This is a genomic window from Agrobacterium sp. P15N1-A (assembly GCF_044626815.1).
In the GTDB taxonomy this organism is placed as follows: domain Bacteria; phylum Pseudomonadota; class Alphaproteobacteria; order Rhizobiales; family Rhizobiaceae; genus Agrobacterium; species Agrobacterium leguminum.
This window is the reverse complement of record NZ_JBIUPF010000001.1, coordinates 281953-337539: the sequence shown is the minus strand read 5'-3', so window position 1 is coordinate 337539 and position 55587 is coordinate 281953. Positions and strand designations below refer to the sequence as shown.

General features: G+C 60.3%; 55 protein-coding genes (2 of these 55 cut by a window edge). 34 read left to right on the top strand and 21 right to left on the bottom strand.

The window, feature by feature from the left end:
• The 17 genes from ACIK7D_RS01625 to dnaE all read left to right on the top strand — a co-directional run.
• Positions 1-551, top strand: the 3' portion of a protein-coding gene (locus ACIK7D_RS01625; protein WP_400155471.1) for an NADH-quinone oxidoreductase subunit E. Its footprint begins 547 nt before the window's first position; the window shows 551 of its 1098 coding nt (coding positions 548-1098); its start codon lies beyond the left edge, outside the window; it ends in the stop codon at positions 549-551.
• Positions 552-561: 10 nt separating this feature from the next.
• Complete coding sequence (nuoF, locus tag ACIK7D_RS01620; RefSeq protein ID WP_020012329.1) at positions 562-1866, top strand: NADH-quinone oxidoreductase subunit NuoF; 1305 nt, start codon at positions 562-564, stop codon at positions 1864-1866.
• Between the two features lie 149 nt (positions 1867-2015).
• Complete coding sequence (gene nuoG, locus ACIK7D_RS01615; RefSeq protein ID WP_400155470.1) at positions 2016-4097, top strand: NADH-quinone oxidoreductase subunit NuoG; 2082 nt, start codon at positions 2016-2018, stop codon at positions 4095-4097.
• Between the two features lie 13 nt (positions 4098-4110).
• On the top strand, positions 4111-5157 hold the full coding sequence (gene nuoH / locus ACIK7D_RS01610) for an NADH-quinone oxidoreductase subunit NuoH (protein ID WP_003496451.1): 1047 nt from the start codon (positions 4111-4113) through the stop codon (positions 5155-5157).
• Positions 5158-5193: 36 nt separating this feature from the next.
• Positions 5194-5685, top strand: a complete 492-nt coding sequence (gene nuoI, locus ACIK7D_RS01605) for an NADH-quinone oxidoreductase subunit NuoI (RefSeq protein WP_003496449.1) — start codon at positions 5194-5196, stop codon at positions 5683-5685.
• Positions 5686-5821: 136 nt separating this feature from the next.
• On the top strand, positions 5822-6436 hold the full coding sequence (locus ACIK7D_RS01600; RefSeq protein ID WP_003521517.1) for an NADH-quinone oxidoreductase subunit J: 615 nt from the start codon (positions 5822-5824) through the stop codon (positions 6434-6436).
• A gap of 28 nt (positions 6437-6464) precedes the next feature.
• A complete protein-coding gene (nuoK, locus tag ACIK7D_RS01595; RefSeq protein ID WP_003521516.1) occupies positions 6465-6773 on the top strand; it encodes an NADH-quinone oxidoreductase subunit NuoK in 309 nt (102 codons plus the stop codon).
• 7 nt (positions 6774-6780) lie between these two features.
• Positions 6781-8778: an NADH-quinone oxidoreductase subunit L gene (nuoL, locus tag ACIK7D_RS01590; RefSeq protein ID WP_065115441.1), complete on the top strand. Its 1998-nt coding sequence runs from the start codon at positions 6781-6783 to the stop codon at positions 8776-8778.
• Positions 8778-10289: an NADH-quinone oxidoreductase subunit M gene (locus tag ACIK7D_RS01585; RefSeq protein WP_080817171.1), complete on the top strand. Its 1512-nt coding sequence runs from the start codon at positions 8778-8780 to the stop codon at positions 10287-10289. Before nuoL ends, ACIK7D_RS01585 begins: the two co-directional genes overlap by 1 nt.
• Positions 10290-10307: 18 nt before the next feature.
• Complete coding sequence (gene nuoN, locus ACIK7D_RS01580) at positions 10308-11750, top strand: NADH-quinone oxidoreductase subunit NuoN (RefSeq protein ID WP_003521512.1); 1443 nt, start codon at positions 10308-10310, stop codon at positions 11748-11750.
• A gap of 26 nt (positions 11751-11776) precedes the next feature.
• Complete coding sequence (locus ACIK7D_RS01575) at positions 11777-12517, top strand: biotin--[acetyl-CoA-carboxylase] ligase (RefSeq protein ID WP_161987840.1); 741 nt, start codon at positions 11777-11779, stop codon at positions 12515-12517.
• Between the two features lie 203 nt (positions 12518-12720).
• Complete coding sequence (locus ACIK7D_RS01570; protein ID WP_003521510.1) at positions 12721-14388, top strand: ribonuclease J; 1668 nt, start codon at positions 12721-12723, stop codon at positions 14386-14388.
• 133 nt (positions 14389-14521) lie between these two features.
• Positions 14522-14827 carry a DUF1467 family protein gene (locus ACIK7D_RS01565; protein WP_162936669.1) on the top strand — a complete coding sequence of 102 codons (306 nt, stop codon included), beginning with the start codon at positions 14522-14524 and terminating at the stop codon, positions 14825-14827.
• Positions 14828-15481: 654 nt separating this feature from the next.
• Positions 15482-16804, top strand: a complete 1323-nt coding sequence (proS, locus tag ACIK7D_RS01560; RefSeq protein WP_003521508.1) for a proline--tRNA ligase — start codon at positions 15482-15484, stop codon at positions 16802-16804.
• A 124-nt stretch (positions 16805-16928) separates the two neighbouring features.
• The gene (locus ACIK7D_RS01555) at positions 16929-18236 is read left to right on the top strand and encodes a lipoprotein-releasing ABC transporter permease subunit (RefSeq protein WP_003521507.1); all 1308 of its coding nucleotides are present in this window, start codon (positions 16929-16931) and stop codon (positions 18234-18236) included.
• A gap of 15 nt (positions 18237-18251) precedes the next feature.
• Positions 18252-18935: an ABC transporter ATP-binding protein gene (locus ACIK7D_RS01550; protein WP_003521506.1), complete on the top strand. Its 684-nt coding sequence runs from the start codon at positions 18252-18254 to the stop codon at positions 18933-18935.
• A gap of 432 nt (positions 18936-19367) precedes the next feature.
• Positions 19368-22868 (top strand): DNA polymerase III subunit alpha, encoded by a 3501-nt coding sequence (gene dnaE / locus ACIK7D_RS01545; protein ID WP_400155469.1) that lies wholly within the window; start codon positions 19368-19370, stop codon positions 22866-22868.
• Positions 22869-22890: 22 nt separating this feature from the next.
• Here the strand turns inward: dnaE and ACIK7D_RS01540 are convergent, their stop codons facing one another.
• From ACIK7D_RS01540 to ACIK7D_RS01530, 3 genes are all read right to left on the bottom strand, one after another.
• Positions 22891-24129 (bottom strand): L,D-transpeptidase family protein, encoded by a 1239-nt coding sequence (locus ACIK7D_RS01540; RefSeq protein WP_400155468.1) that lies wholly within the window; start codon positions 24127-24129, stop codon positions 22891-22893.
• 169 nt (positions 24130-24298) lie between these two features.
• Positions 24299-25582 carry a DNA polymerase IV gene (locus ACIK7D_RS01535; protein WP_400155467.1) on the bottom strand — a complete coding sequence of 428 codons (1284 nt, stop codon included), beginning with the start codon at positions 25580-25582 and terminating at the stop codon, positions 24299-24301.
• A gap of 70 nt (positions 25583-25652) precedes the next feature.
• Positions 25653-25961 carry a DUF3572 domain-containing protein gene (locus ACIK7D_RS01530; RefSeq protein ID WP_400155466.1) on the bottom strand — a complete coding sequence of 103 codons (309 nt, stop codon included), beginning with the start codon at positions 25959-25961 and terminating at the stop codon, positions 25653-25655.
• Between the two features lie 131 nt (positions 25962-26092).
• On the opposite strand from ACIK7D_RS01530, the gene ACIK7D_RS01525 reads away from it, so the two are divergent.
• Both ACIK7D_RS01525 and ACIK7D_RS01520 read left to right on the top strand, forming a co-directional pair.
• Entirely contained in the window at positions 26093-26464 is a 372-nt protein-coding gene (locus ACIK7D_RS01525) for a response regulator (protein WP_003521498.1), read from the top strand.
• A gap of 18 nt (positions 26465-26482) precedes the next feature.
• Positions 26483-27853, top strand: a complete 1371-nt coding sequence (locus ACIK7D_RS01520) for a PleD family two-component system response regulator (protein WP_080817164.1) — start codon at positions 26483-26485, stop codon at positions 27851-27853.
• Positions 27854-28750: 897 nt separating this feature from the next.
• Here ACIK7D_RS01520 and rpmG read toward each other — a convergent pair.
• The 6 genes from rpmG to topA all read right to left on the bottom strand — a co-directional run bounded on the left by rpmG (position 28751) and on the right by topA (position 36404).
• On the bottom strand, positions 28751-28918 hold the full coding sequence (rpmG, locus tag ACIK7D_RS01515) for a 50S ribosomal protein L33 (RefSeq protein WP_003496403.1): 168 nt from the start codon (positions 28916-28918) through the stop codon (positions 28751-28753).
• 89 nt (positions 28919-29007) lie between these two features.
• On the bottom strand, positions 29008-30174 hold the full coding sequence (locus ACIK7D_RS01510) for an MFS transporter (RefSeq protein ID WP_262535491.1): 1167 nt from the start codon (positions 30172-30174) through the stop codon (positions 29008-29010).
• Positions 30175-30191: 17 nt separating this feature from the next.
• Complete coding sequence (locus ACIK7D_RS01505; protein WP_400155999.1) at positions 30192-30818, bottom strand: NUDIX hydrolase; 627 nt, start codon at positions 30816-30818, stop codon at positions 30192-30194.
• Between the two features lie 62 nt (positions 30819-30880).
• Positions 30881-31324 carry a DUF983 domain-containing protein gene (locus tag ACIK7D_RS01500; protein WP_059752697.1) on the bottom strand — a complete coding sequence of 148 codons (444 nt, stop codon included), beginning with the start codon at positions 31322-31324 and terminating at the stop codon, positions 30881-30883.
• 44 nt (positions 31325-31368) lie between these two features.
• On the bottom strand, positions 31369-33723 hold the full coding sequence (rnr, locus tag ACIK7D_RS01495; RefSeq protein WP_400155465.1) for a ribonuclease R: 2355 nt from the start codon (positions 33721-33723) through the stop codon (positions 31369-31371).
• Complete coding sequence (gene topA / locus ACIK7D_RS01490; RefSeq protein WP_080817161.1) at positions 33720-36404, bottom strand: type I DNA topoisomerase; 2685 nt, start codon at positions 36402-36404, stop codon at positions 33720-33722. The genes rnr and topA overlap by 4 nt, the downstream gene beginning before the upstream one ends.
• Positions 36405-36662: 258 nt before the next feature.
• On the opposite strand from topA, the gene ACIK7D_RS01485 reads away from it, so the two are divergent.
• Positions 36663-36896, top strand: a complete 234-nt coding sequence (locus ACIK7D_RS01485; RefSeq protein ID WP_003521491.1) for a hypothetical protein — start codon at positions 36663-36665, stop codon at positions 36894-36896.
• On the opposite strand, the gene dprA is transcribed toward ACIK7D_RS01485, so the two are convergent.
• The 5 genes from dprA to ACIK7D_RS01460 form a co-directional block, all read right to left on the bottom strand.
• Positions 36849-37991 carry a DNA-processing protein DprA gene (dprA, locus tag ACIK7D_RS01480; protein WP_137452041.1) on the bottom strand — a complete coding sequence of 381 codons (1143 nt, stop codon included), beginning with the start codon at positions 37989-37991 and terminating at the stop codon, positions 36849-36851. The two genes, ACIK7D_RS01485 and dprA, sit on opposite strands and share 48 nt — an antisense overlap.
• Before the next feature lie 20 nt (positions 37992-38011).
• Positions 38012-38629 carry a glycerol-3-phosphate 1-O-acyltransferase PlsY gene (plsY, locus tag ACIK7D_RS01475; RefSeq protein WP_400155464.1) on the bottom strand — a complete coding sequence of 206 codons (618 nt, stop codon included), beginning with the start codon at positions 38627-38629 and terminating at the stop codon, positions 38012-38014.
• A gap of 48 nt (positions 38630-38677) precedes the next feature.
• Positions 38678-39970, bottom strand: a complete 1293-nt coding sequence (locus ACIK7D_RS01470) for a dihydroorotase (protein WP_400155463.1) — start codon at positions 39968-39970, stop codon at positions 38678-38680.
• Positions 39967-40908, bottom strand: coding sequence for an aspartate carbamoyltransferase catalytic subunit (locus ACIK7D_RS01465; RefSeq protein ID WP_003521487.1), 942 nt, complete (start codon positions 40906-40908; stop codon positions 39967-39969). Before ACIK7D_RS01465 ends, ACIK7D_RS01470 begins: the two co-directional genes overlap by 4 nt.
• Before the next feature lie 238 nt (positions 40909-41146).
• Positions 41147-41578: a hypothetical protein gene (locus ACIK7D_RS01460; RefSeq protein ID WP_080818742.1), complete on the bottom strand. Its 432-nt coding sequence runs from the start codon at positions 41576-41578 to the stop codon at positions 41147-41149.
• Positions 41579-41901: 323 nt separating this feature from the next.
• Between ACIK7D_RS01460 and ACIK7D_RS01455 the strand changes: the two genes are divergently transcribed.
• Positions 41902-43554 (top strand): acyl-CoA dehydrogenase family protein, encoded by a 1653-nt coding sequence (locus tag ACIK7D_RS01455; RefSeq protein WP_400155462.1) that lies wholly within the window; start codon positions 41902-41904, stop codon positions 43552-43554.
• Positions 43555-43691: 137 nt separating this feature from the next.
• Positions 43692-44303: a GNAT family N-acetyltransferase gene (locus ACIK7D_RS01450; RefSeq protein ID WP_080817156.1), complete on the top strand. Its 612-nt coding sequence runs from the start codon at positions 43692-43694 to the stop codon at positions 44301-44303.
• A gap of 1 nt (position 44304) precedes the next feature.
• On the opposite strand, the gene ACIK7D_RS01445 is transcribed toward ACIK7D_RS01450, so the two are convergent.
• Positions 44305-44727, bottom strand: a complete 423-nt coding sequence (locus tag ACIK7D_RS01445; protein WP_400155461.1) for a hypothetical protein — start codon at positions 44725-44727, stop codon at positions 44305-44307.
• The gene (locus ACIK7D_RS01440) at positions 44727-45002 is read right to left on the bottom strand and encodes a type II toxin-antitoxin system Phd/YefM family antitoxin (protein ID WP_400155460.1); all 276 of its coding nucleotides are present in this window, start codon (positions 45000-45002) and stop codon (positions 44727-44729) included. The genes ACIK7D_RS01445 and ACIK7D_RS01440 overlap by 1 nt, the downstream gene beginning before the upstream one ends.
• A gap of 186 nt (positions 45003-45188) precedes the next feature.
• Between ACIK7D_RS01440 and ACIK7D_RS01435 the strand changes: the two genes are divergently transcribed.
• From ACIK7D_RS01435 to ACIK7D_RS01425, 3 genes are all read left to right on the top strand, one after another.
• Complete coding sequence (locus ACIK7D_RS01435) at positions 45189-45833, top strand: TetR/AcrR family transcriptional regulator (RefSeq protein WP_003521480.1); 645 nt, start codon at positions 45189-45191, stop codon at positions 45831-45833.
• A 274-nt stretch (positions 45834-46107) separates the two neighbouring features.
• Positions 46108-46242, top strand: a complete 135-nt coding sequence (locus ACIK7D_RS01430; RefSeq protein ID WP_262535171.1) for a hypothetical protein — start codon at positions 46108-46110, stop codon at positions 46240-46242.
• Positions 46239-46556 (top strand): DUF6105 family protein, encoded by a 318-nt coding sequence (locus ACIK7D_RS01425; protein WP_003521478.1) that lies wholly within the window; start codon positions 46239-46241, stop codon positions 46554-46556. Before ACIK7D_RS01430 ends, ACIK7D_RS01425 begins: the two co-directional genes overlap by 4 nt.
• Here ACIK7D_RS01425 and ruvX read toward each other — a convergent pair.
• Together ruvX and ACIK7D_RS01415 are read right to left on the bottom strand one after the other, a co-directional pair.
• Positions 46508-46987, bottom strand: a complete 480-nt coding sequence (gene ruvX, locus ACIK7D_RS01420; protein WP_003521476.1) for a Holliday junction resolvase RuvX — start codon at positions 46985-46987, stop codon at positions 46508-46510. The genes ACIK7D_RS01425 and ruvX overlap by 49 nt on opposite strands.
• Positions 46988-47001: 14 nt before the next feature.
• A complete protein-coding gene (locus ACIK7D_RS01415) occupies positions 47002-47304 on the bottom strand; it encodes an alkylphosphonate utilization protein (protein WP_080817152.1) in 303 nt (100 codons plus the stop codon).
• A gap of 84 nt (positions 47305-47388) precedes the next feature.
• Here ACIK7D_RS01415 and ACIK7D_RS01410 point away from each other — a divergent pair, with 84 nt between their 5' ends.
• From ACIK7D_RS01410 to gatA, 3 genes are all read left to right on the top strand, one after another.
• On the top strand, positions 47389-48093 hold the full coding sequence (locus ACIK7D_RS01410; RefSeq protein ID WP_400155459.1) for a metal-dependent hydrolase: 705 nt from the start codon (positions 47389-47391) through the stop codon (positions 48091-48093).
• Positions 48094-48217: 124 nt separating this feature from the next.
• On the top strand, positions 48218-48505 hold the full coding sequence (gene gatC / locus ACIK7D_RS01405) for an Asp-tRNA(Asn)/Glu-tRNA(Gln) amidotransferase subunit GatC (RefSeq protein ID WP_003521472.1): 288 nt from the start codon (positions 48218-48220) through the stop codon (positions 48503-48505).
• A gap of 54 nt (positions 48506-48559) precedes the next feature.
• Complete coding sequence (gene gatA, locus ACIK7D_RS01400) at positions 48560-50041, top strand: Asp-tRNA(Asn)/Glu-tRNA(Gln) amidotransferase subunit GatA (protein WP_400155458.1); 1482 nt, start codon at positions 48560-48562, stop codon at positions 50039-50041.
• 58 nt (positions 50042-50099) lie between these two features.
• Here the strand turns inward: gatA and ACIK7D_RS01395 are convergent, their stop codons facing one another.
• Positions 50100-50357, bottom strand: a complete 258-nt coding sequence (locus ACIK7D_RS01395; RefSeq protein ID WP_003521470.1) for a YjhX family toxin — start codon at positions 50355-50357, stop codon at positions 50100-50102.
• Between the two features lie 277 nt (positions 50358-50634).
• Here ACIK7D_RS01395 and ACIK7D_RS01390 point away from each other — a divergent pair, with 277 nt between their 5' ends.
• Positions 50635-51144 (top strand): GNAT family N-acetyltransferase, encoded by a 510-nt coding sequence (locus tag ACIK7D_RS01390; RefSeq protein WP_262535175.1) that lies wholly within the window; start codon positions 50635-50637, stop codon positions 51142-51144.
• Here the strand turns inward: ACIK7D_RS01390 and ACIK7D_RS01385 are convergent.
• Complete coding sequence (locus ACIK7D_RS01385; protein ID WP_400155998.1) at positions 51141-51458, bottom strand: DUF1294 domain-containing protein; 318 nt, start codon at positions 51456-51458, stop codon at positions 51141-51143. The two genes, ACIK7D_RS01390 and ACIK7D_RS01385, sit on opposite strands and share 4 nt — an antisense overlap.
• Positions 51459-51609: 151 nt before the next feature.
• Between ACIK7D_RS01385 and gatB the strand changes: the two genes are divergently transcribed.
• The 5 genes from gatB to ACIK7D_RS01360 all read left to right on the top strand — a co-directional run bounded on the left by gatB (position 51610) and on the right by ACIK7D_RS01360 (position 55368).
• Complete coding sequence (gatB, locus tag ACIK7D_RS01380) at positions 51610-53115, top strand: Asp-tRNA(Asn)/Glu-tRNA(Gln) amidotransferase subunit GatB (protein ID WP_003521466.1); 1506 nt, start codon at positions 51610-51612, stop codon at positions 53113-53115.
• Between the two features lie 207 nt (positions 53116-53322).
• Positions 53323-53820, top strand: coding sequence for a GNAT family N-acetyltransferase (locus tag ACIK7D_RS01375; RefSeq protein WP_080817148.1), 498 nt, complete (start codon positions 53323-53325; stop codon positions 53818-53820).
• Entirely contained in the window at positions 53817-54290 is a 474-nt protein-coding gene (locus tag ACIK7D_RS01370) for a GNAT family N-acetyltransferase (protein ID WP_065653958.1), read from the top strand. Before ACIK7D_RS01375 ends, ACIK7D_RS01370 begins: the two co-directional genes overlap by 4 nt.
• A gap of 109 nt (positions 54291-54399) precedes the next feature.
• Positions 54400-54798, top strand: a complete 399-nt coding sequence (locus tag ACIK7D_RS01365; protein WP_003521463.1) for an NADH:ubiquinone oxidoreductase subunit NDUFA12 — start codon at positions 54400-54402, stop codon at positions 54796-54798.
• Between the two features lie 132 nt (positions 54799-54930).
• Positions 54931-55368 (top strand): DUF2155 domain-containing protein, encoded by a 438-nt coding sequence (locus tag ACIK7D_RS01360; RefSeq protein ID WP_003521462.1) that lies wholly within the window; start codon positions 54931-54933, stop codon positions 55366-55368.
• Positions 55369-55385: 17 nt separating this feature from the next.
• Here the strand turns inward: ACIK7D_RS01360 and ACIK7D_RS01355 are convergent, their stop codons facing one another.
• Positions 55386-55587: the end of a hypothetical protein gene (locus tag ACIK7D_RS01355; RefSeq protein WP_223215620.1), read on the bottom strand. Its footprint extends 242 nt past the window's final position; only the last 202 of its 444 coding nucleotides appear in the window; its start codon lies beyond the right edge, outside the window; the stop codon is at positions 55386-55388.

The window sequence follows — 55587 nt, the reverse complement described above, 5'->3', positions numbered from 1 at the left end:
GCCCGCAGATCGACCGTCACCAGTCGGTCCCGGTCGGCGGCCTGACGACGCTGACGGAAGAGATCAAGCCGGATCGTTCCAATCTCGGCAAGCCGGCTGAAGTGGCTGCGGACGCCGCACCGGTTCCGCCTTCCAACGCCGCCAAGCCGAAGACGGACGCGCCGGAAACCGATCCGAAGCTGAAGACGCCGGCGACCGCGCCGAAGGCTGCCGAAGCCAATGTGAAGACCGCTGAAAAGGAAGCTTCGGGCTCCGCGAAGCCGTCGCTCGATTCCAAGGATCGTCCGGCCGGCATCGAACGCCCGGCGACGCCTGACGACCTGAAGCTCATTTCCGGCGTCGGTCCGAAGATCGAAGGCACGCTGCACGAGCTCGGCATCTTCACCTATGCGCAGATCGCCGGCTGGAAGAAGGCCGAATGCGACTGGGTTGACGGTTATCTGAATTTCAAGGGCCGCATCGAACGCGACGAGTGGATCAAGCAGGCCGAGGCGCTCGCCAAGGGTGGCGAAGCCGAGTATATCAGGGTCTTCGGCAAGAAGCCGCGGTAAGAGGTGAAGCATGTTAAAAGATCAGGATCGCATCTTTACCAATCTCTACGGCCTCAAGGACAAGTCCCTGAAGGGCGTGAGAGCGCGCGGCCACTGGGATGGCACCAAACAGATCATCGAAAAGGGCCGTGACTGGATCATCAACGAGATGAAGGCTTCCGGCCTTCGCGGTCGCGGCGGCGCTGGCTTCCCGACAGGTCTCAAATGGTCCTTCATGCCGAAGGAAAATGACGGCCGTCCGCATTACCTCGTCGTCAACGCCGACGAATCCGAGCCCGGCACCTGCAAGGACCGCGAAATCCTGCGCAACGATCCGCATACGCTGATCGAAGGCTGCGTGATCGCCGGTTTCGCCATGGGCGCGCATACCGCCTATATCTACGTTCGCGGCGAATATATGCGCGAGCGTGAGGCGCTGCAGGCAGCCATCGACGAGTGCTACGATGCCGGCCTGCTCGGCAAGAACAACAAGAACGGCTGGGATTTCGACATCTACGTCCATCACGGCGCCGGCGCCTATATCTGCGGCGAAGAGACGGCTCTGCTCGAAAGCCTTGAAGGCAAAAAGGGCCAGCCGCGCCTCAAGCCCCCGTTCCCGGCCAATATGGGTCTTTATGGCTGCCCGACGACCGTCAACAACGTTGAATCCATCGCCGTTGCGCCGACCATCCTGCGTCGCGGTGCGGCCTGGTTCTCGTCCATCGGCCGTCCGAACAATGTCGGCACCAAGCTGTTCATGGTCTCCGGCCATGTCGAGCGTCCGTGCACCTTCGAAGACGCGCTGGGTCTGTCCTTCCGTGAGCTGATCGAACACCATTGCGGTGGCATTCGCGGCGGCTGGGACAATCTGCTCGGCGTCATCCCCGGCGGCGCATCCTGCCCCATCGTTCGCGGTGAGGACATGAAGGACGCCATCATGGACTTTGACGGCATGCGCGAAGTGAAGTCTTCCTTCGGCACCGGCGGCATGATCGTCATGGACAAGTCCACCGACGTCATCAAGGCGATTGCCCGCATCGCGGCCTTCTTCAAGCATGAAAGCTGCGGCCAGTGCACGCCGTGCCGCGAAGGCACCGGCTGGATGTGGCGCGTGCTGGAGCGCATGGTCAAGGGCAACGCGCAGAAGCGCGAAATCGACATGCTGTTTGAAGTGACGAAGCAGATCGAAGGCCACACCATCTGTGCGCTCGGCGACGCCGCCGCATGGCCGGTACAGGCGCTGATCCGCAATTTCCGTCCGGAAATCGAAAAGCGCATCGACCAATATACCTACAGGGCCATGGATGATGGCGCTGTTCTGGAAGCCGCTGAATAAGCATTGAGGCTTCAGGCGGAGCCGGAGTTTTCCGGCCTCGCGACACCATGAAGCGCCTGGCAGGCGATACGAGTGCCGGGCGTGATTAAGGATTTGTTGCGGACCGTGTGAGACATGGGACGAACAGGCAACAGGACGTAAGTAGAACCATGGCAAAGCTCAAGGTTGACGGTAAAGAGATCGAGGTTCCGGATCATTTCACGCTGTTGCAGGCGTGCGAGGAGGCTGGTGCCGAAGTTCCGCGCTTTTGTTTTCATGAGCGCTTGTCGGTCGCGGGTAACTGCCGCATGTGTCTCATCGAGGTGAAGGGCGGACCGCCCAAGCCCGCCGCTTCCTGCGCCATGGGCGTTCGCGACGTTCGCGGCGGCCCGAACGGCGAATTGCCTGAGGTTTTCACCAACACGCCGATGGTCAAGAAGGCCCGCGAAGGCGTGATGGAATTCCTGCTCATCAACCACCCGCTGGATTGCCCGATCTGCGACCAGGGCGGCGAATGCGACCTGCAGGACCAGGCCATGGCCTTCGGTATCGCCGGTTCGCGTTATGCGGAAAACAAGCGCGCGGTTGAAGACAAATATATCGGACCGCTCGTCAAGACGGTCATGAACCGTTGCATCCACTGCACGCGCTGCGTCCGTTTCACCACGGAAGTGGCCGGCATTGCCGAACTTGGCCTTATCGGCCGCGGCGAAGATGCCGAAATCACCACCTATCTCGAGCAGGCCATGACCTCGGAGCTGCAGGGCAACGTTGTTGACCTCTGCCCGGTCGGCGCGCTCACCTCCAAGCCTTTCGCCTTCACCGCCCGTCCGTGGGAACTGAACAAGACCGAAACCATCGATGTGATGGACGCGCTCGGTTCGGCCATCCGCGTCGATACCCGTGGTCGCGAAGTCATGCGCGTCATGCCGCGCGTCAACGAGGCGATCAACGAAGAGTGGATTTCCGACAAGAGCCGCTTCATCTGGGACGGCCTGAAGACGCAGCGCCTTGACCGGCCTTACGTCCGCAAGGATGGCCGTCTGCAGCCCGCCACCTGGGGCGAAGCCTTCGGTGCGATCAAGCAGGCTGTTGCCGCAACGTCCGGCAACAAGATCGGCGCAATCGCCGGCGATCTGTCTTCCGTTGAAGAAATGTTCGCGCTGAAGTCGCTTCTTGCTTCGCTCGGCTCGGCCAATGTCGATTGCCGTCAGGATGGCGCAGCGCTTGATCCGTCTTTGGGTCGCGCCAGCTACATCTTCAATTCCACCATTGAAGGCATCGAGCAGGCGGACGCACTGCTGATCGTTGGCGCTAACCCGCGTTTCGAAGCGGCTGTCCTCAACGCCCGTATCCGCAAGCGTTGGCGTCGCGGCGGTTTCCCGATCGGCGTGATCGGCGAAGCTGGTGAACTGCGCTACAATTATGAATATCTCGGCTCGGGTGCTGAAACGCTCTCCGATCTGGCCAATGGCTCGCACAGCTTCGTTGACAAGCTGAAGTCCGCCAAGAACCCGCTGATCATCATCGGTCAGGGCGCTCTTGCCCGCGCCGATGGTGCCGCCGTGCTCGCTGCTGCTGCCAAGCTCGCCGTTTCGGTCGGTGCTGTCAGCGAAGAGTGGAACGGTTTCTCCGTTCTGCACACTGCAGCTGCCCGCGTTGGCGGTCTCGATATCGGCTTCGTGCCGGGCGAGGGCGGTGTTGCCGCCGCTGAAATGGTCGCCTCCATGGATGTTCTCTTCCTGCTCGGCGCCGATGAACTCGATCTGTCGAACAAGGGCGCCAAGTTCACCGTTTATATCGGCAGCCATGGCGATCAGGGCGCGATGAACGCCGACGTCATCCTTCCGGGTGCGGCCTATACCGAAAAATCCGGTATCTGGGTCAACACCGAAGGCCGTGTGCAGGTGGGCAACCGCGCCGGTTTCGCACCGGGCGAAGCTCGCGAAGACTGGGCGATCCTGCGTGCGCTGTCCGACGTTCTCGGCAAGAAGCTGCCGTTCGATTCGCTGTCGGCGCTGCGCGGTCAGCTTTATGTCGCGCATCCGCATCTGGCGGAAACCGACGAGATCGTCGCCGGCAACGGCCAGGATATCGAGGCTTTGGCCGGAAAGACCGGCTCGCTCAACAAGTCGGCGTTTGCTTCGCCGGTAAAAGACTTTTATTTGACGAACCCGATTGCGCGCGCATCCGCCGTCATGGCCGAGTGCTCCGCATTGGCCCGCAACAATTTCCAGGCTGCGGCAGAGTAAGGGTAGGGGATTTATGGAACAGTTTTTCTGGAGCTACGTCTGGCCCGCGCTGATCATGGTCGGCCAGTCCCTGCTGCTTCTCGTTTGCCTTCTGGTGGCCATCGCCTTCCTTCTGCTTGCCGACCGCAAGGTCTGGGCAGCCGTGCAGCTGCGCCGTGGTCCGAACGTTGTTGGTCCCTTCGGTCTCTTCCAGTCCTTCGCCGACCTTTTGAAGTTCATCTTGAAGGAGCCTGTCATTCCGGCCGGCGCCAACAAGGCGGTTTTCCTTCTGGCGCCGCTGGTTGCCGTGACGCTGGCGCTCGCCACCTATGCCGTAATTCCCTTCAATGAGGGCTGGGTCGTCGCCAATATCAATGTCGGCATCCTCTATATCTTCGCGATTTCCTCGCTTGAAGTGTACGGCATCATCATGGGCGGCTGGGCTTCGAACTCGAAGTACCCGTTCCTCGGCGCGCTGCGTTCGGCGGCACAGATGGTGTCCTACGAAGTGTCGATCGGCCTCGTCATCGTCACCGTTCTGCTTTGCGTCGGTTCGCTGAACCTGACGGACATCGTGCTTGCCCAGAAGACCGGCCTCGGCACCATGCTCGGCCTGCCGGCCTCGTTCCTCGACTGGCACTGGCTGTCGCTGTTCCCGATGTTCATCGTGTTCTTCATTTCGGGCCTTGCCGAAACCAACCGTCCGCCCTTCGACCTTCCGGAAGCGGAATCGGAACTGGTCGCCGGTCACATGGTCGAATACGGCTCCACGCCTTACATGATGTTCATGCTCGGCGAATATGCTGCGATCGTGCTGATCTGCTGCCTGACGACGATCCTTTTCATGGGCGGCTGGCTGCCGATCGTGGATGTGTGGTTCCTGAACTGGGTTCCGGGCATTGTCTGGTTCGCGTTGAAGGGCTGCATGGTCTTCTTCATGATCGCTCTGACCAAGGCTTTCGTTCCGCGTTACCGTTATGACCAGCTCATGCGTCTCGGCTGGAAGGTGTTCCTGCCGCTGTCGCTCGCCATGGTCGTTATTGTTGCATTCGTATTGAAGCTGACGGGGTGGGCCGGTTGATGTCCGTACTCCTCGCTCAGAAATCTGGAGACTGAGATGGCAAGCCTCTCACAAGCCGTCAATTCACTGTTCCTCAAGGAGTTCGTCGGCGCGATCCTGCTGACGATGCGCCACTTCTTCAAACAGAAGGCGACGGTGAACTATCCTTTCGAAAAGGGCCCGGTCTCTCCGCGCTTCCGTGGCGAGCACGCGCTGCGCCGTTATCCGAACGGTGAAGAACGCTGCATCGCCTGCAAGCTGTGTGAAGCGATCTGTCCCGCTCAGGCGATCACCATCGAAGCCGGCCCGCGCCGCAATGACGGCACCCGCCGCACGGTGCGTTACGATATCGACATGGTGAAGTGCATCTATTGCGGTTTCTGCCAGGAAGCCTGCCCGGTGGATGCCATCGTCGAAGGCCCGAACTTCGAATTCGCGACGGAAACCCGCGAGGAGCTTTATTTCGACAAGCAGAAGCTTCTCGACAATGGCGACCGCTGGGAGCGTGAAATCGCACGCAACCTCGCACTGGATGCGCCTTACCGTTAAGGCGCAACCGTCTTTCCGGGGGAGACCCCGGAGAGCGATGAAAAGTAAAATGCCTGCGCGGTTTTCGCCGGCGGGGACGAAACGGGTGAGGGGCCTTCGAGCCATCTTTGCCCGATGAGGACAAGAAGGCACCAACATGGGTCTGCACGCTGTATTCTTTTATATATTCGCTTTCGTCGCCGTGGCGTCTGCGTTCATGGTCATCGCATCGAAGAACCCTGTTCATTCGGTGCTGTTTCTGATTTTGACCTTCTTCAACGCAGCCGCGCTGTTCCTGCTGACGGGCGCCGAGTTCCTCGGCATGATCCTGCTGGTGGTTTATGTCGGCGCCGTGGCGGTGCTCTTCCTCTTCGTCGTCATGATGCTGGATGTGGATTTCGCCGAGCTTCGCTCGGGCGTGCTGCAATATGCCCCGGTCGGCGCGCTGATCGGTGTCATCCTGGCGGCCGAGCTGATCGTCGTGGTCGGCGGCAGCATGCTGAACCCGATTGCGGCCAAGTCCATCACCATGCCGATCCCGCCTGTCACCGAACGCACCAATACGGCCGCACTCGGCGATGTGCTCTATACCAATTACGTCTACTTCTTCCAGCTCGCCGGCCTCGTGCTGCTGGTGGCCATGATCGGCGCCATCGTGCTGACGCTGCGTCATCGCACCGACATCAAGCGGCAGGATATCTCCACGCAGGTCGGCCGTGACCCGAAGACCGCCGTCACCACGGTCAAGGTCAAGCCGGGCCAGGGCATCTGAGGCGCGAACGGATCCAAGGAAACAGAACATGGAAATCGGTCTTTCCCACTACCTGACGGTCAGCGCGATCCTCTTCACGATCGGCGTCTTCGGCATCTTCCTCAACCGGAAGAACGTCATCGTCATCCTCATGTCGATCGAACTCATCCTGCTTGCGGTCAACATCAACATGGTGGCCTTCTCGGCCTTCCTGAACGATATCGTCGGCCAGGTCTTCGCTTTGTTCATTCTGACCGTCGCAGCCGCCGAAGCGGCCATCGGTCTTGCAATACTCGTTGTCTTCTACCGCAACCGCGGATCGATCGCCGTCGAAGACGTCAATATGATGAAGGGCTGATAAGGCTATGATCTACAAGGCTATCGTCTTTCTTCCACTGATCGGCTTCCTGATCGCCGGCCTGTTCGGCCGCTCCATCGGCGCCAAGGCTTCGGAATATGTCACCACCGGTCTGATGATCGTGGTCGCCATCCTGTCGTGGATCGTCTTCTTCACCGTGGCGCTCGCCCATGGCGAGCCGGGCGAGGTGATCAAGGTTACTGTTTTGCGCTGGATCCAGTCCGGCGGCATCGACGTCGAATGGGCGTTCCGCATCGATACGCTGACGGCCGTCATGTTCGTCGTGGTCAACACGGTCTCGACGCTGGTGCATCTCTATTCCATCGGGTACATGCACCACGATCCGCATCGTCCGCGCTTCTTTGCCTATCTGTCGCTCTTCACCTTCGCCATGCTGATGCTGGTGACCTCCGACAACCTGCTGCAGATGTTCTTCGGCTGGGAAGGCGTGGGTCTGGCGTCCTACCTGCTGATCGGCTTCTGGTTCAAGAAGCCGTCCGCATCGGCTGCCGCCATGAAGGCCTTCATCGTCAACCGCGTCGGTGACTTCGGCTTCATTCTCGGCATTGGTGGCGTGTTCGTGCTGTTCGGCTCGATCAATTTCGAAACCATCTTCGCTGCCGCTGCGACCTATCTGCCGGCTGAAGGCGCTGCCTCCTCGGAAACCGTCATCAACCTGTTCGGTATGCATCTGGACAAGGCCAATGCGATGACGGGCGTCTGCCTGCTGCTCTTCATGGGCGCCATGGGTAAATCGGCGCAGTTCCTGCTGCACACCTGGCTGCCGGACGCGATGGAGGGCCCGACCCCGGTGTCTGCCCTCATTCACGCCGCAACCATGGTTACCGCCGGCGTGTTCCTCGTCGCCCGCATGTCGCCGCTGTTCGAACTGTCGCATGATGCGCTGACCGTCGTGACGCTGATCGGTGCGATCACCGCTTTCTTCGCGGCAACCGTCGGCCTCGTGCAGAACGACATCAAGCGCGTCATCGCCTATTCGACCTGCTCGCAGCTCGGTTACATGTTCGTGGCGCTCGGCGTCGGCGCTTATGGCGCGGCCGTGTTCCACCTCTTCACGCACGCCTTCTTCAAGGCCCTGCTGTTCTTGTGCGCCGGCTCGGTCATCCATGCCGTCGATGGCGAGCAGGACATGCGTTACATGGGTGGCCTGCGCAAGCATATCCCCATCACCTTCTGGACCATGACCGTTGGCACGCTGGCGCTGACCGGCGTTGGTATTCCGGGCACGATGATCGGTTTTGCCGGCTTCTTCTCGAAGGACGTCATCATCGAATCCGCTTATGCGTCCCATTCGGTTCTGTCAGGTTTCGCCTTCACGCTGCTGGTCATCGCCGCGCTGTTCACCAGCTTCTATTCCTGGCGTCTGGCTTTCATGACCTTCTTCGGCAAGCCGCGCGCTTCCGCCGACGTCATGCACCACGTGCATGAATCGCCGATGGTCATGCTGATCCCGCTTTTCATCCTCACGGTTGGCGCGATCTTTGCGGGTGTTGCCTTCGAAGGTTATTTCTTCGGTCATGAATATGCCGAGTTCTGGAAGGGCGCTCTGTTCACGCTTCCGGAAAATGAAATCCTCGAAGAGTTCCACCACGTGCCGCTTTGGGTGAAGTGGAGCCCGTTCTTCGCCATGGCTCTTGGTTTCGTGACCGCCTGGTACATGTACATCAAGTCGCCGGAGACGCCGAAGCGTCTGGCCGAGACCCATCGCGGCCTCTACCAGTTCCTCTTGAACAAGTGGTACTTCGACGAACTCTACGACTTCCTCTTTGTACGTTCCGCAAAGGCGCTTGGCCGCTTCCTGTGGAAGAAGGGCGATGTCGCCGTCATCGACCACTATGGACCGAACGGCATTGCAGCGCGTGTGGTTGACGTGACCAACCGCATGGTCCGCCTGCAATCCGGTTACCTCTATCACTATGCCTTTGCGATGCTGATCGGCATCGCGGCGCTTGTCACCTGGATGATGCTCGGGAGTGCCCTCTGATGACCGATTGGCCCATTCTTTCAACGGTCACCTTTCTGCCGCTCGTCGGCGTGGTGCTCCTGCTTCTGACGAATGAGAACGGCCCCTATGGTCGCCGCAACATTCTCAATGTCTCGCTGCTGACGACAGTCTTCACCTTTATCGTGTCGCTGTTCATCTGGATCGGTTTCGACAATTCGAACCCCGGTTTCCAGATGGTCGAGAAGCATCAGTGGTTCGGCAACATCGCCGCCTATCATCTCGGCGTCGACGGCATCTCCATGCTCTTCGTCATCCTCACCACCTTCCTCATGCCGTTCTGCGTGCTGGCAAGCTGGGATTCGATCGAGAAGCGCGTCAAGGAATACATGATCGCCTTCCTGCTTCTGGAAGTCGTCATGGTCGGCGTCTTCGTGGCGCTGGATACGGTTCTTTTCTACGTCTTCTTCGAAGCGACGCTGATCCCGATGTTCATCATCATCGGCGTCTGGGGCGGCAAGGATCGCGTCTACGCATCCTACAAGTTCTTCCTCTACACGCTGCTCGGCTCGGTTCTGACCATGCTCGCCATCATGGCCATGTACTGGCAGGCCGGCACCACCGACATGACGGAACTGCTGAAATACGGCTTCCCGGCCGGCATGCAGACCTGGCTGTGGCTCGCCTGTTTCGCCGCCTTCTCGGTCAAGATGCCGATGTGGCCGGTGCACACCTGGCTGCCGGATGCCCACGTTCAGGCCCCGACCGCAGGTTCGGTCATTCTGGCTGGCGTCATGCTGAAGCTCGGCGGTTACGGTTTCATCCGCTTCTCGCTGTCGATGTTCCCGCTGGCGTCGGACTATTTCGCGCCCTTCGTCTTTACGCTGTCGGTACTCGCCATCATCTACACCTCGCTGGTGGCGATGATGCAGGACGACATCAAGAAGCTGATCGCCTATTCCTCGGTCGCCCACATGGGTTACGTGACCATGGGTATCTTCGCCGCCAACGTTCAGGGCGTGCAGGGCGCGATCTTCCAGATGCTGTCGCACGGTATCGTCTCGGGCGCGCTCTTCCTCTGCGTCGGCGTTGTCTACGACCGCCTCCACACCCGCGAGATCGCGGCCTATGGCGGCCTCGTCAACAACATGCCGAAATATGCCGTCGCCTTCATGATCTTCACCATGGCCAATGTCGGTCTGCCCGGCACCTCCGGCTTTGTCGGTGAATTCCTGACGCTGATCGGCGTATTCCGCGCCAACACGCTGGTCGCGCTGTTTGCGGCAACCGGCGTCATCCTCTCGGCCGCTTACGCGCTGTGGCTTTATCGCCGCGTGATCTTCGGCGCGCTCGAGAAGGAAAGCCTGAAATCGATGCTCGATCTGTCGACCCGCGAAAAGGTCATCCTTTATCCGCTGGTTGTGCTGACGATCTTCTTCGGTGTCTATCCGGCACCGGTGTTCGATGCGACAGCCGCATCGGTCGATCTTCTGGTAAACAACTATTCGGCTGCATTGCAGGCGGCGCAAAATGTTGCGCTCTCTATGAATTGACGACAGGACCCGTTGGACATGACCGCTGAAATCCTTTTTGCCAGTCTGCACATTGCGACGCCCGAGCTGATCCTTGCGGTCGGCGCGCTGGCGCTGCTCATGATTGGCGTCTTCTCGGGCGACAAGTCGACAACGACGGTCACCGGCCTTGCCGTTGCCCTCCTGCTCGTCGTCGGTCTCTGGATCATCTTCGCCCCCGCATCGGGCGTTGCCTTCGGCGGCGTCTACATCGCCGATGCCTTCGGTAACTTCATGAAGGTACTGGCGCTGATCGGCTCCATCACCGCCATGATCCTCGCCGTCGGTCAGGGCCGTTTCGAACCCATCGGCCGTTTCGAATATCCGGTGCTGCTGGTTCTTGCGACGCTGGGCATCCTGCTGATGATCTCGGCCAACAACCTGATCTCGCTCTACATGGCGCTGGAACTGCAGTCGCTGGCGCTCTATGTCGTCTGCGCCATCAACCGTGAAAGCCTGCGCTCCACGGAAGCGGGCCTGAAGTATTTCGTGCTCGGCGCGCTGTCTTCCGGCATGCTGCTTTATGGCATGTCGCTGGTCTACGGCTTCACCGGCAATACCGGCTTTACCGAAATCGCCCAGGTTCTGGCCTCGGAAACCCGTTCGCTCGGTCTGGTCTTCGGCTTGGTCTTCGTTCTCGCCGGCCTTGCATTCAAGATTTCGGCCGTGCCGTTCCACATGTGGACGCCGGACGTTTATGAAGGTGCGCCGACCCCGGTAACGGCGTTCCTGTCGGCTGCGCCGAAGATCGGCGCCATGGCGATCCTCGTTCGCATCGTCATCGAGGCGTTCCAGCCGGTCTTCGCCGACTGGCAGCAGATCGTCGTGTTCATTTCCATCGCCTCCATGCTGCTCGGCTCCTTTGCCGCAATCGGCCAGAAGAACATCAAGCGCCTGATGGCTTATTCCTCCATCGGCCACATGGGTTATGCGCTGGTCGGTCTCGCTGCGGGCACCGAAGCCGGTGTTGCCGGCGTCATCCTCTACATGACCGTTTATATGGTCATGACGCTCGGCACCTTCGCCTGCATTCTCTCCATGCGCCGCAAGGAAATCGGCAATGTCGAGACTGTCGAGGATCTGGCCGGTCTTTCGTCCTCCAACCCCTTCATGGCGGTCGTGCTGACGATCCTGATGTTCTCGCTTGCCGGTATCCCGCCGCTCGCCGGCTTCTTCGGCAAGTATTACGTCTTCCTCGCAGCCATCGAGGCGAAGCTCTATCCGCTCGCCATCATCGGTGTGATCGGCTCGGTTGTCGGCGCATATTATTATATCCGCGTCGTCAAGGTCATGTGGTTCGATGAAGCCAAGGACAAATTCGAGCGTCCCGCTGGCGAACTCAAGGTCGTTTACGCGCTTTCCGGCCTCTTCGTTGTCGCTTTCATCGTCTTCGGCGGTGCACTCGGCAATGCGGTGACAGTTGCGGCGAAGACCTTCTTTTGAGCAGCACGCACAAGCATACGGGCCGGATGTCCATTGATGACTTCCGGCACGAGGCGATGGCGGAAACGCCATCGACCAATCTGGAATGTTTCGCCCAGGCAAGGGCGGGCGATGGCGGCAATCTGTGGATCACCGCCATCCGCCAGACTGGCGGACGCGGCCGTCGCGGCCGTCCATGGGTCTCCGAACCCGGCAATCTCTACGCCTCGCTTCTTTTGATCGATCCCGCTCCGATGGACCGCATAGGGTCTCTGCCGCTTGCCTTCGCGCTGGCTGTTTATCGCGCCATCCGCGCGGTGCTGCCGACGGGCGGCGAACCGCTCGAAATCAAATGGCCGAACGACGTTCTGATCGGACGCCGCAAGACCTGCGGCATTCTGATGGAGGCGGAGCTGCTGCCGGATGGCCGACGCGCCATCGTCATCGGCATCGGCATCAATATCGCCCATAAGCCGGAAAATCCGCTTTACCCCGTCACCATGCTCTCCGAACATGGTGCGTCCTGCTCGCCCGACGAATTGTTCGCCCATCTTTTCCGCGAGACGGCGGAGGTGCTGGGGGCTTGGGACGAGGGCAGGGGCGTTGCCGGCATCATGGCAGGCTGGCGTGCCGCCGCCTGCGGTATCGGCGAACATATCACTGTCAACTTTCCGGACCGTTCGATTGGCGGGCGTTTCGTCGGGATTGATGATAATGGTTATCTGCTGCTGGATGAGGATGAGGGCGCAAGGCGCTCGATTGCCGCCGGCGACGTGTTTTTCGGATGAGGTGAACGGCGCGGCCCGAAGGCCCGCGCCGAACCGCTTTCGACGGGTTGGAGCTTTCCTGCGGCTCATGAAAAGCAGGGTGACGAACCGGTTCCGCATCGGCCCGGTCGATCAGATGGTTCAACAGGTCCGATGCTTAAGAGAGCGGCGGGCGCGGCAGATTGCCGTCGCCTGCGTGCTTTCGTGAATGGATAAGAAAAACAATGGCTAAACAGGACGAACTGGTCTTTGTGCCGCTTGGCGGCGTGGGTGAAATCGGCATGAATCTGGCGCTTTACGGCTACGGGCCGGAAAGCAAGCGCCAATGGATCATGGTGGATTGCGGCGTGACCTTCGCCGGCCCGGACCTGCCGGGCGTCGATCTGGTGCTGCCGGACATCAGCTATATCGCCGAGCAGAAAAAGAACCTCAAGGGCATCATCATCACCCACGCCCATGAAGACCATTATGGTGCGCTTAACGATCTGTGGCCCGGCCTCAACGTGCCGGTCTATGCCTCGCCTTTCACGGCCGGCATGCTGGAAGCCAAGCGCGCCTATGAGGGCACGCGTGCCGAAATTCCGGTAACGATCTTCAAGGCGGGCGACCGCATCAATGTCGGCCCGTTCGAAATCGAGGCGGTCGGCGTCAACCACTCCATTCCGGAGCCGATGTCGCTGGTCATCCGCACGCCGCTCGGTAATGTCATCCACACCGGTGACTGGAAAATCGACGAAGCGCCGTCGCTCGGTCCGTTGACGGATGAAGCCCGTTTCCGTGCCATCGGCGAAGAGGGCGTGCTGGCGCTAATGTGCGACAGCACCAATTCGGTGCGAGATGGTGTGTCGCCCTCCGAACACGAGGTTTCCGAAGGCCTGCGGCAGATCATAGAAAACGCCGAGGGTCGTGTGGCCGTCACCACCTTCTCCTCCAATGTCGGGCGCATCCGCTCGATTGCGCAGGCCGCGGAAGCAGCCGGCCGCGAAGTGTTGCTGCTCGGCTCGTCGCTGAAGCGCGTCGTCAACGTCTCGCAGGACCTCGGCATCATGGAAGGCATCAAGCCATTTCTGGCCGAAGACGAATACGGCTATATTCCGCGCGACCGGGTGGTGCTGATCCTGACCGGTTCGCAGGGCGAGCCGCGTGCCGCACTCGCCAAGCTTTCGCGTGACGAGATGCGCAATGTGGCGCTGGCTTCCGGCGATACCGTTGTGTTTTCCTCGCGCGCCATCCCCGGCAATGAGAAGGCGATCATCGACATCAAGAACGGCCTCATCGAGCAGGGCGTCCATATCGTCACCGACAATGAGGCGCTGGTGCATGTCTCGGGCCATCCGCGCCGCAACGAACTTCTGAAGATGTATGAATGGACGAAGCCGCAGATCGTCGTGCCCGTCCACGGCGAGGCGGCGCATCTGGTGGCGCAGAAGGAACTGGCCGAACAGGCCGGCATCTCGCAGGTGCCGAAGGTGCGCAACGGCAATGTTCTGCGCCTTGCGCCGGGTCCGGCCGAAGTCATCGACGACGTGCCGCATGGCCGCGTCTTCAAGGATGGTAACCTCGTCGGCGATATGGACGAGATGGGCATCAGCAACCGCCGCAAGCTGTCCTTCGCCGGCCATGTGGCCGTCAATGTCGTGCTGGATAGCCGCTACGATTTCCTCGGCGATCCCGATGTGGTGCCCTTTGGTCTGCCGGAATTCGATGACGAGGACGAGGCCATGGAAGACACGCTTTATGACGCCGTGCTCGGCGCCGTCGAAAGCATTCCGCGTGCCCGCCGCAAGGATCTGGATCTGCTGCGTGAAGCGGTGCGTCGCGCCGTGCGCGCCGCCGCCAACCAGAGCTGGGGCAAGAAGCCGATCGTGACGGTTTTCGTGACCAAGGTCTGAACCGGGACCTTCCCGGCAATCGGCCGGTGCGTCTGCCTCTTTCCCGTTGATTCCAGGGCCGTGCCGCAAAGCGCGGCCCTTCTGTTTTTCTTTTAGGGTTTCTTGCGGAGAAGTGATTCCGATCTGCGGATGAATGCGTTACAAGAAGCCCATTGTGCAGGAGGATCACATGCCGCTTCTTTCGGCCTTCGCCGTTTATTTCATCGTCTGGTGGACGGTGCTTTTCATCGTGCTGCCGATTGGCCTGCGCACTCAGGATGAGGAGGGCGATGTGGCGCTGGGTACCGTTGCCAGTGCGCCATCAAGGTTCAGGGGCGGGCGGATCGTTTTGTGGACGACCCTGATCTCGGCCCTGATCTGCGGCCTGTGGTACGGCGGAACCTGGTGGTTCGGCGTCAGCCTCGATGACCTGCCGAGAATTATTCCCGTTTTCGATTGAAAAGCTGCGCGGGCGATCGCCGTTCGCGCGCATCTGCCCACTCAGACTGGCGGCACGCCCATGCTCGCGGCGGTTTCCGGCGGATATGACCGGGATTCTGTCATATGGATGTCATATCTCTCGTGCACACAGCAGGAACGTACTGGGTGCCTGATTCACCGCCATAATTTTACCGGAATATAACGGCGGGGCGGGGTTCTTTGCGTAGAAGCAAAAAAAAACAAGGCCTTTCAGCCTTGTTTTCCAGGTTTCGCGTGATCTGTAACCGTTGCCGGGGCTGCGACGAGCGCGCCTAAGATCTGATCCTCCCAAGACTGACCGCGAAAATGACAAGAATTTAAACTTCCTGCCTCTTTTGTAAGCTAAAGCTAGCCCAAAGCCCCATGCTTGTCATCTCATTTTTTGCATATTTGTTACAGTCGGCAAAAAATTCTCCGTGGTGCAATTTGTCGCACCGGATCAAGAATAATATTCCGATCAAAGCGTTTTGACGCGAATTAGCTATCGCGAAAATACCGTAAAATCGCCTTTAACGCTCTTTTCATGGCGGGTTTTCATCTCGGCCGGAAACGGCTATATCCGGCGCCAATATCCCTCTATTCGGGGCGATTCCCGCGCCTTTGCGCGCCGTCGTCCGCATCAATGGAAGCCGTCATGCGTCTCAGCCGTTATTTCATGCCCATCCTGAAGGAAAACCCCAAGGAAGCGGAGATCGTCTCCCACCGCCTCATGCTGCGCGCCGGCATGATCCGGCAGCAATCGGCTGGCATCTATTCCTGGCTGCCGCTCGGCAAGCGCGTGCTGGACAAGGTCAACAGGATCATCCGGCAGGAGCAGGACCGTTCCGGCGCCATCGAGCTTCTGATGCCGACGCTGCAATCGGCCGAGCTCTGGCAGGAAAGCGGCCGTTACGATGACTACGGCAAGGAAATGCTGCGCATCAAGGACCGTCAGGACCGCCAGATGCTCTACGGTCCCACCAATGAGGAGATGATCACCGACATCTTCCGTTCCTATGTGAAGTCCTACAAGAACCTGCCGTTGAACCTCTACCATATTCAGCTGAAGTTCCGCGACGAGGTGCGCCCGCGTTTCGGCACCATGCGTTCGCGTGAGTTCCTGATGAAGGACGCCTATTCCTTCGATTTGACGAAGGAAGACGCGATCCATTCCTATAACAAGATGTTCGTGGCCTATCTGCGCACCTTCGAGCGCCTTGGCCTGCGCGCCATTCCGATGCGCGCCGATACCGGCCCGATCGGCGGCAATCACAGCCATGAATTCATCATTCTGGCCGATACCGGCGAATCCGAAGTCTTCTGCCACAAGAGCTTCCTCGACCGCGCCATTCCCGCCGAAAACACCGATTTCGACGATGTCGCAGCCCTGCAGGGCGTGTTCGACGAGTGGACGGCCGATTATGCCGCCACGTCCGAAATGCATGACGAAGCCGCTTACAATGCCATTCCCGATGGCGAGCGCCTTTCCGCGCGCGGCATTGAAGTCGGCCACATCTTCTATTTCGGCACCAAATATTCCGAGCCGATGGGCGCGAAAGTGCAGGGTAAGGATGGCAAGGAACACCCTGTCCACATGGGTTCCTATGGTATCGGGCCGACACGCCTTGTTCCCGCCATCATTGAAGCATCGCATGACGAGAACGGAATCATCTGGCCGGCCTCGGTCGCTCCCTTCGATGTCGTGATCATCAACATGAAGGCTGGCGATGCTGCCTGTGATGCGGCTTGCGAAAAGCTGTATTACTCGCTCTCCAACGCCGGCAAGGATGTTCTTTACGACGACACGGACGACCGTGCAGGCCAGAAATTCGCCACCGCCGACCTGATCGGCGTGCCGCTGCAGATCATCGTCGGCCCGCGTTCGGTCGCGAATGGCGAAGTCGAAGTGAAGGATCGCAAGACCGGCGAGCGGGAGACCGTGACGATCGAGGCGGCGATGAACAGGGTGCTCGGCTAAGCACGAGTGGAAGACGGAGCGGCTTCACCCGAAGTCCGCTCCGGTTTCGTAACGCAGATGCCGCAGAAATATGGGCCGGTTTTCGGAAAAGACCGGCCTTGCAGTTTGAGATCAGGGAGACGACATGGCACAAGCCGAGGCTGACAAGGGTGCGGCTGTTTCCGCCGGGGCAAAGACTGCCCGGCCGTTTTCCGCTTTTGAACGCATGGTGGCCTGGCGTTATCTGCGGTCGCGGCGCAAGGAAGCGTTCATTTCCGTCATTGCCGGGTTTTCCTTTGTCGGCATCATGCTGGGCGTGGCGACGCTCATCATCGTCATGGCGGTGATGAACGGGTTCCGCACCGAGCTCATTTCGCGCATTCTCGGCATCAACGGCCATATGATCGTGCAGCCGATCGACCAGCCCTTCAATAATTATGATGAGCTGGCGAAGAAGTTTGCCGCCGTTCCCGGCGTCACCATGGCCCTGCCGCTGGTGGAAGGCCAGACATTGGCTTCCGGTCGTGGCGGTGCGGGTTCCGGCGCTCTGGTGCGTGGTGTGCGCCAGGAGGATATCGACAAGGTCAAGGAAGTTGCCACCAACATCAAGACCGGCGATCTGGTCGGCTTCATGGCCGGAGATGGCGTTCTCGTCGGCTCAAGGCTCGCCGCCCAGCTCGGCGTAACGGCCGGTGACGACATTACTCTCATTTCCCCGGAAGGCGACGTGACGCCGATGGGCGTCAATCCGCGCGTCAAATCCTACAAGATTTCCGGCGTCTTCGAGATCGGCATGTCGGAATATGACGCCTCGATGATCTATATGCCGCTGTCCGAAGCCCAGCTTTATTTCAACGCCGAAGGCCTCGTGCAGTCCATCGAGCTTTATGTCAGCCGCCCCGACGACGTTGACGGAATCCGCCCGCTGGTGGAACAGGCCGCCGAACGGCAGATCTATATCACCGACTGGAGACAGCGGAACCAGACCTTCTTCTCCGCCCTGCAGGTGGAAAGAAACGTGATGTTCATGATCCTCACCCTCATCGTTCTGGTGGCGGCGCTGAACATCATTTCCGGCCTCATCATGCTGGTGAAGGACAAGGGCAGCGACATCGCCATTCTGCGCACCATGGGCGCAAGCTCCGGCTCGGTGATGCGCATCTTCTTCATGACCGGGGCGGCCATCGGCATGGTCGGCACCTTTGCCGGCGTGGCGCTCGGCGTCATCGTCTGCCTCAACGTGGAATCCATCCGGCAGTTCTTCTCCTGGATATCCGGCACGGTGCTGTTTGATCCGCAGCTTTATTTCCTGAGCCAGCTTCCGGCCGAAATGGATATCAGCGAGACCATTTCCGTTGTCATCATGGCGCTGACGCTCTCTTTCCTGGCAACGATCTTTCCAGCATGGCGGGCTTCCAAGCTCGATCCGGTGCAGGCCCTGCGTTACGAATAAGGACCGCTTCGCGATATGGCAAAAAAAACAGTGCTGCGGCTTACTGGCGTCGAGAGAACCTATGGTCAGGGCGAGACGTCGCTTTCCATTCTGCGCAAGGCTGATTTCGAATTGAAGAGCGGCGAGATGGTGGCGCTGGTCGCCCCTTCGGGAACCGGTAAATCCACGCTGCTGCATCTGGCGGGACTTCTCGAACATCCAGATGCCGGCGAGGTCTATATTAACGGCGCACCCTGCAATGACCTGCCGGATGAAACGCGAACCGCGATCCGCCGCAGCGATATTGGTTTTGTCTACCAGTTCCATCATCTCCTGCCGGAATTCTCGGCGGTGGAAAATGTGATGATGCCGCAGCTCATCGCCGGTCTGACACAGGCCGAAGCGCACAAGCGCGCCAGTGCGCTGCTCGACTATATGCGGGTGGGGCATCGCGGTGAGCACCGCCCGGCGGAACTCTCCGGCGGTGAACAGCAGCGTGTCGCCATCGCCCGCGCGGTCGCCAACGCGCCGCTGCTGCTGCTCGCTGATGAGCCGACCGGCAATCTCGATCCGGAAACAGCGCATTATGTTTTCGACGCGCTGGAGGCGCTGGTACGCCAATCCGGCCTCGCGGCGCTGATCGCCACCCACAATCATGAACTCGCCGCCCGCATGGACCGGCGCGTGACGCTGGCCGACGGCAAGATCGTCGATTTCTGAGCTGGTAAGTCGATCCGTCCGGTGCTCCCCAGAGAACGCCGGTGTCCCCATTTGAATTTTTTCTGAACCCGGCGGTGTTTTTACCTCCGGGTTTTTTCGTTTTGGAGTCAGTGGCTTGCTTTTCCCATGCGGGAACCGAAGGCGATTCTGCGGCATTAGCAAGGGGAATATCAGCAAAACCCTGTTGACAATCGAACAAAATGAGAACAAAGTTGGAACATAACGAGTAAGGAGAGACCAATGACTGATTTCATCCGTGACGTTGCCGCTTTCGCCTCCATCGCTGTCTTCGTAGCCAGCTTTTCGGTGATCCTCACCGCCCTGTGAAGGGCACGCCGGCGCAGAAACCTGTATGGACGCCGCAAAGCGGTGGACTTTGAGCGCCGGAAATCGGAAAATCGCCCCCTCGATTCAGAATGACAGGATGATGATATGGGCGATGCGATTGTGCGTGGAGAGACCTCTGGCGAAACGCTGAAAACTCCCGGTTTCGTCCATTTACGGGTTCATTCCGCCTATTCCCTGCTTGAGGGGGCCTTGCCCCTCAAGAAAATCATGTCCAAGGCCGTCGCGGACGGCCAGCCGGCCATTGCCATTACCGATACCAACAACCTCTTTGTCGCGCTGGAATTTTCCGAAAAGGCGCGCGATGAAGGTTTGCAGCCCATCATCGGCTGCCAGCTGTCGATCGACATGCAGGATGCGGCGGAGGACCGCCGCAACCATAACAGCCACCTTCAGAAACTTCCCGCCATCGTTCTGCTGGCCGCCAATGCCGAAGGTTACGAGCGGCTGGTGGATATCGTCAGCCGCGCCTATCTGGAAGGCGAGGGCAGCGGCCATTCCGTGCATATTACCCGTGCATGGCTGGAGGAAGCTTCCAATGCCGGCCTGCTCGCGCTGACAGGCGCTTCCGGCGGTCCGGTGGATATGGCCTTGAAGGACGGCCACACCGCCCAGGCGAAGGAACGGCTGCTGACGCTGAAGTCACTCTTCGGTGACCGGCTTTATATCGAATTGCAGCGCCAGTCCGGTTATGACCGTTCCCATGAGCGCCGCATGATTGGCCTTGCTTATGACCATGATATTCCGCTGGTTGCCACCAACGAGGCGTTTTTCCCTTCCAAGGCCGACTATGAGGCGCATGATGCGCTGATGGCGGTGGCGCATAACGCCATCGTCTCCGATGACAGCCGGTTCCGGCTCACGCCCGACCATTATCTCAAAAGTCGACAGGAAATGACGGCGCTGTTTGCCGATCTTCCCGAGGCGCTGGAAAACACCGTCGAGATCGCGCTGCGCTGTTCCTATGTGCTGAAGAAGCGCGGGCCGATCCTCCCGCGGTTCACTGGCGCCAGCGACGATCCGGAAGCAGCCGAGCGCGCCGAAACGGAGGAATTGCGCCGCCAGGCGGTGGAGGGGCTGGACCAGCGGCTCGCCGCGCTCGGTATGGCGCCCGGTTACACGGAGCAGGAGTATCGCGACAGGCTGGATTTCGAACTCGGCGTCATCTCGCGCATGAAATTCCCCGGTTACTTCCTGATCGTTGCCGACTTCATCAAATGGGCCAAGCAGCACGATATTCCAGTCGGGCCGGGCCGCGGTTCGGGTGCGGGTTCGCTTGTCGCTTATGCGCTCACGATTACCGATGTCGATCCTCTGCGCTTCTCGCTGCTGTTCGAACGCTTCCTCAATCCCGAACGCGTTTCGATGCCCGACTTCGATATCGACTTCTGCCAGGATCGTCGCGAAGAGGTGATCCGTTACGTGCAGGCCAAATATGGCCGCGAGCAGGTGGCGCAGATCATCACCTTCGGTTCGCTGCAGGCGCGCGCCGCCTTGCGCGACGTCGGCCGCGTGCTGGAAATGCCCTATGGGCAGGTGGACAAGATCTGCAAGCTGGTGCCCAACAACCCGGCCAACCCGACACCGCTGTCAAAAGCGATCGAGGAAGAACCGCGCCTGCAGGAAGAGGCGGACAAGGAGCCGGTGGTCGCTCGCCTCCTGGATATCGCCCAGAAGATCGAGGGGCTTTACCGCCACGCCTCCACCCACGCCGCCGGTATCGTCATCGGTGACCGCCCGCTGTCGAAGCTGGTGCCGATGTATCGCGATCCGCGCTCGGATATGCCGGTCACCCAGTTCAACATGAAATGGGTGGAAAGCGCCGGCCTCGTCAAATTCGACTTCCTCGGCCTGAAGACGCTGACGGTGCTGAAGGTCGCCGTCGATTTCGTTGCCAAGCGCGGCATCAAGGTCGATCTCGCGGCGATCCCGCTGGATGACGCCAAAACCTACGAGATGCTCTCGCGCGGCGAAACCATCGGCGTGTTCCAGGTGGAAAGTGCCGGCATGCGCAAGGCGCTGATCGGTATGCGGCCGGACTGCATCGAGGACATCATCGCGCTGGTGGCGCTTTATCGCCCCGGCCCGATGGAAAACATCCCGGTCTATAATGCCCGCAAACATGGCGAGGAGGAGCTGGAATCGATCCATCCGACCATCGACCATCTGCTCAAGGAAACGCAGGGCGTTATCGTCTATCAGGAACAGGTGATGCAGATCGCCCAGGTCCTCTCCGGTTATTCGCTCGGTGAAGCCGATCTTCTGCGCCGCGCCATGGGCAAGAAGATCAAGGAGGAGATGGACAAGCAGCGCGAGCGTTTCGTCGACGGCGCCATCGAGAACGGCGTCTCGAAGCCGCAGGCCAACACCATCTTCGATCTTCTGGCGAAATTTGCCAATTACGGCTTCAACAAGAGCCACGCCGCCGCCTACGCCATCGTTTCTTACCAGACCGCCTATATGAAGGCGCACTATCCGGTGGAGTTCCTGGCGGCCTCCATGACGCTCGATATGGCGAACACGGAAAAGCTCAACGATTTCCGCCAGGATGCCGGCCGCCTTGGCATCGAGGTCGTCGCACCGTCGGTGCAGACTTCGTTCCGGCAATTCGAGACGGGCGAGAACCGCATCTATTATTCGCTGGCCGCCATCAAGGGCGTGGGCGAGGGGGCGGTGGAGCACATCGTTCAGGTACGCGACGGAAAGCCGTTCACGAGCCTTGAGGATTTCTGCCTGCGCATCGATCCCAAGCAGATCAACCGGCGTGTGCTGGAAAGCCTCATCAATGCCGGCGCTTTCGATTGTTTCGGCCGCGACCGCGCCGAACTGATCGGCGGGCTGGACCGCATCATCGGTTATGCGCAGATGGCGCAGAACAACCGCGCCATTGGACAATCGGACATGTTTGGCTCCGGTGGTGGAAGCGGCCCGGAAAAGCTCATCCTTCCCGCCTTCCAGCCCTGGCTTGCCTCCGAAAAGCTGCTGCGCGAATATCAGGTGCTCGGTTTTTACCTCACCGCCCATCCGCTCGATACCTATCGCCCCGTGCTGGAAAAGCTGCGGGTGCAGAATTTCGCCGATTTTTCAGCCGCGGTGAAACAGGGCGCGACTGCCGGGCGTCTGGCCGGCACGGTGACCGGCAAGCAGGAGCGCAAGACCCGCACCGGCAACAAGATGGGCATCGTCACCTTCTCGGACGCGTCGGGCCAATATGAGGCGGTGCTGTTTTCCGAAGGGCTCGGCCAGTTCCGCGATCTGCTCGAGGTCGGCAAATCGCTGGTCATCACCGTGCAGGCGGAAGAGCGCCCGGAAGGCATCGGCCTGCGTATCCAGACGGCACAGTCGCTGGAAGAAAAATCCGTGCAGATGCAGAAGGCGTTGCGTGTTTATGTGCGCGATTCCGGCCCGCTGAAAACGGTGGCCCGCCACCTCAATACGAAAGGCGATGGCTCGGTCTATTTCATCGTCATCAAGGATGAGGGCAGCCGCGAGATCGAGGTGGAACTGACGGAGAAATACCGCATCTCGCCGGAAATCGCCGCTGCGCTGCGGTCCGCACCCGGTGTCGTCGATGTGGAACTGGTGTGAGGCTTGAGGCCTCACCCGTCGCTCATACCGGCCCTTCTTTGGTCACGGTGATGAAGTCCGTTCCGGTGCCTGTCTCCAGCTGGTGACTGATATCGGAAACGGTAATCGAGCTGCCGCTTGAAAGCTCCTGCTCGATCCGGCTGCGTATTTCCGTCGGAATTTCGAGGCGGCCGAGTACGGCGCTCAATTGATCGAAGCCGCCCGGCGCTTCGGTAACGGAGATGCCGAGCCGCTTGCGGGCAGCCGCCGGCAGATGGTTTTCCAGCGTCACGCCGTTCCATTCGGTGGTTCCGGCGACCCGATCCACGGACACGGCTTCGAAGAAATGGGTTCCGAGCGCGACTTCCGGGTCCTTGATGTCGATGGCTGCTTCGAACAGCGGCTTGAAATCCTGTCGCACCATGATCTGGCCGGTCGGTGGGTGGTCTTCACCGGCGGAGGCATAAAGCGCCGTCACGAAGGCGTCGGTCAAAAGCGGGCCGGTGGTTTTCAGCCCCTTCCAGCGCTTGAAACCATTGATGGCGCTGATCGTCATCTCCCCGGCATAACCATCGGCTGAACCGGCATCGAAGCCGAGGCGGGTCAGCACGGTCTGAATATCCATCACCTTTTCCCGCTCGCCACGCCGGGTGATGAGAATGCGCAGGGGCGAGGGCTCCCTGGTCTTTGCCGGCGGCTTGAGGGCCTGGGTCTTTTCATTGACGGCAACCTCGACCGTCCCCAAGGCCGCATCGAAGGTCGCCGGGCGCAATTCCACATCCGAAAGAAGCAGCTTGCCGTCATCGGCATCGTCGCGCGGCTGAAACAGCGCCGGATGCTGCACAAAGCGCAGCGAGACCGGCCGGTCGGTGATGATGACATGCACACCGGTCTTGGTGTCTCCGAAGAGAGACTTGGCGAATTTGGAAGGCAGGCGCACGCAGCCATGCGAGGCCGGATAGTTCGGCACCTTGCCTTCGTGCAGCGCGATGCCAGACCATGTCAGCCGTTGCATGAAGGGCATGGGCGCGGCCGAGTAGATATTCGACTCGTGGTATTTCCGCTTTTCCAGAATCGAGAAGATGCCGCTCGGTGTCTCATGTCCGACCTTGCCGGTGGAAACTTTCGAGGTGGCGACAATCTCGCCGTTCTCATAGAGCGCGAGCGACTGGTCGCTTTTCGATACCAGTATCTGCAGGGACCTGCTGTCAGCGGCAAGCGCCGGAAAGGCAAGAATGCTGGCCGACAGCATGCCAGCCATAAGACGGAGGCGGAGGGACATGACGCAATACACCACATGTACAAAACTTGCCTCACTCAATCATGCGAAGTTTAATGAAGTTTAAGGGCGGGGCGACCGCAACATCACTAATTTGTGTAAAATCTAAAATATATCCGGCGCGAGGCGGTCAGGACAGGATTGCGCGACCTGTCGCACAATCCCGCAACTGTTATTTGCGCGTTCCGAACGTATAGCCCGTCTCGACGCTGCCCTTGCCGAACTTGTCGCGCAGCTTGTCCATCGCCGCTTCCGCCGCCGCCCGGCGCCCCGCCTGTTTGTCGACGAGATCGGGCGGATCGGCGAGGCCAGCATCGCGCAGATCGCTGACGCCGATGCCGATGAGGCGGAATTTGGTGCCGTCCGTTTCCTTTTCCAGCAGCGAAAGGCCGGTGCGGAAAATCCGGTCGGCAAGCTGGGTGGGGTCATCCAGCCTGCGGTTGCGGGTGCGGCTCTTGAAGTCCGCCGTCTTCATCTTCAGCACCACCGTCTGCCCGGCAATGCCGCTCTTCTTCAGTCGCCAGGCAACCTTTTCGGAAAGCGAGCGCAGGATCGGCACCAGATCCTCATGGCGGGAAATATCGTTGAAGAAGGTGGTTTCGGAAGAGACGCTTTTGACGGGGTCGTTATTGTGCACATGCCGCTCGTCAATGCCGCGCGAGAGCCGGAAGAGGCGTTGCCCCATCACACCATAACGGCGCATCAGCTCGCTTTCCTCCATCTCCTGCAGCTGCCCGACCATGCGGATACCGTCCGCCTCCAGCGTCGCCGCAAAAGCCTTGCCCACACCCCAGATGGTCGTCACGGGCCGTGTCGCCAGAAAGGACAGCGCCTCCGTTTCGCCGATCACTGAAAAGCCGCGCGGCTTTTGCAGGTCGGACGCGACCTTGGCGAGAAATTTGCAGTAGGAAAGCCCGGCGGAAACGGTCACGCCCACTTCCTTTTCCACGCGCCGGGCGAATTTCGCCAGCACACGGGCCGGTGGATCGTGATGCAGCTTCTCGGTGCCGGAAAGATCGAGAAACGCCTCGTCTATGGAAAGCGGCTGCACCAGCGGCGTCAATTCCTGCATCATCGCCCGGATTTCGCGCCCGACACGGCTATATTTTTCCATATCCGGCTTGATGACGATTGCGTCGGGACAGGCTTCCAGCGCCTTGAACATGGGCATGGCGGAACGCACGCCGTGAATGCGGGCGATATAACAGGCGGTGGAAACCACCCCGCGCTTGCCGCCGCCAACGATCACAGGCTTGTCGGCAAGCTCGGGATTGTCCCGTTTTTCAACGGAGGCATAAAAAGCGTCACAGTCGATATGGGCGATGCTCAGATCGTAGAGTTCGGCATGATAAACAAGGCGTGGGCTGCCGCAGGCACGGCAACGCCTCAGCCCTTCTGGCTGGCCGGCCAGACAGTCGCGGCAAAAACCGGGATCATAGGGTTGCGACGTGAACATGGGCCGAAAACAAAACCAGAACGTTGCCGACCATACTCCGGCCGTGACAACGGCTCAAGGGGGCGACCCGTCAATACACGCCTGAATCCAGCCCCGGCCCGGAAAAGTGATGCCAGGCGGCCGCCACTGTTTCGGGGGGAGTATCGGTCGCGGCGCAAAACGCCATGAGATCCGGTTCATGGCTCATTAGAAAATCGGTGAGGCCGGCAAGAAAGCCGGGATCGCTGACGGCCTGGCGCAGCATATTGGCCTGCAACCCGCTCAGTGCCAGAAAACGCGCCAGCATTTCCGGTTCGTTTGCCAGCCAGCCAAGTATGGCGGCTGCCGTTTCTTGCGGATCCTGGCCGGCATTGCCTTTGTTTTTCGTATCGCGCAGCATTTCTTCCCCGAAGTTACCTATTTTGAAACCAAATCCCTCTAGCCTTGCGCAACGAATGGACGATGGAATCGGTTCTCTGGCAACTTATATGTCTGGATGAAGGTTTCAAAGCGAAACGGGGACTGCTCACCATGCCCAAGCAGGTCATGATAGTCGAAGACAACGAGCTGAACATGAAGCTCTTTCGCGACCTGATCGAGGCGTCCGGTTATACGACGATTCAGACGCGCAACGGCATGGAAGCGCTCGATCTCGCCCGCAAGCACCGCCCGGACCTCATCCTCATGGATATCCAGCTGCCAGAAGTTTCGGGGCTGGAGGTGACGAAGTGGCTGAAGGAAGATGACGAGCTGCATGTCATTCCGGTCATCGCGGTCACGGCTTTCGCCATGAAGGGCGACGAGGAGCGGATTCGCCAGGGCGGATGCGAGGCCTATGTGTCGAAGCCGATTTCCGTTCCGAAGTTCATCGAAGTCATCAAGACTTATCTGGGCGATGCGTGAGGCGACTGGGGAACGGTTATGACGGCGAGAGTTCTGGTTGTTGACGATATTCCGGCCAATGTGAAGCTTCTCGAAGCCCGTCTTCTGGCGGAATATTTCGATGTCGTCACCGCCGAGGATGGTTTCAAGGCGCTGGCGATCTGTGACGAGGAGCAGGTCGATATCATCCTGCTCGATATCATGATGCCGGGCATGGACGGCTTCGAGGTCTGCGAAAGGCTGAAGGCCAATCCGAATACCGCACATATTCCGGTGGTTATGGTCACGGCACTCGATCAGCCGTCGGACCGCGTGCGCGGCCTCAAGGCCGGCGCCGACGATTTTCTCACCAAGCCGGTCAATGACCTTCAACTCATCGCCCGTGTCAAAAGCCTCGTGCGCCTCAAGGCCGTCAGCGACGAATTGCGGCTGCGCGCCGAAACCGCACGGCAAATCGGCATCGAGGAGATGCTGCGCAGCGATGGCCTGATGCAGACACCCGGCCGCGTGCTGGTTGCGGATGGCCGCGCCAGCTCGCAGGAACGTATCGTGCGGGCGCTGAAGCCCGTTGCCGAGGTCGATGCCGTCACCGAGCCGCAGGCGGCGCTGCTCAAGGCCGCGGGCAATCCGTTCGAACTCGTCATCGTCAACTCTAATTTCGAGAATTACGATCCGCTGCGGCTGTGCTCGCAGCTTCGCTCGCTGGAACGCACCCGTTTCCTGCCGCTGCTTCTGGTGGCGGAACAGGGGGCGGACGATATGGTGGCGCGGGCGCTCGATCTCGGTGTGAATGATTACATTCTCCGCCCGATCGATCCGAACGAACTCGTCGCGCGCTCGCTGACGCAGATCAGGCGCAAGCGCTACAACGAGCATCTGCGGCTCAATCTTCAGCACACGATGGAACTCGCCATTGTCGATGGGCTGACCGGCCTCAACAATCGCCGTTACCTCGATAATCACCTGAAGATACTCTTCGACCGTGCTGCCGTTCGCGGCCGCCCGATTTCCATCTGCATGACCGATATAGACCGCTTCAAGCTGGTCAACGATACCTATGGCCACGATGTTGGCGATGAGGTGCTGCGGGAATTTGCAGCGCGCATTCGCAGCACGGTGCGCGGCGCGGATCTCGCCTGCCGTTATGGCGGGGAGGAGTTCGTCGTCGTCATGCCCGATACGCCGATGGAGCTTGCGGCAAGCGTCGCCGAGCGCCTGCGGTCGATAGTCGAGGACAAGCCTTTTTATGTTCGTTCCATCGACCGGGAATTGAGCATTACCGCCTCCCTCGGCATTGCCACCAGCAGCGGTGCCTTCGGCGCGCCGGACGAAATCCTGAAGCAGGCGGACAAGGCGCTCTACGAGGCGAAACACGCCGGTCGCAACCGCGTCGTTGCTGCCGCTGCCTGAAGCGTCAGCGGCGGATTAACTAAAAATATTGCGCAATCTCTCCCTCATATCCCGGCGAAATAGTTATTCGGGAATACGGGGAGGGCGTCGCGAGACTGCAAGCCATTGACCTTGGATGTATTTTATCCCTTTGCAATGAAAAGATGCAGATTGGCGATATAAATAGAGTTCAAGTTGAAAAATACGTTGAATTCAATCTCTCCGGCAACTATAGTGTGCCAGCTTTGTATACTTAACCATGTTTCCCAGGTGATGTATCTCTGGCTTAAGAATTTGTTGATTTTTATTTTACTTCTGCGCACACTCCCTATTGAGAGTAACAGTTCTTCCGGCGGTTTATCCGTCTTGTGATGATGAATGATAGCGGCTTTAGCCGTCGCGATTTCGCTCGTCAGGGGCTGGTATTGCGTAGTTTGAATGCCCCATGATGCTCAGGTCCGCCGCATCTCCTGAATCGTGGGGTCGGTCGGCTGACGATGTCCGAATCGGTTCCTCGTGCCGTAATCGCATCGTTGGCCGACCGCCTTCTTCCCGAAAATTGCCTGTTCGTGGTGCGCGTGTCGCAGCGTAGCGGCTTGTGCGGTCGTCTTCGTTCACGTCATGTGCGGGGTCGTGATACGAGGCAGGGGCGGATGCGTATCCTTGGGATACTTCTTCCAAGCATCTGAATGATTGCGGCGGCGGATGGGGCGTCAGGCCATATCGTCGGACTTACCCATAGCTACTCGCGCGCTTTGCCGGTGACGGCGGCGATTTCCGGGGGGCAGCGGGGAGGCGGGGCCTTATTGGCCGCCTGCAAAGCCTCTGGGCGCGACAAGGCTGGTGGCAGCCTCTTCCTTCGGCACAAACAAAAAACGCGCCCGTTGGGCGCGCTTTTGTCGGAGACCGATCAAGAAATTACTTGATCTTGGTTTCCTTGAATTCAACGTGCTTGCGTACAACCGGGTCGTACTTCGTCTTCGTCATCTTGTCCGTGAACGTACGGCTGTTCTTGGTGGTGACGTAGAAGGTACCGGTGTCGGCTGTCGACAGCAGCTTGATCTTGATTGTTGTAGCTTTCGCCATGGTCGTCCTGCCTTTAAACAAAAGAGAAGCCGCAGGCGCTTCTCACCTCGGCTAAATCTGGCGCGAAACTACGTATCGCGCCTGAAAAGTCAAGCCTGTTTTGCCCGGAAAACAAAACGGACGATATAAAGCACCACGTAAAGCCCGAAAAATACCGCCAGCGACCAGGCAAAGCCATCGGTTCCGGCAAGGTCCATGGAAATGCCCACAGCCTGCGGCCCCGCAATCGTGCCCATGGCGTAACAGAAGATGAAGGCGGCATTGGCGGCGACCAGATCGGCGCCCTTCAGGCGCGATCCGAGATGGGTAAGGCCGACAGTATACATGCCGGAGACCAGCCCGCCCCAGAACAGCAGCAGGGCCGCCACCAGAATCCAGCTTTCCACCAGGAAAGGCAGCGCCAGCGTGCCGCAGACGCCGGCAAAGGCCATCAGCCCCAGCATCGTCCGCCGGTCCTTCATCCGGTCCGAAAGCAGGCCGATTGGTATCTGGAAGACCATATTGCCGATGCCCATCACGGTAAGGAGAAGTGCCGCCTGCGATTCGTTGAAGCCTTCCCGCGTCGCATAGATCGGAAACAGCGAAAGGCCACCTGCCTGCACCGAACCGAAGACGAAGGCAGCCGCGGACGCCATGGGCACCAGCCAGACATAACGGACGAAATGGTGGTTGGGCCGCTCGTCCAGTTCCGGGCTTTCGCCGCGCGCCATGAAGATCGGGATCGCTGCGAGCAGGATGATCGCCGCGCCGACCAGAAACGGCAATATGCCTTCGCTGCCGACCACGGAAAACAGCAGCGGACCGACCGCGAAGCCGACCGCTAGGCCGGTGGCGTAGATGCCGAGAACCATGCCGCGCTTCCTGGGCGGCGCGGTCATGTTGATCCAGTATTCGGAGAGAATGAAAAGCGTGGTGGTGGCGCCGTGGAAAACGATTCGCAGCGGAAACCACATCCAGAAGGCCTCGGCGAAATAAAAACCGAGCGCGCTCAGCGCCGAAACGAAGACTGCGAACAGCATGGTTCGCGCCACGCCGAAATCATGGGCGATCTTGGTGGTCACGGGGGCCGCCATCATCGCCGCGACGCCGGCCATGGCCGAATTCACCCCGATCATGGTGGAAGAGATGCCGCGCTTCTCAAGGATGATCGACAGGAGCGGAAGGCCAAGGCCGATGGCGACACCGACCGCACTGATGGCGGAAATGGCGGCGATCAGTGAGGGCCAGTGAATGGCGTCCGCTTCTTCGCATTTCATTTGTGACATGACGGCCTTTATACAAAGTCTCGAATGAACCGGCCGTGGCGCGTGACATAGAGCCGCGCGGGGCTTTCAAAGGGCAATGAGGGATCACCTATCATGAGTTTTGTGACATCTTCGAGAACCGTGCGCGTGATTTTCGGCATGTTCAGACCGGAAAGGTCTGTCATGTCAAGCCATTGCACATTGTGCAACTCCTCGGAATCACGGGTTAGCCGGGTATCCAGCCGCAATTCGTCGGCATAACAGCAGAAGAATCGCGTGTCGTAGCGCCGCACATTGCCGGGTGGAGTGATGGCGCGGGCCACATATCGGAAACGGGAAAGATCGGGACCCATGGTGCTCAAGCCGAGATCCACGCCGGTTTCCTCGAAAAGCTCGCGCGCGGCGGCGAGCGCCAGTGCCCTTGCGCCGGCAGCGCTGAGCCGCCGCGCTGCGGAGGCGGTGAGGCGGTGGAGGACGGCGGGATGCAGATCGCCCGAAAATGGCAGCGCGTGGTCGCGCGGATCGCGTTTGCCGCCGGGAAACACATAAGCGCCCGGCATGAAGACATGGGCGCTGCTGCGCTGGCCCATCAGCACCCTGAGTTGCGAGCCGGAACGGTCGAACAGAATGATGGAGGCGGCGTCCCGCGGCCGCATGGGCGCGCTCGCCGTTTCGGCACGCCGGGGAAGCTGAGGCATGTGCAAAGTCCCGCCCGCCGTCAGTGAGACGAGCCGTCGATCTGCGCTTTTTGCTGTTTTCGGTCGAAGCCGTGCATCTTCAGCGCCCATTGCAGGCCGATGACACCGCCCTTGATGGGTTGCAGCGTCAAAAGTGCGGCGAGAATGGTGATCGGCACCCAGATGGCGAAATGCACCCACATGGGAACGGAAAACACCATATCGGTCATCATGAAACCGCCGACGGCGATATGGCCGATGATGACGATGGAAATATAGGGCGGCAGGTCATCGGACCGGTGGTGGTGCATTTCTTCGCCGCAGGCGGCGCAGGCGTCTACCGGCTTCAGAAAGGCCCGGAACAGGCGTCCGCTGCCGCACGCGGGACAGCGATTGGCCATTCCCCGCATGATCGAGCGGCCAAGCGGCCGTTCCGCGCTGTCGTCTCCGAAGGTAACTGTTTCCGAGCCCTGATGTGCACTCATCCTTAAGTCCTTCTCCCGTTTTTCAACCGCCTGAAGCGGCCTTGTTATCGTCGCCTTCTGGGCGGCCGTGTTCCGGGCTTTGCGGCAGGACGCGATGTCCGCCGGCCTGCCTTGTGGAACGAGCGCGTGCCGACCGGCATCTTGCGCCCCGGGCTCAGCATATCGAAACGAAGCGCGCCTGCCAAAGGCACCGCTTCCGCAAGCCGCACCTGAACCGTGTCGCCAAGCTGGTATCCGAGGCCCGTCTTTTCTCCTGTCAGGGCCTGATGGGCCTCATCGTAAAGGAAATAGTCGGTTCCGAGTGTAGATATAGGAACAAAACCGTCGGCGCCAAATTGCGGAAGCGCGACAAAAAGTCCCGCCTTGGTGACACCGGAGACGCGGCCCTCGAATTCTTCGCCCACCCGTTCAGACAGATGATGCGCGATCAGCCGGTTGACGGTGTCGCGTTCGGCAGCCATGGCGCGGCGCTCGAAGGTCGAGATTTCGGCGGCGATATCGTCCAGCGTCGCCTCTTCCTGCGGCGTGTTGCCGCCTTCGCCGAGGCCAAGCGACCCCACCAGCGCGCGATGCACGATGAGGTCGGCATAACGGCGGATCGGCGAGGTGAAATGCGCATATTTCATCAGGTTGAGGCCAAAATGGCCGATATTCTCCGGGCTGTAGATTGCCTGGCTCTGGCTGCGCAGCACCATCTCGTTGACCATGATCTGGTGCGGCGTATCGAGTGCGCGGGCCAGAATGCCGTTGAAGGAATTGGCGCGCATCGCCGCACCCTTGGCCATGGAAATGCCGATGGTGCCGAGGAATTCACGCAGCACCTCCTGCTTGGAAAGCGTGGGCGCATCATGGACGCGATAGACCAGCGGCTGCTTCTTCTTCTCCAGCGTTTCTGCAGCGGCGACATTCGCCTGGATCATCATTTCCTCGATCAGCTTATGCGCGTCGAGGCGCTCGGGAATGACGACCTTGTCCACCGTACCGTCGGGCCTGAGCTGAATCTTGCGCTCCGGCATGTCGAGTTCCAGCGGCTGGCGGCGGTCGCGGCCGCGCTTCATCACCGCATAGGCGTGCCATAGCGGCTTAAGGATCGGTTCCAGCAGCGGGCCGGTCTTGTCGTCCGGCCGTCCATCGATGGCGGCCTGTGCCTGTTGATAGGAGAGCTTGGCAGCGCTCTTCATCATGATGCGGTGGAAGGTGTGGCCGGCCTTGCGGCCTTCCTTCGAAAAGATCATCCGCACCGCAAGGGCAGGGCGGTCGACGCCTTCCTTCAGCGAGCAGAGATCGTTGGAAATGCGCTCCGGCAGCATCGGCACGACGCGGTCGGGGAAATAGACGGAGTTGCCGCGCTTCAGCGCTTCGCGGTCCAGCGGCGAACCGGAACGCACATACCAGGAGACATCGGCAATGGCGACGGTGACGATGACACCGTCAGGATTGTCGGGCGACGTGTCGGGCTCGGCATAGACCGCGTCGTCATGGTCCTTGGCGTCGGCCGGATCGATGGTGATGAGCGGCAGGTCGCGCCAGTCCTCGCGGTGCGACATGCTGGCCGCCTTGGCGGCATCCGCCTCGGCCAGAACGTTCGAGGGGAAGATGTGCGGAATGCCGTGGGAATGGATCGCGATCATCGAGATCGCCTTTTCCGAGGCCACCGAGCCGATGACCGATAGCACCTTGGCGCGCGTCAGCCCGTAACGGCCGCTATTGCGCGAGGTTTCCACCTCGATCAGATCGCCGTCTTTTGCATCGCCGACGCCGTCGGGGTCAATGACCATTTCCTCGCCGCGCCGGTCGATCGGCATCAGGCGTCCGCCGCCGCCCGCCGTCTCCTTGAACACGCCGAGCAGCGCGTTCTGGCGGCGGTCGATCAGCTTGACGACGCGGGCCGTATAGGCCGGGCCGGAGCTTTCCTTGGAGGGGAAGATTTTCGCCAGAATGCGGTCGCCAAGACCAGCGGCCGGCGCCTTCTTGCCGCGATCCTGCGATGACTGGCGGATGAGCACGGCCGGCGCCGCACCCATATCCTCCGGCCATTCGGCCGGGCGACCGATCAATTCGCCGTCCTTGTCGCGGGTGGTGATATCGAGAACCGTGACCGGCGGCAGGCCGCCCGGCCGCGTCAGCGACTTGCGGCTCTTCTGCACCATGCCGTCGGTTTCAAGCTCTTTCAGCAGCGCTTTGAGAACGACGCGGTTTTCACCCTTCAGCCCGAAAGCCTTGGCGATTTCCCGCTTGGAGGCCTGTTGCGGATGGTCGGCGATGAATTTCAGCAGCACCTCGCGGGAAGGCACCTCGCCATGGATGATGCCTTCACCTTCACTGACCCGCTTGCCGCGCCCGGTGCGTCCGAAACCGTCGCTGGCTGAACCCTGTCTCTGACGCGGCGCTTTGCTCACTCTGCTGCCTTCTTGGGTTTGGCCGCTGCCTTCGGCTTGGCGGCCGTCTTGCTCTTCGTTGCCGCCTTGGCCTTGGTCGCCTTCGGCTTTGCTGCGGCGTCACCATCGGCCTTCTTGGCAGCCGTCTTCCTGCCCTTGGCAGGCTTGCCGCCGGTGCCGGTCTTGGCGATGCGCTCGGCGATCAGCACCAGCGCCTCGTCCAGCGTCACCGAAGCCGGGTCCTGACCCTTCGGAATGGTGGCGTTGACCTTGCCCCAGTTGACGTAAGCGCCATAACGCCCGTCGCGAACGGTGATCGCGCCGCCATCTGGATGGTCGCCAAGTTCCTTCAGCGCCGCCGGCGTGCCGCTGCGGCCGCGACCCGGTCCCTTGCTCTGCTTTTCGGCAATCACGGTCACGGCGCGGTTGAGGCCGATAGAGAACACGTCCTCGATGCTTTCGAGATTCGCATAGGAACCGTCATGCAGCAGGAACGGCCCATAGCGGCCGAGGCCGGCGGAAATCATCTTGCCGGTTTCCGGGTGCTTGCCGATATCGCGCGGCAGGTTGATGAGCGCCAACGCCTTTTCGTGGTCGATATCCTCAGGCTTCCAGCCCTTGGGCAGCGAGGAGCGCTTGGCCTCCTTGCCGTCACCGCGCTGGATATAGGGCCCGAAACGGCCGGAGCGCAGCGTCAGCTCCTCGCCGGTCATGGGATCGGCGCCCAGCGCCTTCGGCTCGTTCGAAGCCGCAGCTTCGGCTTCCGAACCGTCCGAGGTCAGCTGGCGGGTGTAGTTGCATTCCGGATAGTTGGAGCAACCGACGAAAGCGCCGTATTTGCCAAGCTTCAGCGAAAGATTGCCGGTGCCGCAAACCTGACAGATGCGCGGATCGGAACCATCCTCGCGCTTGGGGAAGACCAGCGGCGCCAGAACCTCGTTCAGCGCATCCAGAACGTTGGTGACACGCAGTTCCTTGGTGTCTTCGATCTGGGCGAAGAAATCCTTCCAGAAATCGCGCAGAACCTGCTTCCAGTCCAGTTCGCCGGCGGAAATCCGGTCGAGCTTTTCTTCAAGCGCGGCGGTGAAGTCGTATTCTACGTACTTGGTGAAGAAGCTTTCGAGGAAAGCCGTCACCAGCCGGCCGCGCGAATGCGGCACCAGCTTGCGCTTGTCGACGACGATATATTCACGGTCGCTCAGCGTCTTAAGCGTTGCCGCATAGGTGGAAGGACGGCCGATGCCGAGTTCTTCCATCTTCTTGATCAGCGAGGCTTCCGAATAACGCGGCGGCGGTTCGGTGAAGTGCTGGCTGGCGTTGATCTTCTGCTTGGCGAGGTTCTCGCGCTCGTTGATCGGCGGCAGACGACCTTCGTCGTCACCGTCATCGCTCTGTTCGCCATCTTCCTTCTGGTCGGTATAGGCGGCGATGAAACCGTCGAAGCGGATGACAGAGCCGACGGCGCGCAGGCCAGCCTTTTCGCCGCCATTGCTGGCGAGGATTTCCACCGTGGTCCGCTCGATTTCCGCCGAGGCCATCTGGCTCGCTATGCCGCGCTTCCAAATCAGGTCATAAAGACGCAGCTGATCAGGATCGAGGTAACGCTTCACCTGATCCGGCGTGCGATTGAAATCGGTCGGGCGGATCGCCTCGTGCGCCTCCTGGGCGTTTTTGGCTTTGGTGGAATAGAAACGCGCCTTTTCCGGCACGTAACGGCCGCCGAACTGCTCGCCAATGGCGCGGCGGGCGGCATCGATCGCTTCCGGGGCCATCTGCACGCCATCGGTACGCATATAGGTGATCAAACCGACGGTCTCGCCGCCGATGTCGATGCCTTCGTAAAGTTTCTGCGCCACCTGCATGGTGCGCGAGGCGGAAAAGCCCATGCGCGAGGAGGCCGCCTGCTGCAGCGTCGAAGTGGTGAAGGGCGGGCCGGGATTGCGCTTGACGGGTTTCGCCTCGACGCTTTCGACCACATAGGTCGCGCCTTCCAGCAGCGCCTTCAGCCGGTTCGCATCGTCTCCGGTCTTGATCGAGCGGCTTTGCAGGCGCTTGCCATCGGCCGAAACCAGCTTGGCTTCGAACTCGTCACCGCGCGGTGTCTTCAAAAGCGCGCTGATGTTCCAGTACTCCTCGGAGACGAAACGCTCGATCTCGGATTCGCGGTCGCAGACGAGGCGCAGCGCAACCGACTGAACGCGGCCGGCGGAACGCGCGCCGGGCAGCTTGCGCCACAGCACGGGCGACAGATTGAAGCCGACGAGATAATCCAGCGCGCGGCGGGCGAGATAGGCGTCGACCAGCGGCACGTCGATGTCGCGCGGGTTCGCCATGGCGTCCAGCACCGCTTTTTTGGTGATGGCGTTGAAGACCACGCGCTTCACCGGCTTGTCGCCGAGGACGCGCTTCTTCTTCAAAAGATCGAGAACGTGCCAGGAGATGGCCTCGCCTTCGCGATCCGGGTCGGTTGCGAGAATGAGGCCGTCGGAGGATTTTACCGCATCGGCAATATCCTTCATGCGCTTGGCGGATGCGCTGTCGACCTCCCAGGACATTTCGAAATCCTGGTCGGGCAGCACCGATCCGTCCTTGGCAGGAAGGTCTCTGACGTGGCCAAAGGATGCAAGAACCTTGTAGCCCGAGCCAAGATACTTGTTGATCGTCTTGGCTTTGGCAGGAGATTCTACGACGACGACATTCATATTGTTTTTCTCTGGAACTGGTCCGTTAACGTGGCCGGGTCACGGCGCAATGCCGCAATTCGCCTTCTTTATATTTCGACATGGACAGGTAATGCGCGCGGGTCAAGAGGCAAGACCGATTTTATCGCTTCAAGGCGATTGCAACCTATGGATAATCTATTGTTGTATTGCAATCTTTGGTAAATTGGTTATGATGGGCAACATCATTTGAATCGACTTATTGCTCTTCGTTTCAGGCAAATTTTGCAGGATAGATATATGGTCCCCAACGCAACAAACAATAATGCCGATAATGAAGGGACCAGAGAGAACTTGGCTTACATTCGCCAGATGCTGGCGGAGCTGCGGCAGGTCGCAAGCCGTGAGGGGGCCGACATGCTGTGTTATCTGATCGAGATGGCCTATGTCGAAGTCGGCGATATCCAGAGCGGACGGCGCAAGCTGTCAATCCGCGATGAAGAGCGACACACGCCCCCCGGCATGCCGGTTTAGACGTCCGGCAATATCAAGCTCCAGCAGCACCAGGTGAACGGTTGCAGCGGAAAAACCTGTGTGACGGATGATATCGTCCGTTTCCACGGGCGAGGGACCGAGAGCGGCGGCGATGATGCTGCGCTCGTCGTCCCCTGGTGGTGACATCTCGGTGTCGGATCTCGGTTCCTCGATCTTGCGGCCATAGGGCAATTGCGGCTCCATCAGCGGCCGCAGCGCCTCCAGAATATCGGCCGCGCCCGTGGTCAGCATCGCGCCTTCCTTGATCAGCCGATTGGTGCCCTCGCAGCGCGCATCGAGCGGGGAGCCGGGCACGGCGAAAACCAGCCGTCCCGCTTCGCCGGCAAGCCTTGCCGTAATCAGCGAACCGGAGCGTTCGGCCGCCTCGACGATGACGACACCGAGGGAGACACCGGCGATCAATCGGTTGCGGCGGGGAAAATCGCGGGCGCGCGGTTCCCAGCCGAAGGGCATTTCGCTGATCGTCGCGCCGCCCTGATCGTATATCTCCTGCAAGAGCCCGAAATTTTCCTGCGGGTAGGGGCGGTCGAGACCGCCGGCCAGCATGGCAACCGTGCCGGTTGCAAGGCTTGCCCGGTGTGCGGCCGCATCGATGCCGCGCGCCAGCCCCGAAGCGATGCTATAGCCGGCGCGGCCGCAATCGCGCGCCAGCATGGCGGCGAATTTCGCGCCGTTGATGGAGGCATTGCGCGAGCCGACGATGCCGACGCTCGGTCTTGTCGCGGTCGCTGCCGATCCTTTCATGGCGATCAGCGGCGGCGCGCCATCCAGCTGCCGCAGGGCAGGCGGGTAATCCGGCTCACCGATGCCGACGAAACGCGCGCCGAATTTCTCCGCGGTCTCGATCTCGCCTTCCGCCTCCGCCTGCGTGGCGATGCGTGGGCTGCGCGACGAGCCGCCGCGCCTTGAAAGCTCGGGCAGGGCATCGAGCGCCTTTTCGGCGCTGCCGAAATGATTGATGAGTTCGCGGAAGGTGACGGGACCGATATTGTCGCTGCGGATGAGCCTCAGCCACGCGACCCGCTGCCGCGCGGAAAGCTCAATGCCCTGCCGTGTCGTTTCCTCATGCGGCATGGCATATCCTTAAATGGGTCTCAGCCCTTTTGCCCGATCCTGCTTTCAGTGCCCGCCAGCAGGCGCGCGATGTTCTCGCGGTGCTTCCACCATGAAATCGCACTCAACAGCGTCACCAGCAGCGCCGTCTTTTCAGGTCCGAGCACCCAGAGGGCCACGGGAATGACCAGCATGGCCAAAAGCGCCGAAAGCGACGAGTAGCGGGTGATGAAGGCGGTTGCGAGCCAGATGAGCGCAAAGGCCAGCATCATCAGCGGTGCGGCACCCAGGAGCACGCCGATATAGGTCGCCACACCCTTGCCGCCCTTGAAGCCGAGCCAAACCGGAAACAGGTGCCCGAGAAAGGCGAATAAACCGGCGACCAGCGACGCTTCGTAACCCCAGAGCGCATTGGCGACCAGAACCGCCGCCGTGCCCTTAAGCGCGTCCAGCAGCAGGGTTGCGGCGGCGAGCTTCTTGTTGCCGGTGCGCAGCACGTTGGTGGCGCCGATATTGCCGGAGCCGATCTTGCGCACGTCGCCCAGCCCCGCCATGCGGGTGAGAATGAGGCCGAAAGGGATGGAGCCGAACAGATAGCCGATCAGCGCCGAAAGCGCGAGAAGGGCAGGCGCCGTCTGCCAGTCAGTCAAAGCACTCATTCAAACGTCCCCTCTGTCGCGCTGGCCGCGTGATCTCTGTTGGTGATCTTATGCCAAGGAATGAACGGCTTTGCCAGCCACATAAGTGGCAACCGCGCGGCCGCTGAAACGGGCATCCTCGAACGGGGTGTTCTTGGATTTCGAGACCAGCTGCTCCTTTGCCACGAGCCATGGCTCGTCGAGGTCGATCAGCGTGATATCGGCCTTCGCGCCCGCCTTCAGCGTTCCCGCATCCAGTCCGAAAATCTTGGCCGGGCGGGTGGAGAGCGCATCGATCAGCCGCATCAGCGGAACTTCGCCGCTATGGTGCAGGCGCAGCGCCGCCGCCAGCAGGGTTTCAAGCCCGACCGCGCCGCTCGCGGCATCCGAAAACGGCAGCCGCTTGGTGTCGACATCCTGCGGGTCGTGCGAGGAGACAATAATGTCGATGGTGCCGTCCTTCAGCGCTTCCACCATGGCCTTGCGGTCGTCTTCGGCGCGCAGCGGCGGGGAGAGCTTGAAGAAGGTGCGGTATTCGCCGATATCGTTCTCGTTGAGCGTCAGATGGTTGATCGAGATGCCGCAGGTGGCCTTTACGCCCCGCTGCCGGGCAACGCGGATCGCCTCTGCCGATTCGGGCACGGAAATCTTGGCAGCGTGGTAGATCGCCTGTGTCAGCCCGGCAATGCGCAGGTCGCGCTCCAGCGGAATGATCTCGGCTTCCTTCGGAACGCCCGACAACCCGAGCCAGCTTGCGAAAAGCCCCTCATTCATGTCACCGTCGCCGATATATTTGTCGCGCGTCTCGAGCGCGATCACTGCGCCCAGTTCGCGTGCATAGGTCATGGCACGGCGCAGCACCAGCGTATCGGAAAGCGCCTTGCGGCCATTGGTGAAGGCCACCGCGCCGGCTTCCTTCAACATGCCGAATTCGGTCATTTCCTCGCCGTTCAGACCCTTGGTGAGTGCTGCTGCGGGATGCACATTGACGAGCGCCTTGTCGCGCGCCGTCTTCTTCACATATTCGACCAGTGCGATGTCATCGATGACGGGATCGGTATCGGGCATGACAATGATGCTGGTGACGCCGCCAGCCGCTGCCGCGCGCGAGGCGGATTCGATGGTTTCGCGGTGCTCTGCGCCGGGTTCGCCAACGAAAACACGAGCGTCCACCAGACCGGGAACGGCCAGCAGACCCTTGCCGTCGCGAACGGTCGCCCCTTCGGGAGCGCCCTGATTATGCGCGTCCTTGCCGGCCGCCAGAATGGTGCCGTCGGCGCCGATGATCACACTGCCGGTCTCGTCGAGATCACGGGAAGGATCGACGATGCGAAGGTTCTTGAGAACGGTAACGGCACTCATACGCGCTCACCCTGATTTTGCGAGACAAGCAGGGTTTCCATGACCGCCATGCGCACGGCAACCCCCATTTCAACCTGACTTTCGATCACGCTCTGCGGACCGTCGGCCACGTCGGAGGCGATTTCCACGCCGCGGTTCATCGGGCCGGGATGCATGACCAGCGCATCCTCCTTCGCCGCCTTCAGCTTTTCGGCGTCGAGGCCGTAATAATGGAAATATTCGCGCACCGAAGGCACGAAGGAGCCGGACATGCGCTCGCGCTGGAGGCGCAGCATCATCACCACATCGGCGTTCTTCAGCCCTTCCTTCATGTCGTGGAAGACTTCCACGCTCATGTCGCGGATACCGGAGGGCAGCAGCGTGGCGGGGGCGACGACGCGGACGCGCGCGCCCATCTGGTTGAGCAGGATGATGTTGGAGCGGGCAACGCGCGAATGCAGCACGTCGCCGCAGATAGCCACCGTGATGCCGGACAGTTCGCCCTTGGCGCGGCGGATGGTCAGTGCGTCGAGCAGCGCCTGCGTCGGGTGCTCATGCTGGCCGTCGCCGGCATTGACGACGGAGCAGGCGACCTTTTGCGCGAGCAGCGCGGCCGCACCGGCGGAGGAGTGGCGAACCACCAGCACATCCGGGCGCATGGCGTTCAGCGTCATCGCCGTATCGATCAGCGTTTCGCCCTTCTTCACCGAGGAATTGCCGACCGACATGTTCATCACGTCTGCGCCGAGACGCTTTCCGGCAAGCTCGAAGGAGGACTGCGTGCGCGTCGAGGCTTCGAAGAACAGGTTGATCTGCGTCAGGCCCCGAAGCGTCGAGGTCTTTTTCTCGCGCTGGCGGCTGATTTTCACCGCCTCGTCGGCTTTGTCGAGAAGCAGGGTAATATCCTGATGGGAAAGCCCCTTGATGCCGAGGAGATGGCGATGGGGGAAGAAGACCATGCGGTTTGCCTCCTGACGGGCGCCGCATTTTCCCGTGAAAATGCCCGGAACGCCCGAATGCTGATCCGTGCGCTCCCATTCGCTGTGAACACGCCTCAGGAGTGCGGCGGAATTCGGTCCTGCGCTCTATAGAGACTGCATGGTCGCGGGGCAAGCGCCCGCAACTCCTGAAATGAAAACATGGCGATGTTTCCCCAACCCTCGAGGACAAACGGCCCGACGATGGAAGGCGCAGGCATCAGACGATGCCATGCTCCTTCAAAAGCGCCTGTTCGTCGCCTGACGCCCAGCCGAAAACTTTCGGCGCTCCGTCCAGCCTCTGGACGAAGTAATGAACATCGAAATCGATTGCGGCATCCGGTTGCCGTTTGCGGGCAAAGGTCGCCGTCCAGGCAACATGGGCAAGGCAATGATGTTCATCGATGGGCGAGATACGGATGTCGCGTATCCGCATCTCCTTCGTTCCGATCGTCCGGTAGCGCTCGTAACCCTTCATCATGACCTGCTTCAAGTGGTCATCGTTCTTTCCGGTCATTACCCCGGCGGGGGAGGCGGCGATGAAGTCTGAGGCGTAGAGGGAGGCGACCTCCTCCATATCCATGTCACCCTTGAGGGACCTGTTGAAAAATCGTTCATATCGCTCGAAGAGCTTTCTTACGCTGGCCTCCATGGTCTCCTCCCTGTGCAGCCGTTCAGCAGAGTCGCCAACCGAAAAAGCCTGCCGCAGGTTCCACGTCAGGCCGCAGATTATGGAGAATGCATTTATCCGCATGCCCGCCGGTCTCTGCCGCAACTTCTGCGCGGCTTTTTTGGGGACTGTCGTTGATCTTGCGGAAACCTGTTTGGCATTCGCCGGGCCGGATACCTAAATCAGGATCACTCCCGAAAAATGCTGAAAGCGGCGGTTTAATCGTCTCAATCGCTTCCTGCGGGTGGAATTATGCAATATCACCCCACTATGCAACGCCAGTACAAAACAGCTAGAAGCAGCGGATGACCCAGAATTCCCGGACAGAAGAAACGCTCGCCGAACTGAACCAGCCAAGCCTCTGGTCCGGTATCAACGCCTATCGTTCCGATCCGCTGATCGTCGATCTCACCTCCGGCCTGTCGCGCAATCTGAGGGACGAGTTCGACCAGCTCGGCCGCTACGTCACGTCGCATGAGGCGCAGGAACTGGCGCGCATGGCCAATCAGGGCGTGCCGCAGCTGCATACCCACGGCCCGCGCGGCGAGCGTCTGGATCAGGTGGAGTTCCATCCGGCCTGGCATGCGCTGATGCGCCGTTCCATGTCGTCAGGCCTGCATTCCAGCGTCTGGGAAAATTCTCCCGATACGCGCGGCAACGAACACAAGGCCCGCGCCACGAAGTTCTACCTCACCTCGCAACTCGAGGCCGGGCATCTTTGCCCGCTGACCATGACCAGCGCCTCCGTCGCGGCCATCATGGCTTCGCCGCGTGTGCAGAAGGAATGGGCGCCGAAGATTCTCTCGCGCAAATATGATTCCTCGCAGAAACCGGCCCTGCAGAAAACCGCCGTCACCATTGGCATGGGCATGACGGAAAAGCAGGGCGGCACGGATGTGCGCGCCAACCGCACGACGGCCGAGCGGGTGGGAGAGGGCATTTATCGCCTGTCCGGTCACAAGTGGTTCCTGTCCGCGCCGATGAGCGACGGTTTCGTCATGCTCGCCCAGATGGGCGACGGCATGGGCTGCTTCCTCGTGCCGCGCTATCTGGAAGACGGTTCGAAGAACGGCCTGCATTTCCAGCGCCTGAAGGACAAGCTCGGCAACCGCTCCAACGCATCCGCCGAAGTCGAATTCACCGATGCCTTCGGTTATCTGCTGGGCGATCCCGGCAGCGGTATCCGTACGATCCTCGACATGGTGACGCTGACGCGGCTCGATTGCGCGCTTGCCTCCGCCGGCATGATGCGCGCCTCGCTTGCCGAAGCCGTACATTATGCCCGCGGCCGTTCTGTTTTCGGCAAGATGCTGGTCACACAGCCGATCATGACGCGCGTTCTTGCCGACATGGCGCTGGATGTGGCGGCGGCCACCGCGCTCTCCTTCCGGCTGGCGACCGCATTCGACGCCGCCCGCAACAATCCGGCCGAAGCCGCCTATGCGCGGGTGATGACGCCCATCGTGAAATACTGGTGCTGCAAAATTGCGCCGGCGCTTATCTATGAGGCCATGGAGTGCCTTGGCGGCAACGGTTACGTGGAAGAGCGGCCGATTGCCCGCCACTATCGCGAAGCGCCCGTCAACGCCATCTGGGAAGGCTCCGGCAACGTCATGGCCCTGGATGTGCTGCGGGTTCTCCAGCGCGGCAAGGATCTGTTCGATCTCGTTTTCCAGACGCTGGAGCACGATCTCGGGGCAGCCGGTAAAAAGACCACCGACGTGCTGCGCGCCGCAATCGCCCTTGCCGAACGCGACGAGGGAGCGGCCCGCCTGCTGGTGGAGCAGTTCGCGCTTGCGGCCGCTGCCGCCGAGCTTTGCCGCCTCGGCGCCGGCAAGATCGCCGATGCCTTCCTCGAGACCCGTCTCGCAGGCGGCTGGCGGCATACTTACGGCATGCTCGATTCCCGCTTCGATCCGAATTATATAATCGATCTTCTTTATCCGCCTGCATCTTGACCGATGCATGCGGATGAAGGTTTTGCAGTCCCGGCGGGAGGGGTCTCGGATTTGAAAAACAGCAATGGCGTAAAGCGTGTTCTGATCTGTCGTGACACTTTCGCGCATCGATGCGCGGCAAGGGAAGGCGGCTGCCAATGCTGACCTTCCGTTCCGCCCGCGCCGAGGATGAAGACGCGCTCTACGCCATAAGCCTCGCCACCGGCGATGCCGGGCAGGACGCCACCGCCCTTTATAATGATGGCCGTATGGTCGGGCATATCTACTCCGTGCCCTATCTGCATCTCTGGCCCGATGCCGTTTTCGTGGCGGAGGATGAGGAAGGTGTGTGCGGTTATATCGTCGGCGCACTCGATACGGCGGTGCACGAAGAACGGCTGGAGCGGGAATGGTGGCCGCATCTGCGCAGCCTTTACCCCGATCCCGGCGGCGACCAGCAGACATGGGACGCCGACCAGCGCCGCGCCCAGTTCATCCACCATCCACGCCGCACGCCCACCTGGCTTACCGACCCGTTTCCGGCCCATATCCACATGAACCTCTTGCCGCGCACGCAGGGCAAGGGCGGCGGCACCCGGCTTCTGTCGCGCTGGCTCGATATGGCGAGACAGAACAACGTCTACGGCATCCACCTTGGTGCCAGCGAACGCAACCATGCGGGCATGCGCTTCTGGGAAACGCGTGGCTTCAAACGCCTTGAAAGCCACGAAACGCCGGGCAGCGTCTGGTTCGGCATGGCGCTGGAATGATTCAGGTTCTAATGACCCGCGCTGCCCCCGCCGCTAGAAACGGTGCAAAGGCAGTGCGAATGTCTTCAAGAAATGTCTCGCTGAAACGCCCGATGGGCTGTTGAAGAGCGTTGAAATGGTAGGATCGTTCGATCACGTCGTAATTGCATTCGCTGACGGTGATCCAGCCGCGATCATAGTCGGTTAGTTTTGCGCGCCGAAGCTCGAGCTTCGGTATTTCGATTGCCCGCTGCTGGCTGTCCTGCGGCGGTTTCGATGAAATGGGCAGCAGCAATATATGCGACAAGCCCTGCGCGTCCGTAATCGTCAGGATCATGCAGACGGGGCGATCTTTTTCCCCATAGTCACGCGTTGGATTAGCCGTAGACTGCCATCGCCACAAATAGGGATAGGAAACGATATCACCGCGTCTGAACTTGGACATTATCTGTCCTGCTCATCGCGGGATGTCCGATATTCTTCGGAGTCTTTCTCCAGCTGGGTGTTGAACATGGCGGCCAATTCATCGGGCATTTCGCCGGCTGCGTAAGACCTGCGCGGATCGTCGCTTCCCAGGATTTTTTCGAAAAGTTCGACCGGCACCACCACGACAGAAGGTCGCCCATGCTTCGTCAGCAAAATGGGCGATTTCTGCGCTTCGTCATGGTAGCGACCGAAATGTCGCATAAACTCCGCCGTGGAAATGGATTTTCTTTTCATGAGGAATCCTCAAATCTGTATTTCCTGAATAATACAGAAAATACAGAAAATTTAAAGCCGTCGATTTTGGTCTGGCGGCCCGCTCATCCACAAGAACCTTCTTTCCATCCGCTCCGCCACGTTGTTCTTCCCTTCATGCTTTGTTAACCCGTTGAGGAAGGCCTTTCAGAAAACGGGTAGGGAATCATGCTGGCGACCGCAGAGGCGATTTCAGCCGACAGACCGGAAAAGCGCATCAAGGATCGCGCTCAGACCGAGAAGGCGATTTTTAATGCGGCGCGGTCGCTGCTTGCCGAAGAGGGGTTTCAGGGTTTTGGCATCAATGCCGTTGCCCGCCGCGCCGGCTGCGACAAGCAGCTCATCTACCGTTATTTCGGCGGCCTCGATGGCCTGATCGAGGCGATCGGCGAGGACCTCGGTTCCTGGGTGAAGGATCGCATTCCGGAAGATACCGGCGGCATGTTCCTTTTGACCTATGGCGACCTCATGGAAAAGCTGGCGCTCTATTTTATGGATGCGCTGCGCAGCGATCCTCTCGTCTGTAAGATCATCGCCTGGGAAGTGTCTGACGGTTCACCGCAGGTGCGCCAGCTGGCCGAAGCCCGCGCCAAATCGCTCGGCAAATGGCTGGAGCGTATGCGCGGTTCGCTGGCGGCGCCGAAGGGTGTGGATACAGCGGCGGTCAATGCCGTACTGTTCGCCGCCATTCAGCACCTCGTCATTTCCGCTGCCACCAGCGGCCAGTTCGCGGGCGTACCGCTTAAATCGGACCGGGACTGGGACAAGATCGCCACTGCCGTCAAAAGGCTGGTGCGCGGCGTTTACGGCTGAACCGGTTTCCGCAGGCGCAAGGCAGTCGCGCCTGGACCTGCGCATTAAAGAAAAATCAGTCATGTTTTCATCGGGCCGGCAACCGCCCGACGCATCCGGCCGTTCACGCGATCACATTCTTTTCCACATGCCGGCCGCCGTCGTTAACCATAATGACAGCTTTCATTTGCCTCGCCATGGCTGCCGGTCCAGTGTGAATTAACGAAATGTTAACCATGCGCAATGACTGCGCATAAGGGAGCCGCAAGTGAGCCGCTGGACAGCTTTAGGCGTCATGATGACGTTTTTTGTGATGCTGCCGTTGGATATCGACGTGCCGGCGCTGAACCTCTGCCTTATGGCCGTGGTGCGCTGGGCGGTGCTTGCCGGCGTTCCCGATACGATGTTTGTGCGGGGGCAGGCGGCATGAAGTGGTTTCTGATCCTCTGGGCCGGTCCCGTCGCGCTGCTGGGCAGCTGGTACTGGCTTTCCTATTACGACATGAGCTTCGGTTTCTACATGCTCACACGCCAGACCCATGATCTGGTGTTCGAGATTTACGGCAATATTCTCGGCCTGCCGCCGGAAAGCCTGCCGCCGCTGGTGGCGCGCGCCATCGCCGTCGACAGCCTGATCGTTTTTGCGATTCTCGCCTTCCGCAAGAGAAAGCAGATTGCGGCCTGGTGGCAGGGCCGTCAGTCGGCCGCGCGGGTGAGTGCGGAAAGCCTGTCCAGCGCGCCCTGAAGAATGAAGCTTGCCGCGGCCGAATCGATGCGTTCGGCGCGCTTTGCGCGTGAGACGTCCATTTCCAGCAATGCGCGCTCGGCCGCGACCGTCGAAAGCCGCTCATCCCAGAAAATGAAGGGCAGGGCGGTTTTTTCGCCCATGGTGCGCACGAAGGCGCGCGTTGCCTGTACGCGGGGACCGGCCGAACCATCCATGTTCATCGGCAGGCCGATGATGAAGGCGAAAACTTTTTCCTTTTCGGCAAAGGCCAGCAGCACTTCCGCATCCTGCGTGAATTTCACCCGTTTGATGACGGGGCGCGGCGTTGCGAAACGCCGTGACAGGTCCGACATGGCAAGCCCGATTGTCTTCGTGCCAAGGTCGAGGCCGGCAATCGCCTGTCCCGGCTGAAGCGCCTGCGCCAGTTCCTCAATGGTGAGTGTTGCCATGTCGCATGTTGCCCTTATCGTTTGCGGACGAATTCGGTGCGCAGCACCAGACCCTTCACCGCATCATGTCTGCAATCGATCTCTTCCGGATTATCGGTCAGGCGGATCGACTTGATGACGGTACCCTGCTTGATGACCGTGCTGGTGCCCTTGACCTTCAAATCCTTGATGAGGGTGACGGAATCGCCATCCGCCAGCACATTGCCCGCCGCATCGCGCACTTCATTCGCACGCGCCGCTTCTGCAGCCAGTTCGGAGGCCGGTCGCCATTCACCGGTCGCCTCATCATACACGTACTCGTCATCATTTGCGGCCATGGTCGCCTCTCTTAAATATTGGTAGTGCGGTTGTTCAGGCCGTCCTATGTCATAATATACCGGCAATACAAAGGAGAACTTCCCATGAAAATCACCTGGCTCGGCCATTCCGCCTTCCGCCTCGAAAACGGCAGCGCGAAGATCCTCATCGATCCGTTCTTCACCGGCAACCCCGGTTTTGCAGGGCAGGATGGAAAGTCGGCAGCCGAAGGCGTCACCCATATTCTCCTGACCCACGGCCATGGCGACCATGTCGGCGATACAGTCCAGCTTGCCCGCGAAACCGGCGCGACCGTGCTGGCGAATGCCGATCTTGCCGCTTGGCTTTCCGCCAAGGGCGTCGCGAAGGTCGATATGGGCAATACCGGCGGCACGGTGCATTTCGACGGTTTTTCAGTCACCTTCACCAATGCGCTGCATTCCTCTGCCCAGATCACCGAAGACGGTGTTTCCCATTCGCTCGGCAATGCCAATGGCCTGATGCTGCATTTCGAGGATGGTCCGGCCGTCTATCACATGGGCGATACCGACATCTTCTCCGACATGAAACTCATCAATGAACTGCATCAGCCGGATGTCGGCCTTGTGCCGATCGGTGACCGCTTCACCATGGGCGGAGCCGTCGCCGCGCTTGCCTGCCAGCGCTTCTTCAAGTTTGAGCATGTGCTTCCCTGCCATTACGGCTCCTTCCCGATCATCGATCAGACGCCGGAGAAATTCGTGGCCGGCATGGAAGGGGCGGAAGCGCGCGTCCACACGCCGAAGGCCGGCGATACGCTGTCCTTCTGACATTTTGCCCGCGCATGTCGCGACCGCAAACCGCCATACAGTTTGGCGCGACATGCTTTCTACCGTTGCGAATGACGGACATGGTGATTATAGCGAATGGGAAATATCCCATCGGAGTAGAACCATGTCCGTCGATCTCGCCACCGTGAAGCGCGTTGCGCGCCTTGCCCGTATCGCTGTCAGCGAAGAAGAAGCACAGAATATGCTCGGCCAGCTGAACGGCATACTCGGTTTCGTGGAGCAGCTTTCGGAAGTGAATGTCGACGGCGTCGAGCCGATGACATCGGTGACCCCGGTGGACATGAAAAAACGCGCCGACGTGGTGACCGACGGCAACAAGGCGGAAGACATTGTCGCCAATGCGCCTGCGACCGATCGGGACTTCTTCATGGTCCCGAAAGTGGTCGAATAAGCCGACCGCCTCTGCCGCCCGATTTTTCCAAGATTTCGAAAGCCGTTGCCGACCATGACCGACCTGACGAGCCTGACCATTGCCGAAGCCCGCGAAAAGCTGAAGGCCAAAGAATTCTCCGCCCTCGAGCTGACCGACGCCTATCTCTCAGCCATCGATGCGGCCAACGGCGCGCTGAACGCCTATGTGGCGACGACGCCCGAAAAGGCGCGCGACATGGCAAAGGCCTCCGACGACCGCATCGCCGCCGGCAAGGCTGGCGAGCTGGAAGGCGTTCCGCTTGGCGTGAAGGACCTTTTCGCCACCCGTGACGTGCACACGCAGGCGTGTTCGCATGTTCTCGATGGCTTCAAGCCGAAATATGAATCCACCGTCACCCAGAACCTCTGGGATCAGGGCGCCGTCATGCTCGGCAAGCTCAACATGGACGAATTCGCCATGGGCTCGTCCAATGAAAGCTCCTGGTACGGCCCGGCCATCAACCCGTGGCGCGCCAATGGCTCCGACCAGAAGCTGGTCCCCGGCGGCTCCTCCGGCGGTTCCGCCGCAGCCGTGGCCGCGCATCTGTGCGCCGGCGCCACCGCGACCGATACCGGCGGCTCCATCCGCCAGCCGGCAGCTTTCACCGGCACCGTTGGCATCAAGCCCACCTATGGCCGCTGCTCGCGCTTCGGCATCGTCGCTTATGCTTCCTCGCTCGATCAGGCGGGCCCGATTGCCCGTGACGTGCGCGATGCCGCGATCCTGCTGAAGACCATGGCGAGCGTCGACGCCAAGGATACGACTTCCGTGGACCTGCCGGTGCCGGATTACGAAAAGGCCATCGGCCACTCGCTCAAGGGCCTGAAGATCGGTATTCCGAAGGAATATCGCGTCGATGGCATGCCGGAAGAAATCGAAAAGCTCTGGGCCAAGGGCGTCGAGTGGCTGCGCGATGCCGGTGCCGAAGTGGTCGATATTTCGCTGCCTCACACCAAATACGCGCTGCCTGCTTACTACATCGTCGCGCCGGCGGAAGCCTCGTCCAACCTTGCCCGTTACGACGGCGTCCGTTACGGCCTGCGCGTCGACGGCAAGGACATTGCCGACATGTACGAAAAGAGCCGCGCCGCCGGCTTCGGCAAGGAAGTGCAGCGCCGCATCATGGTCGGCACCTATGTGCTGTCCGCCGGTTACTACGACGCCTATTATCTGAAGGCGCAGAAGGTCCGCACGCTGATCAAGCGCGATTTCGAAAACGTCTTCCACGAAGGCGTCGACGCCATTCTGGCGCCGATCACCCCGTCTTCCGCCTTCGCAGTCGGTGACGAGGAACTCGCCTCCGATCCGGTGAAGATGTACCTGCAGGATGTCTTCACCATCACCGTCAACATGGCCGGTCTTCCGGGCCTCTCGGTTCCGGCCGGCCTTGACGGCAAGGGCCTGCCGCTCGGCCTGCAGCTTATCGGAAAGCCTTTCGAGGAAGAAACGCTGTTCAAGACGGCGCACGCCATCGAGCAGGCAGCCGGCAAGTTCACGCCCGCCAAGTGGTGGTGAGTGGATTCACCAAGCTCTCTACACGAACGGGCGGCATCAAATGCCGCCCGTTTGTTTTTCATCGATTGTCCAGCTCACCCCGCACGAGTTCCAGCCCGCGCGTCGTGATGCGGTAGGGCTTGCCGCCCGAGGAGGCGATGGCTCTCTTCCGTTTCAGCTTGCGGAAAGTGAGGAGATCGAGGCCGCTGAAAATCCAGCCGTCACGCGTGTAGAGCGCGAGTTTTTCGATTTTGTGGGCGTCGTCTCGAACGAGTTCAATTCTGCCGCCCTGGGCGAGCAGGTGAAGAATGCGCTGTTCGGCGCGGGAAATGTCCATTTTTTGGAAGTCCGCTCGGCGTCATATAGACGCGTGAAAGCAAATCCGGGTGCCGTTAAGGCATCCGGCTCGGTTTCAGCACGGCCCGGCGCGCAATAAACTTGCGGGCAGGGCCTTTACCGGGACTCCGATTGAGCGAACATAAAAACTCCGTTCTTGCTCCTTTTGGGTAGCGGGCAAAGCCGAGGCGGTCAAGTCCCGCCAGGTGCGAGAGAAAACCATACTGGTCGAATCGCGCCGGCAATGGTTTAATTTCAACGGCCATGGAGGGCGCGGCTTGATCGTCATTCGCAATGCGCATGAGCAGGAAGCGGAGGTTCTGGCGGCCATCGGCCTCAGGGCATGGCGACAGGCAACCGCGGCTCTCGGCATCACCCCGACCCTTTACGACAATGCAGCCAGCGCCTTTTCCAATTTTACCCGCTCGTCATGGCTGGCGATCAGGGTGGCGGAATTTGGCGGCTCGGTTGCCGGATGGGCGGCGCGAGAACATTTCGACGAGACGATTTCCGATTTCTGGATCGATCCCGATTTTCAGCGCCGACGGGTCGGCACCCACCTGTTGGGCGATGTCGAAAGGCTGATAGAGGACAGGGGGTTCGAGACCATCCGGCTTGAAACCCATGCCCAGAATGAGCCGGCCGTCGCCTTTTTCCGCCACCATGGCTATAGCGTCCGCTGGCTCTCCGTTTCCTATGCGCCGAAACTCGACCGCGAAGTGCAGTCGGTGGGTCTGCAGAAGCAATTGGTCGAGGTTGAGAGCGGTCTTTATGGGCCGGCTTTCTAAGGTGGAGTTTGCAGAGCGTCCACCAGCCGCATCGGCCAATCCGGCATGATGGCGAGCGATGCGACAAGGCCTAGCTGCAATATCACGATCGATATCAGGATGCTGCGGAACGGCTCTTTGCGCGTTTTATGCCGCAGCAGCCGTTGTGCAGAGATTGCGCCCAGGCTGCCGCCGATGAGCGCAAGCGATAACAGCGTGCTTTCCCGGATGCGCCATGCGCCATTTCTCGCTGCTTCCTTGTCCCACCAATAGACAAGAAAGACGAAAAGATTGAAGGCGATATAGCTTATGAAACAGAGAGCGAGCGTCATCATGACGTGAATTGAAACCGGGAAGCGTAAAAAACGCGTGTCGTGTATTGGCGAAAATCCCGGGCCTGGCTTGAGAGGGTGCAAGATGTCTTGCGCCCGCGCTCCATTTGTTCTACCCACCAAGGCCAAAGAACCCGTATATCGTGAGCTTCAGATGACCCTTGTAGACGTGCGCACCCCCGACCCGAAACGCTTCATTCCCGGCGCCACCGGCGATTGGGAAATCGTGATCGGCATGGAGGTGCATGCGCAGGTTCTCTCCAATTCCAAGCTGTTTTCCGGCGCATCGACCACCTTCGGCAATGCGCCGAATTCCAACGTGTCGCTGGTGGATGCCGCCATGCCCGGCATGCTGCCCGTCATCAACGAGGAATGCGTGAAGCAGGCGGTGCGCACCGGCCTCGGTCTGAAGGCGAAGATCAACCATCGCTCGATTTTCGACCGCAAGAACTACTTCTATCCGGACCTGCCGCAGGGCTACCAGATTTCGCAGTTCAAGGACCCGATCGTCGGTGAGGGCACCATCACCATTTCGCTCGGTCCGGATCGTCAGGGCAATTTCGAAGATATCGAGATCGGCATCGAGCGCCTGCATCTGGAGCAGGACGCCGGCAAGTCCATGCATGACCAGCACCCGACCATGTCCTTCGTGGATTTGAACCGTTCGGGCGTGGCGCTGATGGAAATCGTCTCCAAGCCGGACATGCGCTCGTCGGACGAGGCCAAGGCCTATCTCACCAAGCTGCGTTCCATCGTCCGTTATCTCGGTACCTGCGACGGCAACATGGATGAAGGCTCGATGCGCGCCGACGTCAACGTCTCCGTGCGCCGTCCGGGCGAAGGTTTCGGCACGCGCTGCGAAATCAAGAACGTCAACTCCATCCGCTTTGTCGGTCAGGCCATCGAATATGAAGCGCGCCGCCAGGTCGCCATTCTGGAAGATGGCGGCGTCATCGATCAGGAAACCCGCCTGTTCGATCCCGGCAAGGGCGAGACGCGGTCCATGCGCTCCAAGGAAGATGCGCATGATTACCGTTATTTCCCCGATCCGGACCTGCTGCCGCTTGAATTCGACGATGCTTTCGTCGAAGCGCTGAAGGTCGATCTGCCGGAACTACCCGACGACAAGAAGGCCCGTTTCGTGGCCGATCTTGGCCTGTCGGTCTATGACGCCTCGATCCTCGTTTCGGAAAAGGCGATTGCCGATTATTACGAGGCCGTGGCCGCCGGTCGCGATGCGAAGGCCGCCGCCAACTGGGTCATCAACGATCTGCTCGGCGCGCTGAACAAATCGGGCAAGGATATCGAGACGACACCGGTTTCGCCGGAACAGCTTGGTGGCATCATCGACCTCATCAAGGCCGAGACCATTTCCGGCAAGATCGCCAAGGACCTGTTCGAAATCGTCTGGAACGAGGGCGGCAACCCGGCTGAAATCGTGGAAGCCCGCGGCATGAAGCAGGTGACCGATACCGGCGCCATCGAAAAGGCCGTGGACGAGATCATCGCCGCCAACCCCGATCAGGTCGAGAAGGTGAAGGCAAAGCCGACGCTCGCCGGCTGGTTCGTCGGTCAGGTCATGAAGGCGACGGGCGGCAAGGCCAACCCGCAGGCGGTGCAGGCGCTGGTGAAGGCCAAGCTCGGTATCGAGGAAGAGTAAGCGGACGCTGCCTCGTGCCTAGAGGCATTGAGGCCGACAGCTCTCATCCGTCATCCTCGGGCTTGTCCCGAGGATCTAACGACCCACAAGGTCAAACGTGCTCAGATCCTCGGGACAAGCCCGAGGATGACGTCGAGTACGAACGACTGTCATCACTTTTGCCGGGATCAACGCCCGGCTTTTTCTATTCTGAGACGGAGCCAAATCATGTTCTTCATCCGCACGGCAAGCCTGCGTGACATCGAGCCGGTGCGCACCCTGCTCGCCACGACGTGGCACGCGACCTATGATGCGATCTATGGCGTGGACAAGGTCAACCAGTTGATCCTCGCATGGCATTCGCCGCAGGCCATGAAGGACCGTATCGAGAAAAAGGGCGGCGAGTTTCTGGTGGCTGACGACGGCAAGCGGATCGGCGGCATGGCCTATGGTTCCATGTCCACCAAAATGGCGAAAACGGCCCTGCTGCACCAGCTCTATGTCGCGCCCGACCTCCAGCGGCAGGGCGTCGGCCGCGATCTCTTCGCCGAACTGGAAACCTGTTTTCCGGATGCGGAAATCATGCGGCTGGAAGTCGAGCCTAAAAATACTGTCGCAATCGCCTTTTATGAAGGCGTCGGATTTGTCGAGGTGGACCGAATCGAGCGCATGGCGGGTATCGAGGGGTTGCCCGGCATCGTTATGGAAAAGAGCCTGACCCGATGAATGAGACACTTCAACAACTGATCATCCGCACGGCGCGCGAAGACGATCTTCCGGCACTCGCCGCCATTTTTGCCGCCGACGAGATCGGCGGCCACGGGGATACGGCGGAAGAATCGGCGCAGCCGGACTATCTCGCCGCTTTCCGCGCCATCGAGGCATCGCCGAGCGAAACGCTCTATGTGGCCGAACTGGATGGCGAGGTGGTCGGCACCTTTCAGACGGCGATCCTGACCAAACTCGTCGGGCGAGGGGCAAAGTCCATGGTGATCGAGGCGGTGCAGACGCGCGCCGACATGCGCGGTCGCGGCATCGGCGCGGTGATGATCAATCATTGCCTGGAAGAAGCCCGCCGGCAGGGCCTGAACGCCGCGCAGCTGACGTCCAACATGGCCCGGCTGGACGCTCACCGCTTCTATGAACGGCTGGGTTTCGAGAAGCGGCATTTAGGCTTCAGGATGAAGCTGAAATAGCACGGATATATCTCGAAATGCTGGACAATTGCCGTGAGGGGCGGCATAAGCATGTCTTGTGCCGTGCACGGAAAATCGCTGCGGCGCATTCAAGCCCGAGGAACGTAGAATGAAGACTCTCCTGACGCAAATCTTCACCTGGTGGAACGGCCAGACGATCGGAACGCGGTTTCATACATGGCGTTTCGGCAAGAAGGTGGGACAGGACGAGTTGGGCAACACCTATTATGAAGGCGGCACCACCTCCTGGGGCATGCCGCGCCGCTGGGTGATCTATAACGGTTATGCCGAAGCGTCGGCCATTCCGCCCGGCTGGCATGGCTGGATGCATTACCGCACCGACGTGCCGCCGAGCCAGGAAAGCTACGTTGCGCGCGACTGGCAGAAGCCGCACCAGCCGAACCTCACCGGTTCGTCCAAGGCCTATCGCCCGCAGGGATCGCTGGCCGTGGCCGGCGAGCGCCCGCGCGTGACCGGCGACTACGACGCCTGGACCCCCGGCAACTAAGCATCTTGTGATGCGCGGTGTTGTGCAAAACGCCGCGCTTGCATCCGGCCTCACCGGTTTTTGCCACATTCCGCCCTTAGGCGTTGATCCGGTCGGCGGTTCGACACAGGCAAATATTTGGAGACATATCGTATGAGGAAATTCACGCGGGATCGTTCTTTGCGTGCGCTGACAGTCTCGCTGTTTGCAGCGGTCTCTGCTGTCATCCTCATTTCACCCGTTTCTGCTGCCCGTCTCGAAAACCGCGTGGCGGTGTTTTCCGGCATCGACAAGATCACCGGCCGCATCACTTCCTTCGATGTCTATATCGATGAGACGGTGCAGTTCGGCGCGCTTCAGGTGACGCCGAAAGTCTGTTATTCCCGTGACCAGACGGAAACCCAGAAGATCGACGCTTTTGTCGAGGTGGATGAAATCACGCTCGACCGCAAGATCAAGCGGATTTTCACGGGCTGGATGTTCGCCGACAGCCCCGGCCTCAACGCCGTGGAACACCCGATCTACGACGTGTGGCTGACGGGCTGCAAGCAGGACTCGGAAGTTCCCGCTCCCTCTACGGCAAGCAAGTAATTAACCCACGACCGCGCCTATTTCTGGCGTCTGAGCTTCTCGGCCAAATCGGCCAGGGCTTTGCTTTTGCTTTCCAGTTGTTCGATCATTTCCTCCCGCGTCAGTTCGGGCTCGATCACGATCGGAACGGTGAACTTATTAGGCTGATCGCCGGCGGGAGGTGAGGGGAACCTGATTTCAGAGAACGCCCTCTTCACGGCCGTTCTTGTCTGATAGGTG

Excerpts from the sequence above, each read along its gene's own strand:
- ACIK7D_RS01555 (WP_003521507.1), top strand. The coding sequence starts at position 16,929 with ATGGCACAAGCCGAGGCTGACAAGGGTGCGGCTGTTTCCGCCGGGGCA.
- ACIK7D_RS01370 (WP_065653958.1), top strand. The coding sequence starts at position 53,817 with ATGAATGAGACACTTCAACAACTGATCATCCGCACGGCGCGCGAAGAC.
- ACIK7D_RS01540 (WP_400155468.1), bottom strand. The coding sequence starts at position 24,129 with ATGTCCCTCCGCCTCCGTCTTATGGCTGGCATGCTGTCGGCCAGCATT.
- ACIK7D_RS01465 (WP_003521487.1), bottom strand. The coding sequence starts at position 40,908 with ATGGTCTTCTTCCCCCATCGCCATCTCCTCGGCATCAAGGGGCTTTCC.
- dprA (WP_137452041.1), bottom strand. The coding sequence starts at position 37,991 with ATGCCGCATGAGGAAACGACACGGCAGGGCATTGAGCTTTCCGCGCGG.
- proS (WP_003521508.1), top strand. The coding sequence starts at position 15,482 with ATGCGTCTCAGCCGTTATTTCATGCCCATCCTGAAGGAAAACCCCAAG.
- nuoN (WP_003521512.1), top strand. The coding sequence starts at position 10,308 with ATGACCGCTGAAATCCTTTTTGCCAGTCTGCACATTGCGACGCCCGAG.
- nuoF (WP_020012329.1), top strand. The coding sequence starts at position 562 with ATGTTAAAAGATCAGGATCGCATCTTTACCAATCTCTACGGCCTCAAG.
- ACIK7D_RS01435 (WP_003521480.1), top strand. The coding sequence starts at position 45,189 with ATGCTGGCGACCGCAGAGGCGATTTCAGCCGACAGACCGGAAAAGCGC.
- ACIK7D_RS01535 (WP_400155467.1), bottom strand. The coding sequence starts at position 25,582 with ATGTTCACGTCGCAACCCTATGATCCCGGTTTTTGCCGCGACTGTCTG.
- nuoL (WP_065115441.1), top strand. The coding sequence starts at position 6,781 with ATGATCTACAAGGCTATCGTCTTTCTTCCACTGATCGGCTTCCTGATC.
- nuoH (WP_003496451.1), top strand. The coding sequence starts at position 4,111 with ATGGAACAGTTTTTCTGGAGCTACGTCTGGCCCGCGCTGATCATGGTC.
- ACIK7D_RS01520 (WP_080817164.1), top strand. The coding sequence starts at position 26,483 with ATGACGGCGAGAGTTCTGGTTGTTGACGATATTCCGGCCAATGTGAAG.
- ACIK7D_RS01385 (WP_400155998.1), bottom strand. The coding sequence starts at position 51,458 with ATGATGACGCTCGCTCTCTGTTTCATAAGCTATATCGCCTTCAATCTT.
- ACIK7D_RS01425 (WP_003521478.1), top strand. The coding sequence starts at position 46,239 with ATGAAGTGGTTTCTGATCCTCTGGGCCGGTCCCGTCGCGCTGCTGGGC.
- ACIK7D_RS01505 (WP_400155999.1), bottom strand. The coding sequence starts at position 30,818 with ATGCGGCCGCGGGACGCCGCCTCCATCATTCTGTTCGACCGTTCCGGC.
- ACIK7D_RS01460 (WP_080818742.1), bottom strand. The coding sequence starts at position 41,578 with ATGGAGGCCAGCGTAAGAAAGCTCTTCGAGCGATATGAACGATTTTTC.
- plsY (WP_400155464.1), bottom strand. The coding sequence starts at position 38,629 with ATGAGTGCTTTGACTGACTGGCAGACGGCGCCTGCCCTTCTCGCGCTT.
- ruvX (WP_003521476.1), bottom strand. The coding sequence starts at position 46,987 with ATGGCAACACTCACCATTGAGGAACTGGCGCAGGCGCTTCAGCCGGGA.
- ACIK7D_RS01450 (WP_080817156.1), top strand. The coding sequence starts at position 43,692 with ATGCTGACCTTCCGTTCCGCCCGCGCCGAGGATGAAGACGCGCTCTAC.
- ACIK7D_RS01570 (WP_003521510.1), top strand. The coding sequence starts at position 12,721 with ATGGCTAAACAGGACGAACTGGTCTTTGTGCCGCTTGGCGGCGTGGGT.
- nuoI (WP_003496449.1), top strand. The coding sequence starts at position 5,194 with ATGGCAAGCCTCTCACAAGCCGTCAATTCACTGTTCCTCAAGGAGTTC.
- dnaE (WP_400155469.1), top strand. The coding sequence starts at position 19,368 with ATGGGCGATGCGATTGTGCGTGGAGAGACCTCTGGCGAAACGCTGAAA.
- gatC (WP_003521472.1), top strand. The coding sequence starts at position 48,218 with ATGTCCGTCGATCTCGCCACCGTGAAGCGCGTTGCGCGCCTTGCCCGT.
- ACIK7D_RS01375 (WP_080817148.1), top strand. The coding sequence starts at position 53,323 with ATGTTCTTCATCCGCACGGCAAGCCTGCGTGACATCGAGCCGGTGCGC.
- ACIK7D_RS01500 (WP_059752697.1), bottom strand. The coding sequence starts at position 31,324 with ATGAGTGCACATCAGGGCTCGGAAACAGTTACCTTCGGAGACGACAGC.
- ACIK7D_RS01410 (WP_400155459.1), top strand. The coding sequence starts at position 47,389 with ATGAAAATCACCTGGCTCGGCCATTCCGCCTTCCGCCTCGAAAACGGC.
- nuoK (WP_003521516.1), top strand. The coding sequence starts at position 6,465 with ATGGAAATCGGTCTTTCCCACTACCTGACGGTCAGCGCGATCCTCTTC.
- ACIK7D_RS01530 (WP_400155466.1), bottom strand. The coding sequence starts at position 25,961 with ATGCTGCGCGATACGAAAAACAAAGGCAATGCCGGCCAGGATCCGCAA.
- ACIK7D_RS01415 (WP_080817152.1), bottom strand. The coding sequence starts at position 47,304 with ATGGCCGCAAATGATGACGAGTACGTGTATGATGAGGCGACCGGTGAA.
- ACIK7D_RS01440 (WP_400155460.1), bottom strand. The coding sequence starts at position 45,002 with ATGAAAAGAAAATCCATTTCCACGGCGGAGTTTATGCGACATTTCGGT.
- ACIK7D_RS01575 (WP_161987840.1), top strand. The coding sequence starts at position 11,777 with ATGTCCATTGATGACTTCCGGCACGAGGCGATGGCGGAAACGCCATCG.
- ACIK7D_RS01455 (WP_400155462.1), top strand. The coding sequence starts at position 41,902 with ATGACCCAGAATTCCCGGACAGAAGAAACGCTCGCCGAACTGAACCAG.
- ACIK7D_RS01445 (WP_400155461.1), bottom strand. The coding sequence starts at position 44,727 with ATGTCCAAGTTCAGACGCGGTGATATCGTTTCCTATCCCTATTTGTGG.
- ACIK7D_RS01470 (WP_400155463.1), bottom strand. The coding sequence starts at position 39,970 with ATGAGTGCCGTTACCGTTCTCAAGAACCTTCGCATCGTCGATCCTTCC.
- ACIK7D_RS01395 (WP_003521470.1), bottom strand. The coding sequence starts at position 50,357 with ATGGACATTTCCCGCGCCGAACAGCGCATTCTTCACCTGCTCGCCCAG.
- gatB (WP_003521466.1), top strand. The coding sequence starts at position 51,610 with ATGACCCTTGTAGACGTGCGCACCCCCGACCCGAAACGCTTCATTCCC.
- gatA (WP_400155458.1), top strand. The coding sequence starts at position 48,560 with ATGACCGACCTGACGAGCCTGACCATTGCCGAAGCCCGCGAAAAGCTG.
- ACIK7D_RS01430 (WP_262535171.1), top strand. The coding sequence starts at position 46,108 with ATGATGACGTTTTTTGTGATGCTGCCGTTGGATATCGACGTGCCGGCG.
- ACIK7D_RS01565 (WP_162936669.1), top strand. The coding sequence starts at position 14,522 with ATGCGTTACAAGAAGCCCATTGTGCAGGAGGATCACATGCCGCTTCTT.
- ACIK7D_RS01365 (WP_003521463.1), top strand. The coding sequence starts at position 54,400 with ATGAAGACTCTCCTGACGCAAATCTTCACCTGGTGGAACGGCCAGACG.
- topA (WP_080817161.1), bottom strand. The coding sequence starts at position 36,404 with ATGAATGTCGTCGTCGTAGAATCTCCTGCCAAAGCCAAGACGATCAAC.
- ACIK7D_RS01600 (WP_003521517.1), top strand. The coding sequence starts at position 5,822 with ATGGGTCTGCACGCTGTATTCTTTTATATATTCGCTTTCGTCGCCGTG.
- ACIK7D_RS01360 (WP_003521462.1), top strand. The coding sequence starts at position 54,931 with ATGAGGAAATTCACGCGGGATCGTTCTTTGCGTGCGCTGACAGTCTCG.
- ACIK7D_RS01510 (WP_262535491.1), bottom strand. The coding sequence starts at position 30,174 with ATGAAATGCGAAGAAGCGGACGCCATTCACTGGCCCTCACTGATCGCC.
- ACIK7D_RS01485 (WP_003521491.1), top strand. The coding sequence starts at position 36,663 with ATGGTCCCCAACGCAACAAACAATAATGCCGATAATGAAGGGACCAGA.
- ACIK7D_RS01550 (WP_003521506.1), top strand. The coding sequence starts at position 18,252 with ATGGCAAAAAAAACAGTGCTGCGGCTTACTGGCGTCGAGAGAACCTAT.
- nuoG (WP_400155470.1), top strand. The coding sequence starts at position 2,016 with ATGGCAAAGCTCAAGGTTGACGGTAAAGAGATCGAGGTTCCGGATCAT.
- ACIK7D_RS01585 (WP_080817171.1), top strand. The coding sequence starts at position 8,778 with ATGACCGATTGGCCCATTCTTTCAACGGTCACCTTTCTGCCGCTCGTC.
- rpmG (WP_003496403.1), bottom strand. The coding sequence starts at position 28,918 with ATGGCGAAAGCTACAACAATCAAGATCAAGCTGCTGTCGACAGCCGAC.
- ACIK7D_RS01525 (WP_003521498.1), top strand. The coding sequence starts at position 26,093 with ATGCCCAAGCAGGTCATGATAGTCGAAGACAACGAGCTGAACATGAAG.